Annotated in this window: 53 protein-coding genes and 2 pseudogenes (2 of these 55 only partly in view); 28 read left to right on the top strand and 27 right to left on the bottom strand. The window is 62.8% G+C overall.

Annotated features, from left to right (window positions below):
* Positions 1-1,258 carry the end of an efflux RND transporter permease subunit gene (locus IPM89_05475; protein QQS55259.1) on the top strand. 2,021 nt of this gene lie to the left of the window's left edge, so only the last 1,258 of its 3,279 coding nucleotides appear in the window; the start codon falls outside the window, past its left edge; the stop codon is at positions 1,256-1,258.
* Positions 1,259-1,436: 178 nt separating this feature from the next.
* Positions 1,437-2,666 (top strand): pyrophosphate--fructose-6-phosphate 1-phosphotransferase, encoded by a 1,230-nt coding sequence (locus tag IPM89_05470; GenBank protein ID QQS55258.1) that lies wholly within the window; start codon positions 1,437-1,439, stop codon positions 2,664-2,666.
* A 90-nt stretch (positions 2,667-2,756) separates the two neighbouring features.
* Here IPM89_05470 and IPM89_05465 read toward each other — a convergent pair whose 3' ends face one another.
* Entirely contained in the window at positions 2,757-5,639 is a 2,883-nt protein-coding gene (locus IPM89_05465) for a DNA translocase FtsK 4TM domain-containing protein (protein ID QQS55804.1), read from the bottom strand.
* 317 nt (positions 5,640-5,956) lie between these two features.
* Between IPM89_05465 and IPM89_05460 the strand changes: the two genes are divergently transcribed.
* The 4 genes from IPM89_05460 to IPM89_05445 all read left to right on the top strand — a co-directional run bounded on the left by IPM89_05460 (position 5,957) and on the right by IPM89_05445 (position 9,642).
* Complete coding sequence (locus IPM89_05460) at positions 5,957-7,132, top strand: N-acetyltransferase (GenBank protein QQS55257.1); 1,176 nt, start codon at positions 5,957-5,959, stop codon at positions 7,130-7,132.
* On the top strand, positions 7,104-7,838 hold the full coding sequence (locus IPM89_05455) for a leucyl/phenylalanyl-tRNA--protein transferase (protein ID QQS55256.1): 735 nt from the start codon (positions 7,104-7,106) through the stop codon (positions 7,836-7,838). Before IPM89_05460 ends, IPM89_05455 begins: the two co-directional genes overlap by 29 nt.
* The gene (locus tag IPM89_05450; protein QQS55255.1) at positions 7,835-8,560 is read left to right on the top strand and encodes an arginyltransferase; all 726 of its coding nucleotides are present in this window, start codon (positions 7,835-7,837) and stop codon (positions 8,558-8,560) included. Before IPM89_05455 ends, IPM89_05450 begins: the two co-directional genes overlap by 4 nt.
* 104 nt (positions 8,561-8,664) lie before the next feature.
* Positions 8,665-9,642, top strand: coding sequence for a TAXI family TRAP transporter solute-binding subunit (locus tag IPM89_05445; protein ID QQS55254.1), 978 nt, complete (start codon positions 8,665-8,667; stop codon positions 9,640-9,642).
* A gap of 292 nt (positions 9,643-9,934) precedes the next feature.
* Here IPM89_05445 and IPM89_05440 read toward each other — a convergent pair whose 3' ends face one another.
* From IPM89_05440 to rpsF, 9 genes are all read right to left on the bottom strand, one after another.
* Positions 9,935-11,761: an AAA family ATPase gene (locus tag IPM89_05440; GenBank protein ID QQS55253.1), complete on the bottom strand. Its 1,827-nt coding sequence runs from the start codon at positions 11,759-11,761 to the stop codon at positions 9,935-9,937.
* A 90-nt stretch (positions 11,762-11,851) separates the two neighbouring features.
* Entirely contained in the window at positions 11,852-13,216 is a 1,365-nt protein-coding gene (gene radA / locus IPM89_05435; GenBank protein QQS55252.1) for a DNA repair protein RadA, read from the bottom strand.
* Complete coding sequence (alr, locus tag IPM89_05430; protein ID QQS55251.1) at positions 13,209-14,303, bottom strand: alanine racemase; 1,095 nt, start codon at positions 14,301-14,303, stop codon at positions 13,209-13,211. Before alr ends, radA begins: the two co-directional genes overlap by 8 nt.
* Positions 14,300-15,700: a replicative DNA helicase gene (gene dnaB / locus IPM89_05425; GenBank protein QQS55250.1), complete on the bottom strand. Its 1,401-nt coding sequence runs from the start codon at positions 15,698-15,700 to the stop codon at positions 14,300-14,302. Before dnaB ends, alr begins: the two co-directional genes overlap by 4 nt.
* A gap of 184 nt (positions 15,701-15,884) precedes the next feature.
* Positions 15,885-16,334: a 50S ribosomal protein L9 gene (gene rplI, locus IPM89_05420; GenBank protein ID QQS55249.1), complete on the bottom strand. Its 450-nt coding sequence runs from the start codon at positions 16,332-16,334 to the stop codon at positions 15,885-15,887.
* 44 nt (positions 16,335-16,378) lie between these two features.
* A complete protein-coding gene (locus IPM89_05415) occupies positions 16,379-17,290 on the bottom strand; it encodes a DUF2232 domain-containing protein (protein ID QQS55248.1) in 912 nt (303 codons plus the stop codon).
* Positions 17,291-17,326: 36 nt separating this feature from the next.
* Positions 17,327-17,551 carry a 30S ribosomal protein S18 gene (gene rpsR / locus IPM89_05410; GenBank protein QQS55247.1) on the bottom strand — a complete coding sequence of 75 codons (225 nt, stop codon included), beginning with the start codon at positions 17,549-17,551 and terminating at the stop codon, positions 17,327-17,329.
* Between the two features lie 5 nt (positions 17,552-17,556).
* On the bottom strand, positions 17,557-17,898 hold the full coding sequence (priB, locus tag IPM89_05405) for a primosomal replication protein N (GenBank protein QQS55246.1): 342 nt from the start codon (positions 17,896-17,898) through the stop codon (positions 17,557-17,559).
* A 23-nt stretch (positions 17,899-17,921) separates the two neighbouring features.
* A complete protein-coding gene (gene rpsF, locus IPM89_05400) occupies positions 17,922-18,356 on the bottom strand; it encodes a 30S ribosomal protein S6 (GenBank protein ID QQS55245.1) in 435 nt (144 codons plus the stop codon).
* A 225-nt stretch (positions 18,357-18,581) separates the two neighbouring features.
* On the opposite strand from rpsF, the gene IPM89_05395 reads away from it, so the two are divergent.
* From IPM89_05395 to IPM89_05380, 4 genes are all read left to right on the top strand, one after another.
* The gene (locus tag IPM89_05395) at positions 18,582-18,899 is read left to right on the top strand and encodes a hypothetical protein (protein ID QQS55244.1); all 318 of its coding nucleotides are present in this window, start codon (positions 18,582-18,584) and stop codon (positions 18,897-18,899) included.
* Between the two features lie 115 nt (positions 18,900-19,014).
* Positions 19,015-20,151, top strand: a complete 1,137-nt coding sequence (locus tag IPM89_05390; protein QQS55803.1) for an FtsX-like permease family protein — start codon at positions 19,015-19,017, stop codon at positions 20,149-20,151.
* Positions 20,148-20,831: an ABC transporter ATP-binding protein gene (locus tag IPM89_05385; protein QQS55243.1), complete on the top strand. Its 684-nt coding sequence runs from the start codon at positions 20,148-20,150 to the stop codon at positions 20,829-20,831. Before IPM89_05390 ends, IPM89_05385 begins: the two co-directional genes overlap by 4 nt.
* Positions 20,825-21,823, top strand: a complete 999-nt coding sequence (locus IPM89_05380) for a hypothetical protein (GenBank protein QQS55242.1) — start codon at positions 20,825-20,827, stop codon at positions 21,821-21,823. The genes IPM89_05385 and IPM89_05380 overlap by 7 nt, the downstream gene beginning before the upstream one ends.
* Before the next feature lie 2 nt (positions 21,824-21,825).
* Here the strand turns inward: IPM89_05380 and IPM89_05375 are convergent, their stop codons facing one another.
* Both IPM89_05375 and IPM89_05370 read right to left on the bottom strand, forming a co-directional pair.
* Positions 21,826-22,020: a type II toxin-antitoxin system HicA family toxin gene (locus IPM89_05375; GenBank protein ID QQS55241.1), complete on the bottom strand. Its 195-nt coding sequence runs from the start codon at positions 22,018-22,020 to the stop codon at positions 21,826-21,828.
* On the bottom strand, positions 22,020-22,250 hold the full coding sequence (locus IPM89_05370; GenBank protein QQS55240.1) for a DUF1902 domain-containing protein: 231 nt from the start codon (positions 22,248-22,250) through the stop codon (positions 22,020-22,022). The genes IPM89_05375 and IPM89_05370 overlap by 1 nt, the downstream gene beginning before the upstream one ends.
* A 29-nt stretch (positions 22,251-22,279) precedes the next feature.
* Here IPM89_05370 and IPM89_05365 point away from each other — a divergent pair, with 29 nt between their 5' ends.
* From IPM89_05365 to IPM89_05335, 7 genes are all read left to right on the top strand, one after another.
* Positions 22,280-22,843, top strand: coding sequence for a TlpA family protein disulfide reductase (locus tag IPM89_05365; protein ID QQS55239.1), 564 nt, complete (start codon positions 22,280-22,282; stop codon positions 22,841-22,843).
* A gap of 74 nt (positions 22,844-22,917) precedes the next feature.
* A complete protein-coding gene (locus tag IPM89_05360; protein QQS55238.1) occupies positions 22,918-23,562 on the top strand; it encodes a nitrous oxide reductase accessory protein NosL in 645 nt (214 codons plus the stop codon).
* 62 nt (positions 23,563-23,624) lie between these two features.
* The gene (locus IPM89_05355; GenBank protein ID QQS55237.1) at positions 23,625-24,116 is read left to right on the top strand and encodes a nitrous oxide reductase accessory protein NosL; all 492 of its coding nucleotides are present in this window, start codon (positions 23,625-23,627) and stop codon (positions 24,114-24,116) included.
* 212 nt (positions 24,117-24,328) lie between these two features.
* Positions 24,329-24,502 (top strand): hypothetical protein, encoded by a 174-nt coding sequence (locus IPM89_05350; GenBank protein ID QQS55236.1) that lies wholly within the window; start codon positions 24,329-24,331, stop codon positions 24,500-24,502.
* Positions 24,503-24,718: 216 nt separating this feature from the next.
* Positions 24,719-25,477: a hypothetical protein gene (locus IPM89_05345; protein QQS55235.1), complete on the top strand. Its 759-nt coding sequence runs from the start codon at positions 24,719-24,721 to the stop codon at positions 25,475-25,477.
* A 224-nt stretch (positions 25,478-25,701) separates the two neighbouring features.
* Entirely contained in the window at positions 25,702-27,306 is a 1,605-nt protein-coding gene (locus tag IPM89_05340) for a DUF4157 domain-containing protein (protein ID QQS55234.1), read from the top strand.
* A 323-nt stretch (positions 27,307-27,629) separates the two neighbouring features.
* Positions 27,630-28,916 (top strand): IS66 family transposase, encoded by a 1,287-nt coding sequence (locus IPM89_05335; GenBank protein ID QQS55802.1) that lies wholly within the window; start codon positions 27,630-27,632, stop codon positions 28,914-28,916.
* A gap of 358 nt (positions 28,917-29,274) precedes the next feature.
* Here IPM89_05335 and IPM89_05330 read toward each other — a convergent pair whose 3' ends face one another.
* Both IPM89_05330 and IPM89_05325 read right to left on the bottom strand, forming a co-directional pair.
* Entirely contained in the window at positions 29,275-31,332 is a 2,058-nt protein-coding gene (locus IPM89_05330; GenBank protein QQS55233.1) for a GTP-binding protein, read from the bottom strand.
* 104 nt (positions 31,333-31,436) lie between these two features.
* Positions 31,437-32,780 carry a DUF1015 domain-containing protein gene (locus IPM89_05325; GenBank protein ID QQS55232.1) on the bottom strand — a complete coding sequence of 448 codons (1,344 nt, stop codon included), beginning with the start codon at positions 32,778-32,780 and terminating at the stop codon, positions 31,437-31,439.
* 246 nt (positions 32,781-33,026) lie between these two features.
* On the opposite strand from IPM89_05325, the gene IPM89_05320 reads away from it, so the two are divergent.
* From IPM89_05320 to IPM89_05310, 3 genes and pseudogenes are all read left to right on the top strand, one after another.
* The gene (locus IPM89_05320; protein QQS55231.1) at positions 33,027-34,313 is read left to right on the top strand and encodes a hypothetical protein; all 1,287 of its coding nucleotides are present in this window, start codon (positions 33,027-33,029) and stop codon (positions 34,311-34,313) included.
* A gap of 53 nt (positions 34,314-34,366) precedes the next feature.
* Positions 34,367-34,681 (top strand): annotated as a pseudogene (locus tag IPM89_05315) (N-6 DNA methylase).
* A gap of 203 nt (positions 34,682-34,884) precedes the next feature.
* A pseudogene (locus tag IPM89_05310) lies at positions 34,885-35,703 on the top strand (Fic family protein).
* A gap of 124 nt (positions 35,704-35,827) precedes the next feature.
* Here IPM89_05310 and IPM89_05305 read toward each other — a convergent pair.
* Together IPM89_05305 and IPM89_05300 are read right to left on the bottom strand one after the other, a co-directional pair.
* Complete coding sequence (locus IPM89_05305; protein ID QQS55230.1) at positions 35,828-36,019, bottom strand: hypothetical protein; 192 nt, start codon at positions 36,017-36,019, stop codon at positions 35,828-35,830.
* A 38-nt stretch (positions 36,020-36,057) separates the two neighbouring features.
* Complete coding sequence (locus tag IPM89_05300; GenBank protein ID QQS55229.1) at positions 36,058-36,405, bottom strand: DUF1820 family protein; 348 nt, start codon at positions 36,403-36,405, stop codon at positions 36,058-36,060.
* Positions 36,406-36,603: 198 nt separating this feature from the next.
* On the opposite strand from IPM89_05300, the gene IPM89_05295 reads away from it, so the two are divergent.
* The 7 genes from IPM89_05295 to IPM89_05265 all read left to right on the top strand — a co-directional run bounded on the left by IPM89_05295 (position 36,604) and on the right by IPM89_05265 (position 43,352).
* Complete coding sequence (locus IPM89_05295) at positions 36,604-38,466, top strand: SWIM zinc finger domain-containing protein (protein QQS55228.1); 1,863 nt, start codon at positions 36,604-36,606, stop codon at positions 38,464-38,466.
* A 241-nt stretch (positions 38,467-38,707) separates the two neighbouring features.
* On the top strand, positions 38,708-39,961 hold the full coding sequence (locus IPM89_05290) for an aspartate aminotransferase family protein (protein QQS55227.1): 1,254 nt from the start codon (positions 38,708-38,710) through the stop codon (positions 39,959-39,961).
* Positions 39,948-40,103, top strand: a complete 156-nt coding sequence (locus tag IPM89_05285) for a hypothetical protein (protein QQS55226.1) — start codon at positions 39,948-39,950, stop codon at positions 40,101-40,103. Before IPM89_05290 ends, IPM89_05285 begins: the two co-directional genes overlap by 14 nt.
* A 126-nt stretch (positions 40,104-40,229) precedes the next feature.
* On the top strand, positions 40,230-41,033 hold the full coding sequence (locus IPM89_05280; protein QQS55225.1) for a transporter substrate-binding domain-containing protein: 804 nt from the start codon (positions 40,230-40,232) through the stop codon (positions 41,031-41,033).
* A gap of 3 nt (positions 41,034-41,036) precedes the next feature.
* Positions 41,037-41,999: an amino acid ABC transporter permease gene (locus tag IPM89_05275; protein QQS55224.1), complete on the top strand. Its 963-nt coding sequence runs from the start codon at positions 41,037-41,039 to the stop codon at positions 41,997-41,999.
* A complete protein-coding gene (locus IPM89_05270; GenBank protein ID QQS55223.1) occupies positions 41,992-42,726 on the top strand; it encodes an amino acid ABC transporter ATP-binding protein in 735 nt (244 codons plus the stop codon). The genes IPM89_05275 and IPM89_05270 overlap by 8 nt, the downstream gene beginning before the upstream one ends.
* Before the next feature lie 14 nt (positions 42,727-42,740).
* A complete protein-coding gene (locus IPM89_05265; protein ID QQS55222.1) occupies positions 42,741-43,352 on the top strand; it encodes a DUF938 domain-containing protein in 612 nt (203 codons plus the stop codon).
* Positions 43,353-43,387: 35 nt separating this feature from the next.
* On the opposite strand, the gene IPM89_05260 is transcribed toward IPM89_05265, so the two are convergent.
* From IPM89_05260 to nudC, 3 genes are read right to left on the bottom strand one after another with little or no spacing between them, the layout of a single operon-like run.
* Positions 43,388-44,338 carry an adenylate/guanylate cyclase domain-containing protein gene (locus IPM89_05260; GenBank protein QQS55221.1) on the bottom strand — a complete coding sequence of 317 codons (951 nt, stop codon included), beginning with the start codon at positions 44,336-44,338 and terminating at the stop codon, positions 43,388-43,390.
* Between the two features lie 33 nt (positions 44,339-44,371).
* Positions 44,372-45,058 carry a hypothetical protein gene (locus tag IPM89_05255; protein ID QQS55220.1) on the bottom strand — a complete coding sequence of 229 codons (687 nt, stop codon included), beginning with the start codon at positions 45,056-45,058 and terminating at the stop codon, positions 44,372-44,374.
* Between the two features lie 27 nt (positions 45,059-45,085).
* On the bottom strand, positions 45,086-45,913 hold the full coding sequence (nudC, locus tag IPM89_05250) for an NAD(+) diphosphatase (GenBank protein ID QQS55219.1): 828 nt from the start codon (positions 45,911-45,913) through the stop codon (positions 45,086-45,088).
* A 281-nt stretch (positions 45,914-46,194) separates the two neighbouring features.
* Here nudC and IPM89_05245 point away from each other — a divergent pair, with 281 nt between their 5' ends.
* Complete coding sequence (locus tag IPM89_05245) at positions 46,195-48,480, top strand: NADP-dependent malic enzyme (GenBank protein QQS55218.1); 2,286 nt, start codon at positions 46,195-46,197, stop codon at positions 48,478-48,480.
* 179 nt (positions 48,481-48,659) lie between these two features.
* Here IPM89_05245 and dauA read toward each other — a convergent pair whose 3' ends face one another.
* The 8 genes from dauA to hyfB all read right to left on the bottom strand — a co-directional run.
* Entirely contained in the window at positions 48,660-50,435 is a 1,776-nt protein-coding gene (gene dauA / locus IPM89_05240; GenBank protein QQS55217.1) for a C4-dicarboxylic acid transporter DauA, read from the bottom strand.
* Positions 50,436-50,440: 5 nt separating this feature from the next.
* A complete protein-coding gene (locus IPM89_05235) occupies positions 50,441-50,680 on the bottom strand; it encodes a hypothetical protein (protein ID QQS55216.1) in 240 nt (79 codons plus the stop codon).
* A gap of 162 nt (positions 50,681-50,842) precedes the next feature.
* Positions 50,843-51,355: an NADH-quinone oxidoreductase subunit NuoB gene (nuoB, locus tag IPM89_05230; protein ID QQS55215.1), complete on the bottom strand. Its 513-nt coding sequence runs from the start codon at positions 51,353-51,355 to the stop codon at positions 50,843-50,845.
* Between the two features lie 10 nt (positions 51,356-51,365).
* Complete coding sequence (locus IPM89_05225) at positions 51,366-52,898, bottom strand: nickel-dependent hydrogenase large subunit (protein ID QQS55214.1); 1,533 nt, start codon at positions 52,896-52,898, stop codon at positions 51,366-51,368.
* A gap of 10 nt (positions 52,899-52,908) precedes the next feature.
* On the bottom strand, positions 52,909-54,366 hold the full coding sequence (locus IPM89_05220; protein QQS55213.1) for a hydrogenase 4 subunit F: 1,458 nt from the start codon (positions 54,364-54,366) through the stop codon (positions 52,909-52,911).
* Positions 54,363-55,028, bottom strand: coding sequence for a hydrogenase-4 component E (locus IPM89_05215; protein QQS55212.1), 666 nt, complete (start codon positions 55,026-55,028; stop codon positions 54,363-54,365). Before IPM89_05215 ends, IPM89_05220 begins: the two co-directional genes overlap by 4 nt.
* Positions 55,028-55,984 (bottom strand): NADH-quinone oxidoreductase subunit H, encoded by a 957-nt coding sequence (locus IPM89_05210; GenBank protein QQS55211.1) that lies wholly within the window; start codon positions 55,982-55,984, stop codon positions 55,028-55,030. The genes IPM89_05215 and IPM89_05210 overlap by 1 nt, the downstream gene beginning before the upstream one ends.
* On the bottom strand, positions 55,975-57,671 hold the 3' portion of the coding sequence (gene hyfB, locus IPM89_05205) for a hydrogenase 4 subunit B (GenBank protein ID QQS55210.1). The gene runs 316 nt beyond the window's last position; the window shows 1,697 of its 2,013 coding nt (coding positions 317-2,013); the start codon falls outside the window, past its right edge — the gene reads right to left on this strand; it ends in the stop codon at positions 55,975-55,977. The genes IPM89_05210 and hyfB overlap by 10 nt, the downstream gene beginning before the upstream one ends.

The raw sequence follows: 57,671 nt of genomic DNA, 5'->3' as shown, positions 1-57,671 counted from the left end.
CAATCTGGTTGACAAGAAACATCGCCATCGCCAGAGCCATGACATCGCCCTGAGCGTGCGCGGCCCCTTGCAGGACATCGGCAAGCGCTACGACGCCAACGTCAAGGTGGTCGAGGTGCCGCCCGGTCCGCCGGTCATGTCGCCCTTGGTGGCCGAGGTCTACGGTCTGAACTATCCCGGCCAGATTCAGGCCGCCCAGGCAGTGCGGCGGATCTTCAGCGCCACGCCGGACATCATCGATGTGGACGATACGGTCGAAGCGCCCACCGAACGGCTGATCGCCCATGTGGATCGGGCGAAGGCGGCCCTGCTCGGCGTGTCGCAACAGGCGGTCGCCACCGATCTCAACACCGCGCTGCGCGGCGAGGATGTCAGCTATCTGCACTCCAGTACCGCCAAATACCCGATCCCGCTGCGGCTGGAACTGCCGGTCGCCGCCAAGGCCGGCATGGCGACCGTGCTGGATTTGAAAACCCGCGCCCAGGGCGGCCAACTGGTGCCGCTGTCGGAGATCGTCGACATCGAACAAACCCAGCGTGAAAACGCCATCTACCACAAGGATCTGCTGCCGGTGGTGTTCGTGTTCGGCGACATGGCCGGCGCGCTCGACAGTCCACTGTACGGCATGTTCGAAATCTTCGCCCACCTGCGGGAGCAGCCCATCGGCGGCGAACCGCTGGAGCAGTTCTTCATCCGCCAGCCGGACAATCCCTACGGCTACAGCCTGAAATGGGACGGCGAGTGGCAGATTACTTACGAGACCTTCCGCGACATGGGCATCGCCTACGCCGTGGGGATGATCCTGATCTACCTGCTGGTGGTGGCGGAGTTCCGTTCCTATCTGGTGCCGCTGATCATCATGGCGCCGATTCCGCTGACCATCATCGGCGTGATGCCGGGCCATGCCCTGCTACACGCCCAGTTCACCGCCACCTCGATGATCGGCATGATCGCGCTGGCGGGCATCATCGTCCGCAACTCGATCCTGCTGGTGGATTTCATCAATCTGGAGGTGGCCGGCGGGACGCCGTTCGAGGAGGCGGTGATCCGCTCCAGCGCGGTGCGGGCCAAGCCGATCATCCTGACCGCGCTGGCGGCCATGCTGGGGGCGCTGTTCATTCTCGACGATCCGATCTTCCGGGGGCTGGCGATCTCCCTGATCTTCGGCATCATGGTGTCCACCCTGCTGACGCTGATCTTTATCCCGGTGCTGTATTACGCGGCGTTCCGCAAGCGGCTGTGTGTGGAGCCAAGCTAATATCGACCACAACTGATTGAGACTCCCCATGGACGGAAACCCCGCCGACCGACAGCGAAAACAATTTCCGCTTCCGCGTGTTTCGCGTTGTTCAATGGCGAAACTCACCCTACTATTTTAATCTGCTTTTAGCCGTTCCTTTTATTTTCCCCTTAAGTTAGTGAGGTTAGTATCTCCCATGAGCAAGCCCAAGAAAGTCGCGATCCTCACGGCGGGCGGTTTGGCCCCCTGCCTCAGTTCGGCCGTTGGCGGCCTCATCGAACGCTATACCGAGGTCGATCCCAGCATCGATATCATCTGCTACCACAGTGGCTACAAAGGACTCCTGCTGGGCGACTCTTACGTGGTCACTCCGGAAGTTCGCGAAAAAGCCCGACTATTGCATAGCTTCGGCGGCTCGCCCATCGGCAACAGCCGGGTCAAGCTCACCAACGTCAAGGATTGCGTGAAGCGCGGCCTGATCAAGGAGGGCGAGGACCCGCAGAAAGTCGCCGCCGACCAACTGATCAAGGATGGCGTCGATGTGCTCCATACCGTCGGTGGGGACGACACCAACACCGCCGCCGCCGATCTCGCCGCTTTTCTGGCCAAGAACGACTACGGACTCACGGTCATCGGCCTGCCCAAGACCGTCGACAACGACGTGTACCCGATCAAGCAATCGCTGGGTGCCTGGACCGCCGCCGAACAGGGTGCCCGCTACTTCCAGAACGTCGTCGCCGAAAACAACGCCAACCCGCGCATGTTGATCGTCCACGAAGTCATGGGACGCAACTGCGGCTGGCTCACCGCCGCCACCGCGCTGGAATACCGCAAGCTGCTCGACCGCGCCGAATGGCTGCCCGCCATCGGGCTCGGCCGACCCTCCTTTGACATCCACGCCGTCTTCATCCCCGAGATGGAAATCGATATCGCCGCCGAGGCCAAGCGCCTGCACGCCTTGATGGACCAAGTCGATGACATCAACATCTTCGTCTCGGAAGGCGCGGGCGTGGAGGCGATCGTGGCCGAACTACAGGCCAAGGGTCAGGAAGTGCCCCGCGATGCCTTCGGCCACATCAAGCTCGACGCCGTCAACCCCGGCAAATGGTTCGGCGAACAATTCGCCCAGATGATCGGCTCGGAAAAGACCCTGATCCAGAAGTCCGGCTATTTCGCGCGCGCTTCCGCCGCCAATATCGAGGATATCCGCCTCATCAAGTCCTGCGTCGATATGGCCGTCGAATGCGCCATGCGCCGCGAAGCCGGCGTCATCGGCCACGACGAAGATCGCGGCGGCGTGTTGCGCGCCATCGAGTTCCCGCGCATCAAGGGCGGCAAGCCCTTCGATATCGATACCCCCTGGTTTACCGAGATGCTGGCGGCCATCGGGCAACCGAAAGGCAAGAAGATCACGGTCAGTCACTAGGAGAAAAACCGGAATACGCCGGAATGAAGCCGTGCAAGTACACGGTCGATCCCGGTGTATTTCCGGCTTGCGTCGTCCGTCCCCTCCCCCTCAAGGCGGCGGGGGCGCGATGACCTCGCGGCTGCCGTTCGACTGCAACGGCCCCACCACGCCGGCGCTTTCCATTTCCTCGACCAGCCGCGCCGCCCGGTTATAACCGACGCGCAAACGGCGCTGCACGCCCGACACCGAGGCACGACGGGATTCGGTCACGATGCGCACCGCTTCATCGTAGAGCGGGTCGCTCTCGCCGCCACGACCCTCGCCATCGCCGTTGCCGTTGTCGCTCTCCTCGCGCGGCTCGGCCAACACATCGTCGATGTAATCCGGCACCCCGGTCTGGCGCAGATAGTCGACCACGCGATTGACTTCGTGATCGTCCACGAACGCGCCATGCACCCGCTGCGGCAAACCGGTGCCGGGTGGCAGGTACAGCATGTCGCCGTGCCCCAGCAACTGCTCCGCTCCCATCTGATCGAGGATGGTGCGCGAATCCACCCGCGACGAGACCTGAAAAGCGACGCGGGTCGGGATATTGGCCTTGATCAGACCGGTAATCACGTCGACCGACGGCCGCTGGGTGGCCAGGATCAGGTGAATACCGGCGGCGCGTGCCTTCTGCGCCAGCCGGGCGATCAGCTCCTCGACCTTCTTGCCGACGATCATCATCATGTCGGCCAGTTCGTCGATCACCACCACGATGAACGGCAAGGGCTGCAATACCGCGATTTCGCCCGGCGCCTCCGCGCGCTCCGGCGTCCAGAACGGATCGGCCAGCGCCTCCCCCGCCGCCAGCGCGTCGAGCACCTTGCGATTGAAGCCGGCGATGTTGCGCACCTTCAAGGCCGCCATCAAGCGGTAACGACGCTCCATCTCGGCCACGCACCAGCGCAGGGCATTGGCCGCTTCCTTCATGTCGGTGACCACCGGGGTCAACAGATGCGGGATATCCTCGTAAATCGACAGCTCCAGCATCTTCGGATCGACCAGGATCAGTCGCACCTCGCTGGGCGGCGCCTTGTACAACAGGCTGAGCAACATGGCGTTGATCGCCACCGATTTACCGGAGCCGGTGGTGCCGGCCACCAATAGGTGCGGCATCTTGTTCAGATTCGCCACCACCGGATTGCCACCGATATCCTTGCCCAGGGACAGGGTCAGCGTTGCGCTCGACTGGGTGTAGACCGGCGCTTCCAGCACCTCGCGCAGATAGACGATCTCGCGATGCTGGTTGGGAATCTCCAGGCCGATCACCGATTTGCCGGGAATGATCTCCACTACCCGCACCCCGATCACCGACAGGCCGCGCGCCAGATCCTTGGCCAGATTGCTGATCTGGCTGACCTTGACGCCCGGCGCCGGCTCGACCTCGAAACGGGTGATCACCGGACCCGGTTCCACCGCCACCACCTGAGCCTCAATGCCAAAACTTTTGAGCAGGACTTCCACCCGTCGGGACATCTCGACCAGTGTCTCGCTGGAATACCCAGCGGTGCGAGCCGGCGGTTGGTCCAGCAGTTCCAGCGGAGGTAGCAGTCGGGGCGCGGCCGGGGCCGGCGCGGCGACCCGGCGCGCCAGAGTCGCCACCGGCGTGGGAGATGCCGGCGCGCGCGGCGCGGGATGCGGAACCACGACGGGCGGCGGCGGCAAATGCTCCGGCTTATCCAGCATCTCTTGTGCTTCCGGCGCAAAATCGGCTTGCGCGCCAGCAACCGGATGGAGCGGATGGGGAACCGAAACCGCGCGAGCGAGCCGATCGCCACCGGCCGGAACCGCCCGCGCATTGGCCACTCCACCGGCAAACCCCGCGCCCGTGGGCCGGTCCGCCCGTGCTGAAGCGGCGGGCGTCACCGGTTGGGCCGTTGCTGGCAGCGGCCGGCTAACAGCGGGATTGCGGCCGATGCTGGCGGTAGGCACCAGCGTCAGCATATCCAGCGTCGACCTGGCGGGGGTTCCATCGACGGGTTCGGGGGCGGCTGTAACCGCATGCGGCCGGCGGTCCTGCATCGGCAAATTCAACACTGGTTCGATGCGCGCCGATGGCCGCGAACCGGCCACCGCCTCGGTTTTTCCGGGCGGCGGCGCGGCATCGGGTGGCGGAATGGCATCGGCCGGTGTGGGGTTTCCCCCAGCGGCATTCGCCGTGGGCGTCCGATCCATGGCCGGCTCCTCGCGCTCGCTGGCCCGCCGATCGCGCCACCCCGCCAACAAGCGGATAGCGGCACCGCGCAACCACGCCCCTGGAGCCGGTCGCTTCGCCGCCACCGTTGGCGCTACCCCGGCATCGGCGGTTGGCTCCACCATCGTGGCATCGGGTGGCAACGCGGCGTCGCCGTCCGCCGGACGACTCCGGGACAGTGGCGCCAGGATCAAACCGCCAACCCAATCCGTTGCCTTCAACACCGCACTGCCCAAACCCTCCACCAGCACCAGCCACGATAAACCGGTGCCCAGGGTAAACCCGGCCAGCAACAAGGCCACCATAAACAGATTGCCACCCGTAAACCCGAAGGCCTGAATCAAAAACCGGCCGACATGCGTGCCCACCAGCCCGCCGGCCGATCCATCGCCGGGCACCGTACCGGGAGCCGCGTGCAGATGCACCGCCGCCAAACCGCAGGCGGTGGCCAGCACCACCGCGAACCCCAGCACCCGGAACACCACCACCTCCGCATCCAGATCCAGCAGCACGCCACACTTGAACAGCCGCCAACCGCCGAACACCACGCCCAGCGGCAGCAAATAAGCGGAATAGCCGAAAAAATACAGAGCAATGTCGGCGAACCATGCGCCGGTCGCGCCACCGAGATTATGTGGTTGCGTCACGGGTCCGGTATGGGTCCAGGCCGGGTCCGCCGAATTGTAGGTCACCAACGCACCGATCATTCCCAACGTGACCGCAACCAACAGCCAGAAGCCGATTTCCCGTAACATACTCTTAATGAAACGAAAAACATTAACCCGAATCTCATGCCGTTCGGTCTTGACTCGACGTGCCTGCGCCAAAATGAAGTCCTATGGTGGTATGGTGATATGAAGAATGCGCCCGAAGATCAAGGCCCGCTCGCCCGCGTTGGGCGCGATCGCCACCGATCGGCGACCGGACAAATCGGATGAGGGTTATTGTCCCATCCTCAGACGATCAGGTGAAGGGCGCCAGCACGCCGGGCACGAACCAACATGCCGTTTCGAGTTCAAAACCGCATGGCGTGCTTTCGATCCGATCCCCCTGCCACTCCAACCCATGACTCATGCGTATTCAATTCCTCGCTAGCCTAAGCGAACTTTCCGCGTCCGAATGGAACGCGCTCGTACCCGAGCACAACCCTTTTCTCAGCCATGAGTTTCTCAGTGCCCTGGAGCGGCATCAATGCGTCGGCGAACACACCGGCTGGCTGCCCTGGCACCTCGCCTGCCGGGACGAAAACGGGCGCCTTCTGGGGGCGGCGCCGCTGTACCTGAAATACAACTCCTACGGCGAGTTCGTCTTCGACTGGGGCTGGGCCGAAGCCTACCGCCGGCAGGGCCTGTCCTACTACCCCAAACTGGTCGGCGCCATTCCTTACACCCCGGTCGGCAGCCCTCGGCTGTTGCTGGCACCCGATCAGCCCAACCCTCAAGCGACGGTACGGGCCATGATCGACCACGTCTTGGAGGAGAGCCGCCGCCGCCAGTTCTCCTCGATCCATTGGCTGTTCCCCACCACCGCCGATCTGGACCCGCTGCTGGCCCAGGGCTTTCTCCACCGTCTGGGCTGCCAGTTCCACTGGCGCAACCGCGGTTACCGGGACTTTCAGGATTTTCTCGACGCGCTCACCGCCAAGCGGCGCAAAAATATCAACCGGGAACGTCGGCTGGTCCGCGACGCCAATTTGGAATTACGGTTGTTATCCGGCCACGAGGCGACCGAGACCGAATGGCGAGTTCTGCACGATTTTTATCGCTCGACCTTCGACCGGCTGGGCGGCACGCCGACCCTGACTCTCCCTTTTTTTCAGGAGATCGCCGCCACGCTGGGTGACCGAATCGTGCTGGTATTGGCCAGCTCTCAAGGCCGCGAAGTCGCCGGCGCCATCAGCTTTCGTAGCGATACCACGCTCTACGGCCGCCATTGGGGCTGCCGATCCGATTATGACAGCCTGCACTTTGAAGCCTGCTATTATCAGGGTCTGGAGTACTGTATCCGCACCGGTCTACAGCACTTCGAGCCCGGCGCACAGGGCGAGCACAAGATTTACCGAGGCTTTTTACCGACGCTTACGCACTCGATGCACTGGATCGCCCATCCGGGTTTCCGAAGCGCCGTGACCGATTTTCTTGCTCGGGAGACACCTGCTCTGCACCAGTATGCCGGGGAACTGTTACGACATTCGCCCTATCGGGATGAGGTGACACCGGATGCGCCTGACGTGGCTGGATCCACATAACGACAATCAACCTTTTCCTCATCCAGACCGCGCCCTGACCGAACCGGACGGCCTGCTGGCCGCCGGCGGCAACCTGACGCCGCGCCGCCTGCTGCGCGCCTACCGGATGGGTATCTTTCCGTGGTACTCGGCCGATCAACCGATCCTGTGGTGGTCACCGGACCCACGTTTGGTCTTGCTTCCGGAATGCCTCAAGGTTTCGCGCAGCTTGCGCAAGACCCTCCGCAAGAGCTTGTTTGTCATCACCGCGGACACCGCCTTCGAGCAGGTCGTCGCGGCCTGCGCCGGTCCGCGTCAGGGGGAACCGGGCACCTGGATCACCTCGGAAATGTACCGCGCCTACTGCCGGCTGCACCGGCTCGGCCACGCCCACTCCATCGAAACCTGGCAACAGGGCGAGCTGGTGGGCGGGCTGTATGGGGTAGCGCTGGGCCAAGTGTTTTACGGCGAATCCATGTTCAGTTGGATCAGCGATGCCTCCAAGATTGCGCTGGTCGCGCTGACCGCCCAGCTCCAGCGTTGGGAGTTCGCCGTCATCGATTGTCAGGTCACCACCGCCCACCTCCTAAGCATGGGCGCGGTCGACATCCCTCGCGCCTCGTTCCTGCAATTGCTGGAACGCTATTGCCCTCAGCCCGACCAGCCCGGCCCCTGGCGGCTGGACGCCGATCTGCTCGACTCCTTGTTTGCCGGCGCGCACCCATGAGCAACCCTCGCGATTCGTTGTACGACCTGCGCATGTTTCTGACCACTGACTATGCGTGCAGCTATTTGCCGGGCCGGCGCGCGCGCAACCTGGTCGCCGATCCGGCGATGACCGACAACCCGCTTTACACTCAACTGGCGGAACTCGGTTTCCGCCGCAGCGGCGAGCATGTCTACCGGCCACATTGCCGAGGCTGCGCGGCCTGCCGGTCGCTGCGCGTTCCGGTGGAGCGGTTTCAGCCGAACCGCTCGCAGCAGCGGCTGTGGAAACGCAATCGGGATCTGCGGGTACGGGTGCTACCAGCCGAGTTCGATGGCGAACACTTCGAGCTATTCGCCCGCTACATCGGGACCCGCCATGCCGGCGGCGGCATGGACCCCGCCAGCCCGGAAAACTACTGGTCGTTCGTGGCCTCACGCTGGTGCTCGTCCTGGCTATATGAATTCCGCCTCGACCAGGAGCTGCTGGCGGTGGCGGTGGTGGACCGGCTGGATGAGGGACTGTCGGCGGTCTATACCTTTTTCGACCCTCTCCGGGAAGCGCGCGGTCTCGGAACCTACGCGATCCTATGGCAAATCGCCGAGGCGCGGCGGCTGGAATTACCGTGGGTCTATCTGGGCTACTGGATCGAGCAGTGTGGCAAGATGGCCTACAAGGCCCGCTTCAACCCACACGAGATTTTCATCCCGGAACGCTGGGGGTGGGTGGGGGTGGATAACTAGGCTGGTTTTCGCGCAAAACCCCGGAATTCCAGTCGAATAAAAATACCCATGATCTCGACTTCGATCCCGGCATAATTCCAAACAAATCCTTAAAGACATCCATCATGTTAAATACAATCAAGATATTATTCCTATTTATTTTCTTGAGCATGCCCTCAACGATCCACGCGGCCACTCCTACCAAACAGGCCGTCACGCTGCTTACACAATCAAGCGCACGATCCAATAAAGGGGTGGTTGGCATCATCACAGGGGGTATCAATGGTACCTATATACGTATCGCTTCTGATCTTGCCACTGTCTTGGACACCGATAGTTTGCGTATTTTAGCTATTGTTGGCAAAGGCTCGGTTCAGAACATCAGTGACCTTTTATATCTAAAAGGCATTGATATAGCGATCGTTCAATCCGACGTATTAGAATACATAAAACGTCACGGCACCTATAAAAATATCGAAAATAAAGTTTACTATATCGCAAAACTCTATAATGAAGAATTTCACCTGCTTGCCAATACGGAAATTAAAAACCTGAGTGATCTTGCCGGTCAAAAAATTAATTTCGATACAAAAGGCAGCGGCACATTTATTACCGCCTCTATTATCTTCGACACTTTAAATATTCCAGTGGAACCCACTTATTATGATCAAGCCACTGCGTTGGATAAATTAAAAAACCACGAAATCGACGCCTTGGTCTATGTCGCTGGCAAGCCCGCCCAGTTATTCGATAAACTGACAGCTAATAACTCCTTGCATTTCGTGCCCATCGATCATACCCCGGTATTATTGGAAACCTATCTACCAACCCAACTCAACAGTCAAGATTACCCCAATCTGATCGAGCCCAACCAAACGGTAAAAACCATCGCCGTCGGGGCCGTGCTGGCGGTATACAATTGGAAAAGTGCTAGCCCTCGTTACCAAAAAACAGCCAATTTCGTTAACCATTTTTTTGAGAATTTCAATGAGTTTCAACAGCCAACTCGACATCCAAAGTGGCGCGAAGTCAGTTTATCCGCCGTCATTCCCGGTTGGACACGATTTAAACCCGCGCAGAAGTGGCTGGAGCGCCAAAAATAAGGTGGCGCGTGCTCAGCCTGCAAATCCCGTTTTCGTTGGAGTCGAAAATTCGATTCCAATTAGCACTGGCTATCGCCCACAATAGACATCACCAATGTTTTTGCTCAGGGTGAGGGGCACGATATATAGCTCTCCTCAATAACTTGTGGTCGGCTCAGGAGCAGAAATCCTCCAACCCTCTTTTCTCAAAGGAGGTGCTGCGTCAGCGGCAGTGTGGATTTAGCCCGGCGGTCTACGCTTCCACAACTCAAAGAGGATCATTATCCTTTACCATTCATCGGCGGTCTTCAATTTAGTACAGTAACTGCTTCAGCCTACTCGCCTCACTTTCTCCTAACGCCGGTAAATTGGATAACCAATATCTTAGTGCCTCAAGACGCTCGATACTTTGTGGATCAGCAGTCTTCTCCTTAGCTTTCAAATACCACTCTACCGCCTTGACGGGATCAGGATAAAACCCTTTAATTTCCAGTCGATCCAATATGACTGGATCATAAGTTTTGCCGACCGCGACCATCGCTTCCACCGAACCGGCACTGGCCGCTTCCTGATAAAAAAGACGCGCCGAAGCCACATCGCCCCGTTCCAACAACAAATCGCCATTCCTCATATAAGATAAAATAACCGATGCATCAAGCGGTTTCACCACCGTTGGTGATGGTGATGGCGAAGTGGGCGCTACTTCGATCTCCTCGCCAGGATAAGTAGTTTTGGCTACTACTGGAGAGGCTGGGAGAGATTTTAATGGTTTTTCCGATGATCCCGCCTCTGGCTCAGCGGATGATTCCTGGCGATTGACGGGGACCGGCTTTGCCAATTCTGATGAAGGCGACAACTGAGACCCTTTGGTTGGCGCAGGCGTGGGCGTTGTCATACCCACTGGCGCCAACATTGGCGCCAGTGGTTTGAATTCGGAGATAGTACGCTGATAAAAATAGACACCCCCAATTCCTCCAAATAAACCCGCCAACAATGCGACTGGTAGTCCAGAGAAATTAAGCCGTCTGGAATGCCCTTTTCCAACTTGACGATCATCCCTCCATTCGGATTCACTCGCCGACAGTGGCCTGATAGCCAAAGAGCGAGTTGAGTCATGCATCAGACCATCATGGGCTAGCCATCGTTCCGTTTTCGCACTCTGAGTGGCACTGCCTGAATGCGTTGTTTCATTATTCATGATATCCACATGGGCCAGCAATTGCTCTACCATCGCGCTCTGAGTGGCACTGCCTGAATGCGTTATTTCTAAAGAATCGAAATCAATTTCAGGAGATAAATCTATTTGCCTACCTTTAAGACTCAATTCACTGGCAGCTTCATCAACAATTTCCGTCGATAGAGTGACTTGTTCCCTAACTTTAGCGATTAACAGTGCATGCTCACAGAGCATATTAATTAAACGAGGACTACCGCCGGTATAATCGTTGATCCGCTCAATGATGGGTGGTGAAACCAACGAATCCATGATTGGCCCATCGACATCATGTTGCACTTGTCTGGATATGAAAGCCGCCACATCCATGGCAACCAAAGGCTTCAAATAAACATGGATGGCACCGGCCACATTACTACGGAGAATTTTTGTCTCACTCAATATCTCTTCCAATACCGGGGTTCCAGTCAGCACAATTTGTACGGTGCGTCCTTTTTCAAACTCAAAGTGAGACAAATTAAGCAAGCCATCCAAGGCTTCATTTTTCAAATGATGCGCATCATCGATCAGCAAAACCACTCTCATTTCTTGTATAATACAATTAGTTAGATGTTTTTTTAGCGCTTCCAACTTAGTGGAGAACTCCCTATTGGTCACTACCACCCCTAATTGATCGTTAATAACAGTAAGCAAGCTATAGAAATCAAAATTAGTCGCGCAGCAATAAGAAAACTTGATATTTGTTGGTGATTCGCTGATCAGTTTACGCAATAATACGGTCTTTCCCACACCCGCTTCACCCGTCAATATTAATAAACGACGATTCTCACGGATACCATCGAGCAACCGAATATACGAATCTAAATATGCAGCATTGATGAAAAAGAATTCCGCATCCGTAGACGTCTCACGCTCAGACACAGGATCCATGGAATTAACTCTCAGAATGTCCGTAACATCAATCACGGCCATATCTCCTTAACGACTCAACGAGCACTAGCTAAAATCAGTGGATTGTTTTTAATGGATTGCAGATCCTACCCCGTCTCTTCAATCTCAAACATCCCCCATCACTTCGGCCAAGCGACTGACACCGCGCACCTCCAGTCCTTCCACCCGCCCGCCGCGCCGGGGCAGGTTGGCACGTGGCACGATCGCCTGCTTGAAACCATGCTTGGCCGCCTCCCGCAACCGTTCCTCGCCGTTCGGCACCGGGCGGATTTCCCCGGCCAGCCCGACTTCGCCGAACACCACCAGATCGATCGGCAGCGGCCGGTCGCGAAAACTCGACAGTGCCGCCAGCAGCACCGCCAAATCGGCCGCCGTCTCGTTGATCCGCACCCCGCCGACCGCGTTGACGTAGACGTCTTGATCGTACATCGCCACCCCGCCATGCCGGTGCAATACCGCCAGCAGCATCGCCAAGCGGTTTTGCTCCAGACCCAACGTCACCCGGCGCGGGTGGCCGCCGTGGCACTCGTCCACCAGCGCCTGGATTTCCACCAGCAGCGGCCGGGTGCCTTCGCGGGTCACCATGATCACGCTGCCGGCCACCGGCGTGTCGTGGCGCGACAAAAAGATCGCCGACGGATTGCTGACCTCTTTCAAGCCGCGTTCGGTCATGGCGAACACGCCCAGTTCGTTGACCGGCCCGTAGCGGTTCTTCACCGCCCGCAGCACGCGCAACCGGCCGCTGGGATCGCCCTCGAAATACAGCACGGTATCGACCATGTGCTCCAGCACCCGCGGCCCGGCAATGGCGCCCTCCTTGGTCACATGGCCGACCAGAAACAACGCCGCGCCGCCGGCCTTCGCGTAGCGCACCAGTTGCGCCGCGCTCTCCCGCACCTGCGCCACCGAGCCCGGCGCCGATTGCAGCCGTTCGGTGAATACGGTCTGGATCGAGTCGATCACCATCGCCTGCGGGTGTTCGATCTCGGCGGTGGCCAGAATTCGCTCGACGTTGACCTCCGGCAGCAGCCGCAGCCGATCACGAGCCAGACCCAGCCGCTGGGCGCGCAGGCCGATCTGTCGAGGCGACTCCTCGCCACTGACGTACAGCGTCCGGTTGCGCACCGCCAGTTCGGCCAACACCTGCAACAGCAGAGTGGACTTGCCGATACCCGGGTCGCCGCCGATCAGTGTCACCGAGCCGTCGACCAGGCCGCCGCCCAGGACCCGGTCCAGCTCGCCGTTACCGCAGGACTGACGGATTTCCGCCACCGCGTCCACTTCGGCGAGGGTGCGCACCTCCGCCGCCTGGCCGGCATAGCCGGCGAACGGGCTCTTCCCTCCCACCGGGACCGCCGCGGCCTCCTGCAGGGTGTTCCAAGCTCCACAGTCGCTACACTGGCCCGCCCATTTGCTGGCCTGCGCCCCACACTCGGCGCACACGTAGACCGTGCGCCCCTTGCTAGCCATCGGCCGACGGCGCGGGAATCACTTCGCGGCGCACCCGCGCCGTCACGCCACACAGCAGGGTGTAGGAGATCGTGCCGGCAGCCTGGGCGATTCGCTCCACCGGCAACCCTTCGCCCCACAGCAGCACCGGATCGCCGATCCGTGCTTCGGGATGCTGGCGCAGATCCAGCGTGATCATATCCATCGAGACCCGGCCCACCAGCGCCGCCGCGCGGCCGTCGATCAGCACCGGCGTTCCGGACGGCGCATGGCGCGGATAACCATCGCCGTAGCCCGCCGCCGCCACGCCCACGTCCATGTCCTCGGGACAAAGCCAGGTTCCGCCGTAGCCAACCGGTTCGCCTCGGCGCAGCCGCCGGATGGCCACCAGCCGGGTGTGGAAATTCATCGCCGGGCGCAAATCCTCGTCGGGTGCCAGGCTATCCACGAAGGGAGAGGCGCCGTACAGCATGATGCCCGGTCGCACCCAGTCGAAATGAGTATCCGGCCAACCCAGAATGCCGGCGGAATTGGCCAGCGAGCGCTCGCCCGGCAGGCCGGCGATGGTGGTCTCGAAGGTTTGGAGTTGCTGGCGGGTGTAGTCGCAATCCCGCTCGTCGGCCCGCGCCAGATGGCTCATCAGACCGATTTCCGCTTGCACCGTCGGGCAGTCGCGCAACCGTTGAAATACCGCTGACACGGTTTCCGGTTCCAAACCCAGGCGGTGCATCCCGCTGTCGATCTTCAGCCAGACCCGCAGCGGCCGTTCCAGCCGGGCACGTTCCAGCATCCGTAGCTGTTCGGGATGATGGACGGCAATGTCCAGGGCATGACGGGCGCACAACGGCAGTTCATCCGCCTCGAATACCCCTTCCAGCAGCAGGATTCGCCGGTCGATGCCGGCTTCGCGCAAGGTCAGCGCTTCCTCGACACAAGCCACCGCGAAGGCGTCGGCGTCCAGCGCGCGGGCGGTTCGGACCAGACCATGGCCGTAACCTTCGGCTTTCACGGCGGCCGCCACCCGCCGGCCCGGCGCCACTGCCCTGACTCGCCGCAGATTGTGAACCAGCGCCCCCAGATCGAGGCGCGCCGTGGTTGCTCGACTCATGATTTGGAACCCGCCGAGTAGAATTCGGGAGCGTAGCTTTCGAAGCGAGTGTACTGCCCCAGGAAGGTCAAGCGAGTGGTCCCGATGGGGCCGTTACGCTGTTTGCCGATGATGATTTCGGCGATGCCCTTGTCGGGACTGTCGGAGTTGTAGACTTCGTCGCGGTAGATAAAGCAGATCAGGTCCGCGTCCTGTTCGATCGCACCCGATTCGCGCAGATCCGACATGATCGGCCGCTTGTCGCCGCGCTGCTCCAGCGTGCGATTGAGCTGCGACAGCGCCAGCACCGGCACCGATAACTCCTTGGCCAGGCTCTTGAGCGCCCGGGAAATTTCCGAAACCTCGGTGGCGCGGTTTTCGTTGGTGCCCGGCACCTGCATCAGTTGCAGGTAGTCCACCACGATCAGGCCCAGTTGCCCTTCCTGCCGATGCAGGCGCCGCGCCCGCGCCCGCAGTTCGTTCGGGCTCAGATTGGAGCTGTCGTCGATGAACAGCCGCGCCTCCGACAGCATGGTCACCGCCGAGGTCAAGCGCGGCCAGTCCTCTTCCTCCAGCCGCCCGGCCCGCACCCGATGCTGGTCAATCCGGCCCAGCGACGACATCAAGCGCATGATCAGGCTCTCGCCCGGCATTTCCATGCTGAACACCGCCACCGGACACTTGGCTTGAATGGCCGCATACTCGGCGATATTCATGGCGAAAGCGGTCTTGCCCATCGACGGCCGGCCGGCGACGACGATGAGATCACCACGCTGCAAACCGGCGGTTTTGTCGTCGAAATCGGACCAGCCGGTGGGCAGGCCGGTGATCGGATTGTCGCGCTGGAACAGCAGGTCGATCCGCTCCACCGTGCGCGCCAGCAAATCCTTGATATTGGCGAAACCTTCGTGGGCGCGGAAACCGCGTTCGGCGATAGCGAACACCTTTTTCTCGGCATCGTCCAGCAATGCCTTGCTGTCGCGGCCCTTGGGATCGTAGGCGCTGTCGGCAATCTCGGTGGCGGTGCGAATCAACTCGCGGCGGATCGCCCGCTCGCGAATGATGTCGGCGTAGGCACGGACGTTGGCGGCGCTCGGCGTATCCCGCGCCAACACGCCCAGATAGGCGAAACCTCCGCCCGCCTCCAGTTCGTTGTGGTCCTCCAGCCATTCCGCCAGGGTCAGCAGATCGAACGGCTTGCCCTGTTCGGCCAGCCGACGGATGGCGCGAAAAATGAGCCGGTGATCGGCGCGGTAGAAATCGTGTTCATCCAGCCGGTCGGCCACCTGATCCCAAGTGGCGTTGTCCAGCATCAGGCCGCCCAGCACAGCCTGTTCGGCCTCGAGCGAATGCGGCGGCACCCGCAGCGCCTCGGTGGCGGCGTCCTTACGGTGGGGAAACGGGGAAACGGGCAGCATGACGGAACTCTCGGAAACAACCGGCGATCCGCCGCCCGCCGCGATGGTTCGGCGGCACGGCCACGAAATTCCCGCGGGGGGATGGGTACAAGACGCTCGATACAGCGCTGGCCCGCGGGCGTTGCCCGCGCGGGGATGGTTTGAGTCTAGTTCAAATCCCCAGCGTGGGCATGCCGGCCGCGGCTCAGACTTCGGCGATGATATTGACCCGGATTTGGGTCTTCACTTCGGGGTGCAACAGCAGATCCACATCGTACTCGCCAATCTGGCGGATGGAGCCGGTCGGCAAGCGGATCTCATTCTTCTGCAACTCGATCCCGGCGGCCGACACCGCGTTGGCGATGTCGGCGGCGCCGACCGACCCGAACAGCCGACCTTCGCTGCCGGTCTTGACCGACAAGGTGACAATCAATTCGGCGAGTTGCTCGGCGCGGGACTTGGCTCTGGCCAGCAACTCGGCGGCAACCCGTTCCAGCTCGGCGCGACGGGCCTCGAACCGGGCGAGATTGGCCGCGGTGGCCGCGGTGGCCTTGCCTGTCGGAATCAGGAAATTGCGAGCGTAGCCCGGCTTAACATTGATCCGATCACCCAGGCTGCCCAGGTTATTGATTTTTTCCAGCAATATGATTTCCATCGTCAAACTCCGATGTGCGCTTCGATGCGTGTTGTAAGGAGAATTCAGGGTTTGCTCGGGCGCGGCCGAACGCGGGTCCGGAAATCGGCCCAGGCATCGGCGATCCCCAGCGCCATGACCAGTTGCGACAGCAACGGAACCAGTAGCAGATAAAGCAGCAGCAACCAGGCCGGCGAGAGTCGCAGCTTGAAGACCAGAGCGTGTGCCACGGCGATGCCTTGCACGCTGTAGAGCGTTCCCAGCACCAAGACCAGATTGCTCAGAACCGGCCAGCCAGACAACAGCGCCGCGCCGAACAGCGCCAGTGCCAGCAGCGCCAGCGGGCGACCCAAGCGCAGCTGATGAAATTCGGGACGAAAACCGCCCGGGTGGAACAGTAGCGCCTGCCACCAGCGGCCGAGCAGCAATCCCGCCAGCACGAATAACAGCGCCGCGCTCACCACCTGTCCCGGCAACAACGGCGCCCAGCTCCGTAACAGATCCAGCAACTGCTCCAAGGTAGCCCGTTCGCCCGATGGCAACGTCGTCAATCCCTGCCGCAGGCCGTCAAGCACCTGGCTCCACCAAACCGCTGGGTCACCCAACATCAGGTAGAATCCGCCCACGCCCAGTAGACCCAGCAGGGCAGCGGCTCGCAGCGTTACGGACAGCGAGACTGTGGCACGCAGCAACGACGCCAGCACCCATAACGGTGCCCAGCAGGCCAGCAACACCGACAGCATCGGCCACATGGCGCCCAGACCCAGCACCAGCCCGGCCAGTGCGCCGGCACCCAATCCGGCCAGCACCGCGAGCAATGCGCCTTCGGCCGCGCCCCGGCGCAAGGTCACCAGCGCCACCACCGCGCCGGATACGATCAGGATTGGCGGGAATAACCAGAACAGCACTGCCGTGGGCGCCGCGATCAGCACCGCCGCGAACCGGCCGCGCATGATGAAGACGGCAATGGATTTCACGCCAGACTCCTGCCGCGGCCGGACCGCTCGACAGACTTAATGCCGGTCGCAGTACGGCAGCAACGCCAGAAAGCGGGCGCGTTTGATCGCTACCGAGAGTTGCCGCTGGTAGCGGGCCTTGGTACCGGTGATGCGACTTGGCACGATCTTGCCGGTTTCGCTGATGTAGTTCTTCAGGACAGCGATGTCCTTATAGTCGATTTCCTTGACGCCTTCGGCGGTGAAACGACAAAACTTCTTACGACGAAAAAAACGCGACATGGGATTCAATCCTCGGATGATTCGTGATCAAGCATCTCAATGCGGGCGGCGTGCAACACCAAACGGTATTCGCCCTCGCGATAATTGGCGCGGCTGACAAAACCCCGCACCCGCAACCGGGCGCCCGCCACCAGCGGGCCGGCGATGCCGGCCAGGGCTTCGCCACAGGCCACCACCGGAATCCGGCAACGCGCCTCGCGCGAAATACCGGCTTCCACTTGGCTGGAATGGTGTTCCAGCAGGAAGCGGCTGATGGGTACGCCCGCCGGCGACTGGCGGGTTTCGCAACCCCCCGCGACCTGGCCGGCGATGATCAGGTAGTTGTCGGCGGGTGGCACGAACGGCATGGTGACGCGAGGCTAACGCCAGCTCAGGCAGATTCGTCACCGGTCTCGACTGCCTCGTCGGAGTCGTCGCGGTCACTACGGTCACCGCGATCACTACGGTCGTCGCGGTCGTCGCGGTCGTCGCGGTCGTCGCGGTCGTCGCGCGACCTGACCAGCGGCGACGGTTCGATGTCCGGACCATCCCGCTCGATGATCAGGTTGCGGATCACGGCGTCGTTGAAACGGAAAGCGCTCTGCAACTCTTCCAGCACTGTCTGGCTGCACTCGACGTTCATCAGGACGTAGTGCGCCTTGTGGATCTTATGGATGGGATAAGCCAGTTGTCGCCGACCCCAATCTTCCAGGCGGTGGAGATGGCCACCGTCCTCTTCGACCATCGCGCGATAACGCTCGATCATCGCCGGAACTTGTTCGCTCTGGTCGGGATGGACCAGAAACACGATTTCGTAATGTCGCATTGCGGCTCCTTACGGATGATAGACAGCCTCCCGAAATTGGTGAGGCAAGGAGTCGCGGTCCAAGCGGACCGCAAGGGGCAGGTATTCTAGGAGGAAAGACCAGGGGACGCAACGACGGGAGTAGCCAAGCGATTTGCCTGGATGAAACGGGCCGGGTCCGGCTTACCGTTGCCAAAGCAAGTCCGGCCGAATAAGCTGCGATCAGTTAAACCACCTGAATGATCCATGCTGCTTCGACGCTGCCCTCATCCCCGCATGGCGAATGTCGCTTTGACCTTGCTGGCGATTTTGTTGCTACTGTTCGGACTGACGCTGGCGGACGCGGCGTGGCGCTCTCGTTCAACGGATCGCGCCACCAACCGGGCGCTGGTCCGCGAACTGGGCTTGACCGACCTCAGCCTGTTCACCGAGGCTCGCTACACCCGCCATCCCAGCCAAGCCGACCGGCACAGCCCGTTTCAGGATCATCCGGCGGCACTGGACCACTTTCCCACCGGTACGCTGCTGCCTCCTCCGCCTGGTTTAACGCCCTCTTCCCGCTGAACGGTTTTTTCATCGCCAAGGCTTTCAGACTGGAGAATTGTCAATGCCGGTCGGTCTCGATTTCCGCGACGATACCGTTCCGCCACTCCTGCTCCCAACCGCCGCCGATTCCGCCATGCGAGCCTTCCTCGAACGGCAGAAATACCTGATCGACTACACTCTCGCCGCCCTGTTGCGGCGCAAGACCCGCAATCTCGGCCTGCTGCTGGTTTATACCCTGCTGGTGTTTCTGTTTGCCTCGGTGCTGCTGCTCAGTCAGGGGCTGCGGCGGGAAGCGACGCTACTGCTGCAAGATGCGCCGGAGGTGATCGTGCAACGCCTGGTCGCCGGTCGCCACGATCTGCTGCCGGCGGCCTGGCTGGATACCTTGCGGCGAATTCGCGGGGTCGCTTCCGCGCGGGGCCGGCTGTGGGGTTACTACTACGATCCGGCGGTCAAGGCCAACTATACCCTGATGGCCGCGCCGGAACGCGGGTTGGCGGCGGATGAAATCGTCATCGGCGCGGCGCTGGCGCGGGTCCGCCAGATCGGCGTTGGCGACTATCTGAGCCTGCGCGCGACCGATGGCCGACCACTGCCGCTGAAAATCACCGGCGTGCTGGAATCCGCCTCGGAACTGCTGAGCGCCGACCTGCTGCTGTTGTCCGACGCCGGCTTTCGCCAGCTTTTCCAATTGCCGCCGGAGGTCTACACCGACGCCGTGCTGGCGGTACGCAACCCGCGCGAGGCCGTTACCGTGGCCGGCAAAATCGCGCTCGCCCTGCCCGCCAGCCGGCCAATTCTGCGCGCGGAAATCCTGCGCACCTACGACGCCGTGTTCCACTGGCGCGAGGGTATGGTGTTTGTCGCGCTGGGTTCGCTGCCGCTGGCCTTCCTGATCCTGGCCTGGGACAAGGCCGCCGGCCTCAGCGCCGAGGAAAAGCGCGAGATCGGTATCCTCAAGGCCATCGGCTGGGAAACCGGCGACATCCTGCGCATGAAACTGTGGGAAGGCGCGCTGCTGTCGCTGACCGCCTTTCTGGCTGGCTATCTACTGGCCTGGTGGCAGGTGTTTTACGGCGGTGCGCGACTGTTCGCACCGGTGCTCAAGGGCTGGGCGGTGCTGTATCCCGACTTCCGGCTGACACCGGCGGTCGATTTGCAACAGGTTCTCGTACTGTTGGCGGTGACCGTGCTGCCCTACATCGTCGCCACCCTGATCCCCGGTTGGCGGGCGGCGATCGTCGATCCCGACGCGGCGATGCGCGGATGATCGAACTGCGCGAGGTCAGCAAGGTATTCAATCAGGGTCAGCCCAGCGAATGCCGGGCGCTGCGCGAGCTGAGCCTGAGTCTGGAACGCGGCGGCATTACCGTGTTCAAGGGACCCAGCGGTTCCGGCAAGACCACGCTGTTGACCCTGATCGGCGGTCTGGCGCGGCCCACCGCCGGACGGATTACGCTCGACGGCCGGCTACTGTCCAACCTGCCCGAGCGTTTTCTCACCGAGGTGCGACGACACACTTTCGGCTTCGTGTTTCAGCAGTTCAATCTGATTCGAGGACTGACGGTACTGGAAAACGTGATGCTGCCGGCCTATCCGCTGGGGAAACCGTATCGTGAGCTGCGGGACGGCGCGCGAGCGCTGCTCGACCGTTTCGGGCTGGGCGCGAAGGCGGAGAACCGGGTCGAATGGCTGTCCGGCGGCGAGGCGCAGCGCACCGCCCTGGCCCGCGCCCTGATCAACGATCCGGCGGTGCTGATCGCCGACGAACCGACCGCCAACCTCGACAGCGCCCTGTCGCGCGAGGTGCTGGCGCTGCTGGGCGAACTGGCGGCGCAAGGGCGAACCGTGCTGATCAGCAGCCACGATCCGCTGGTATTCGAGGCGGCGCGGGTGGACCGCGTGATCGAGTTGCACGACGGAAGCATCGTGGGAGACACGCGATGCTGATCACGCCCGCCATCGTCGCCCTGCAACTCATCGCCCTGAGCGTCGTCGGCACGGTGCTGCTGGCCGCTGGCTTCGCCTGGAAGATCCTGCACCGCTGGGACATCCACAGCGGTAGCGAATTGCAGCTCAGGCTGGAACGGCGAACCTATCTGATTTCCACCCTGCTCGGCTTCGCCCTGGGCGCGGAATTGCTGTCGCTGCTGCTGTTCGCGCAGACCGCCGAAAGCCTGTCCGGCCAGTTCGTCGGCGCGATGTGCGCCACCGGCGTACTGAACGTCAACCCTTTCGGTTTCCCGACTCTGCTGCTGAAGATCGCTCTGTTTTTCCTGGCGGCGCTGTGGCTGCTGCTCAACCGGGTGGATAACCGGGGCTACGATTATCCGCTGGTGCGGGTCAAGTACGGGCTGTTGCTGACGCTGGCACCGCTGGCGCTGCTGGAGGGGGCGGTGCAAACCCGCTTTTTCCTTGGGCTGGAACCGGAGGTGATCACCTCCTGCTGCGGTTCGCTGTTCAGCGCGGCGGGCCAGGGCGTGGCGGCGGAACTGGCCGGTTTCCCGGCGCGCCCGGCACTGGCGCTGTTTTACGCGATGGCGGGACTATTGCTGATCATGGGGCTGGCGTTTCGGCGCTGGCCCCGGCTGGGACCTGTGTTTGCCGCCGTCAACCTGTTGACCTTCGCGGTCGCCATCACCGCCATCGTCGCCTTCCTGTCGCTGTACGTGTACGAAAATCCCAACCATCACTGCCCGTTCTGTCTGCTGAAAGCGGGCTACGATTACGTCGGCTATGCGCTATACCTGCCGCTGTTCGCCGCTACCGCCGCCGGCATGGGCGCCGGGATCATCGCCCCGTTCCGCCGGATTGTCAGCCTGCAAGCGACGATTCCAGGCGAGGTTCGGCGGCTGACCAGACTGGCGCTGGCGGGATTCGGCGTGTTTTACGGGTTGGCGACATGGTTGATGCTGCGGTCGAATTTGATTTTGCTGGGGTGACGCTAAAATCGTTTCAGCAGACCGGCCTGCTTCAATACCCCGTTGGCGGTATGGCGAGATTTGATCGCACCATCCACCACGAAATGTCGGGCTGTCATCGGGCTGAACCAGATTTCGTGATCGCCCTTCCCCTGTCGCGCGAAATGACAACCCGCATCCCGCAACATGCGTTTCAGGTCCGGCGTCAAGTCATCCATCAAGCCGTCCGGACATGTTCGAGTCGCTCACTACGCAGGCGGAACGGAATATCGCCCGGCCGCGCCATGCCATTGAGCGCCAGCAATTCGGGAATCATGATCCGCAACCTTGCCAGCAGGATCTCCATGGTCTCAGCCTCCGTGACCAGTCCTGGCACATCGTCGCTGGCGGCAACCCAGACTCCGGCTTCGGCATCCCATTCAGCGATAATTTCAAGTGGGAAGTTCATCAATCGCAACTCTCATCAGGTCATCCACGATGCTATATAAGGTGTTCAATTTAACATCGAATTTGCGGGATCGGCAAAGCGCCGGCTTGTTGCATGCTCCATCCCCGCCTTGGCTTTTCCCCACCCTCCTCCTGCTCGCCCTCCTCGCCGGCTGCGAGCAGAACGTCACCGCCGTCAAAACCGACGCTCCCGCCCCCGCCTTCACCCTGGAGCGGCTGGATGGCCCCGCCGTCCGCTTCCCCGAGCAGTATCGCGACCAAGTGGTTGCCATCCGCTTCTGGGCCGACTGGTGCCCCTACTGCCACGCCGAGATGCAGGCGTTGGAGCCGGTCTACCGCCAGTACCGCGACCGGGGACTGGCCATCCTCGCCGTCAACGTGCTGCAACCGCTGGAAACCGTGCGGCCCTTCGTCCAGGGACTTGGCATTTCCTACGAGGTGTTGCTGGACCCGCAAGGCGAAGTAACCCGCGGCTATGGGGTCATGGGCCTGCCGATGACCTTCATCGTCGATCGGCAGGGCGTCATCCGCGCCCGGATCGTCGGCGAATCCACGCCAGAGGTGTTCGAACGGGCGATCGCCAGTCTGCTATGAGCATTCTCAAAACGCTTCGTGCCGCCTTGTCCTAAAATGGCGCTCTTAAAACCACAGCAGGAGTCATGCAATCCATGAGCGATCCCATCCACACCGAGCGCCGACAGGTTTTGCGCATTCTCGCCGCGGCGGGCGCCACCGCCAGTATCACGGCCCTGAGCCCGGCGGCTCACGCCGCCCCGTGCGCGGACGACGGCACACCCCTGCAATTCGTACCCAAGACCCAGCCGGACCCTGATCCGCTGGACAATGAGCTGAGCAAATACCCCAAGTGCCCCTATTGCGGCATGGATCGGCGCCAGTTCCACTACAGCCGCCATCTGGTTCACTATCAGGATGATCGAGTGGACCCGACCTGCTCGCTGCACTGCGCCGCGCTCAGCCTGGCGCTGAACCTGGACCGGGGACCCAAAGCCATCTACGCCGCCGACTACGGCGCCACCACCGAGCCAAAGCCGCTGATGGACGTCGATAAAGCCATCTATCTGATCGGCTCGAAGTTGCCGGGGGTGATGACCCAGCAGAGCAAGGTCGCCTTCAGCGCCAGGCCAGCGGCGGAAGCAACCAGGGCCGAGCAGGGTGGAGAGTTGGGCAATTTCGATGCCGCCTTGCGCGCCGCCTATCTGAGCATGGCCAGCGACACCCAGATGATCCGCAAAAAGCGGGCGGAACGGCGACAGCGCGCCGGACAAGCCGGACAAGCCGGACAAGGACAGTGAAAAGCGGCCCTTTCCCCGAACCACGCAATTTTTACCACGTCCCCTTTTTTAAAGCGGAGCCAATGCTCAGCATCCACCGACTGGCGGCATGGTTGCTGATCTTCAGCCTGGCGTCGGCCTGGGCGGAACCTTTACCACTACCCGCGCCTGGCCCCAAGGACACCTGCCCGGTCTGCGGCATGTTCGTCGGTCTTTACCCCGACTGGGTAGCGACGGTGGTGTACCAGGACGGTCACGCCCACCACTTCGACGGCGCCAAGGATCTATTCAAGTACCTGCTGAACCTGCCGAAATACGCGCCCGGTCACCACCGGGACGACATCGCCCGCATCGGCGTGACCGAGTACTACGGTCTGAGCCGGATCGACGCCCATATCGCCTGGTACGTCATCGGTTCCGACATGCTCGGGCCGATGGGCCACGAACTGGTGCCGCTCGGCACCGAAGAAGAGGCCAAGGATTTCCTGCGCGATCATCGAGGCCGGCGGATCGTCCGTTTCGACGACGTCACGCCGCCGCTGCTGGAACAGCTCGACCAGGGAAAGCTCGATTGAGGGGCGTTTTGCACAATCCCTTGGGATAGGGTTTGAAGGTGGAAAAATTTTTATTTCTGAGTTGCTTACTCTGGTATTTGATTCATTTGAAGGCTATATTTCAAGCTGCAAATGAGATTGAAATGCATTTGCAAGCGAGGCTGTTCGCGTTCCGAATCGCCTCCAACCTTAGCGGATCGTTCATTGGGACCTGGCTTTAAGAGGATCAATCAATGAAAAAGCTGTTCTCAGTTGTCGCAATCGCGTCCATGGTGTTGTTATCGTTCAACGCCCATTCCAAGCTGGCCGCTAATAAGTTAGCCGCCAATGGCGTCAGCTTGAATGATTTAGATCAAACCTTGAACCTCCGGGGCTTGGCCCAAGTGCCGCTGATCAAGGCAAACTAAGCCACCCTCGACCAACCCCCGGCGCACCCACGCCATCCCTTCATGCCCCCGCTGCCGGTGCTGCCCGCGTGGATTCCCAACCGGAACGCCCAAGCTCGTAGTGCTTGGGCGTTCCGGTTGGGACCGGTTCCGGCGTGGACCTGCGCTACGTCAACAAGGAAAGAATGAATAATCGCGACGGGCGGATTTAGCGCCCTGGGTCGAGGAAACACCCCCATGCGATGCCGCGCCCGAGCCTTTACCGCGTGCCTTTCCACCGGCCTGGCGATCTTCGGCCTCGCCGCGTCTGGTTGCAACCCTCGAACGCCGCCGGTTAGCTGTCCGATCGCCGACGCCACGTCATCCCCGCAACGCTATCCCCTAAACGACCCAGCCAACCGCATCGCTCAGACTGAGCCCGGCCGAGAGTTCATTAAATATCTGACCGACTGCGCCCTGTGCGCGGGCGTCACCGCCTACGCTGACGTCGCGGGCCAACACTACGAATTTCCCGGCACCCTGGGCTTGGCGCCCCATTGGATTCATCAATCCCTGACCGAAGACGAGCAACGCTGGGTCTCGGCCTGCATCCTCGCCCGAACCAACCATTTCGGCGTCGAGGTCCAGATCTCACTGCGCGCCGACCACGGCCCGTATCCCGCCTTGCAAACCACCGAACCGGAACGCCGGGAATTCACCCTTCACGAGGGCGATTTCTTCGGCAACCTGTTCGCAGATACCCCGGTCGCCGCCGTGGCCGTGGGCCGCGCCACGCCCGAGCAACGCCGCGATCCTGTTTTCCAACTCCGCGTCTGCGCCGCCGAAGACCCGGACGCCACCCCTGTCGCCGGCCAAAAACTTTCGCGGTGCCGCTTCATCATCACCGGCGACGCCCGAAACCCTGATGCCCACACCCTCAACGGCCAACATTACGAGCAATACATCAGCGTCTACCTCAAACCCCAAGCCCCATCGACCCGCCCACCCGAACCTTAACCTGTGGCGTTGACTTGATTTCATTGAACCTGCCGAGGCGTGCCTGGAAACACGCATTGAGGGGAAGTCCGCCCAAGGTTATACCGTTTCCCGGTAGGTTTTCGCTTTCATGGCTCTTGCTATTCCGTCATACCCGCGAAAGCAGGTATGACGAATGGCGCTGTTTTTGACCTGAAAATACAAAACCTATCGGTAAACGGTATTACCCCAATCAGGAGGTCGCAATGACACTCGAACACCAACCCATTGATTACCGGCCAGTCATTCAGGAAGTGCTGGGCTCACCCGGTTTGCCGCTGGAGCCTGCCGTCCGCATTCTTATGGAGGCGAGGTTCGTCCGCGACTTCGGCCATGTGTGCCTGCACACCGACGGACGGGCAGCCGCCTCCGCCCGAGCCATCGGCGCGGGGGCCTACACCGTCGGCTCGCATATTGTCTTCGCGGAGGGACGCTACAGCCCCGAAGCGCGAGCGGGCCTGTGGCTGCTCGCCCATGAGCTGGCCCATGTCGTCCAGCAGAGCGGCGCAGACCCGCCCTCGCCGGTGCAGGTGGGCGCTGTCAACGACCCGTTAGAAAGCGCGGCGGATCGGGCTGCCGACCTCGTGGCCGCCGGCCGCCCGTTGCCGCTGGACTTCGCCTTCGGGGCTGCTCCAGCCGGCGTGATCCAGCGCCACCCCGGTCCAGCCTGTAATGGCAACCTGGTCGCAATCGATGAAAATGCGGTACTGGATGCTGCGGATATCATTGCCCGCGCCTATTTGACTAATGCCAACGTACAGGAAGCTGCGGTCTTCCGCAGTATCAACTGGGATTACAATTTCCAGGTTCCGGGTGGCGCACCGAACCAGCCATTCGCAAGAGAATTGCTAAACACGCTCCGCCAGTGGGCGCAGGGGGATCGCCCGGACATTGTCGATTTCAGGAATCGGCAAGCCTACTTTTTCATGCCAGAACTCGGCGTCAACCCTGATGCCGCGCCTTATATCAATCGCTTTCACCACGTTGCGCACAATCTTGGGCGCAGGCATAAAGAGCAGGCGTGGAATTCTTGGGAGGCTAACTGGTTCCCCCCTCATGGCTTGCCGTTCCCCAACGACTTGCTCGAGCGGTTCGTCTGTACGCAGAATACTAACCACACTCCGCCGCGAGGACTGATCCTCTACGACATTCGCCAACCGGTAAGGCGGAGGAGGAGGCAGCAGCCCGCGCGCCACCTGGATCTCGTGGCCGTGGACCCGGCTTTCATCCAACTTACTGGAGATCTGCGGGCCGAGCTCCCGAAGAAGATTCGTTTCTTTGATCCGGGCGCTCCGAATCACGTCATCATCGCGCCACGGGAGGTCGCCTGGAAGTTTTACCAGCAATACAACGAGACGCTCAAGGACAAGTACATGCGAGTCAAGCCGTCCTACGATTTCCCGGGCGGCCGTGATGTAAAGGACATGAGGGCACGGCTGCACTATGTCTCCATATTACTGGGGGCTGTAGCCGCGGGCGTCATCATTGTGGGAGCCAGCGTGGCTCTCGTCCACGTCGTCGCCGTGGGCGCAGGCGCATCGGCCGGCGCAACGGTCGGGACCGGCGCAACGGTCGGAACGGGAGCCACGGTCGGGACCGGGGCGGCGGTCGGATCCACTTCGACGATAGTCGCCCCTGCGGCGATCGCCGGCAAAGTCGTCGCAGCCACTGGCGCGGCGGCCACCGCGACCGAAATAGCGGCCTACGCGGCGCTTCTGTCCGCACCCGCCGCCAAGACGGTGGCCGCGTCGGCGGGCGTCCTCATGATCGTCGGCTTCACCAGGAGTAACTCTTCACACCCCTCCCGGTAATGGCTAACTTCCCCTCGGGGAGTAGGTATGGAAAACTAGAGTCCAGCCCCACGATCAACCACCATGCACCTCAGCCCACATAGCCTGCGCCAATTAGACCACGCCTACCTGGATTCGCTGGGGAGGCCGAGGTGCGTGCGCTGTCGGGCAAGCTGCTGGACGATTTGAAGGAGGCGCTGGACCGGTTGAATCAGGGACCGGACAACAGTTCGCGGCCGCCGAGCAGTCGGGCGCCGTGGGACCGACCGGGTGACGGGCCGGAATCGGATGCCGCCGATGCGGCGGACGAGGGACCCGAGTCGGCACCGGCAGACGCGAAGCCGGTGCCGGCGGAACCGCCGTCGGCCGAGGCGAAACCGGCGGACGCGAAACCCGCCCGTAAACCGGGTAAGCAGCCGGGGGCGCCGGGGATCGGCCGGACTCAGGTGTTCCAGGCGAATGCCGAACAGGCCCATTACCCCGACACCTGCGCCGGTTGTGGCCGGCCGCTGGACCCAGTGGGTGCGGTGGCCTACACCGGGTTTCAGGCGGTCGACCTGCACTGGGGCGATCCGGCGCGGCCGGGGTTGACGCTGTGGGTCGTGGACCATCGCTATGACGAAGCCCCCTGCGCCTGTGGCCATCGGACCCGGGCGGTGGCCGGCCAGGGCGTGGTGGACCCACTGCTGGCGGGGATTGAACTCAGCGAATGGCGGCTGGTGGGGCCGGGGTTGGCGGCGCTGATCGTGGCACTGGCTTTCCGGTTCCGGCTGTCGCGGGCGCGGATTCGCGAATTCCTGGACGAGTGGCTGGGCCTGAAGCTCAGTACCGGCACGATCCATCGGACGCTCCACGAAGCCGGCGCGGCCGTGGCGCCGGCGGAAGACGAACTCGTCCAGGCGGTTCTGGACAGCCATCTGCTGCACGCCGACGAAACCTCCTGGCCCGAACACGGCCGGCCGCTGTGGCTGTGGGTGTTTGTCGCGGCGACCGCGACCCTGTACTACGTGGCCGGGCGCGGCAAGGAGCGGGTCGAGAACGTGCTGGACGGCTTTAGCGGCTGGCTGATGAGCGATGGCTGGATGGCCTACCGCAACCACCCGCGCCGGTTACGCTGTTGGGCACACCTGATTCGCAAGGCGCGGGGCTTGGCCGAGAGTGGCGACCGCGAGGCCCGTGTCTTTGGCCGGTTCGTGCTGGAGACCTTGGAGGCGCTGATGGCGGCGGTCTACGCGGCCCGCGAAGGTCCGCCGCCGGTCGCGCCGCCGACCCAACACATGATGGTACTGGCCGCGTTGCGCGCGGCCTGCGAACGGCGCCAGGGTCACGCCCACGCCAAAACCCACGCCTTGGCGGTGGAGTTGCTCAACGACTGGGAAGCCATCTTCCAGGTGCTGAGTCATCCCGAACTGCCACTGACCAACAATGTAGCAGAGCGGGCACTACGCCATTGGGTGATCGCGCGCAAGATCAGTCACGGTACCCGCACCCCGGTGGGTTCGCGGGTCTTCGCTCTGCTCGCCAGCGTCATCGATACCTGCCGCCAGCGCGGCCACTCCCCTTGGCGCACTCTCGAACGCGCCATCGCCGACCGCCGCGCCGGACTGCCTCTCGCCCCCTTGCCCCGGTAGAGGGGGGAGAACGGCTACCACCAGGACTGCCCAGGCCGCCGGACCCAAGAGCGCCCAGGCCGCCCGGCCCACCATCGAAAGAGTCTTGGCGATTCGCGCCGTCGCGCTCGGCGACTTCAGGCCCATTGGGGCCGTGCAATCCGCCAGCAGCGTTGGGGCACCGCCGGACTTTATCCACACCCCGGACACGTCCCGGGGAAAATTCAATTTAGGAACGGAGGTCCTCTTCGACGGCCTGCCGCATGTCATCATCGGGCAGCTCGCGGTCAGATAGCGTTCTACCGGAACACTCACCCTCAACCCCTCTCCCACAGGGAGATGGGAGTGACGGCGGGACCTGTTGCCACGCCAGGCCGGCTCAACCAATGTCGAAACGGTCAAAGCGCATGGTGAACTGACCTCGGCCGTGGGTCATGCCGCGCAGATCGGTGATGTAACCGAGCAGCCGGTCCAGGGCGCAATCGCAGTGGATCGCCGTCACTTCGCCCAGGCTGGTGGTATCCCGGATCACCGCCCGGCGGGACTGCAAATCGCCCAGCACCGCGCCGACGTCGCTTTCGGGCACCACCACCTCGGTGGCCATGATCGGCCGCAAGATCAGCCCACCGGCCCGGGCAAGCGCCTTGCGGGTCGCTTCCGCCACCGCCACCCGCAATGCCTGCGGGCTGGACAGGGCACCGAACAGCTCCACGTCCAGCACTCGGACCGCCAGATCCTGTAAGGGCGCGCCGGTGCTTGGGCCGTTGGCCAGCACGTCCTCGACGGCGCCGGCGATGGCTTCGCGCTGGGCTGGATTCAAGTCAATGCCTTCCGGTCGCGGGCGCGGTTCGGCGCCGACGGTGGCGCCGGCCCCACGCGGCAGCGGCTCCACCGCCACGCGCGCCCACGCCTTCATTTCCAGCTTCTTGCCATCGGGCTGCTCGATCACCCGATGAAACAGGTGGTCGGCCTCGGCCGCCTGGGCGACCGTCTCGCGCAGCACCACATCGGGATTGCCGACCCGGATATTGACGTGAAACTCCCGCCGCAGCCGCTCACCGGCGATCTGCAAGTGCAACTCGCCCATACCGCGCAGCACGCGCTGGCCGGTCTCCTTATCTTCCTCGACCCGCAGGGTCGGATCTTCCTGCTGCAACTTGTCCAGCGCCTCCAGCAGCTTCCCTTCGTCGGCACTGGACTGGGGCTCGATCGCCAGCCCCAGCACCGGCTCGCGGGTCTCGATACGCTCCAACCATAGCGGATGGTCCGGCGCGCACAGGGTATCGCCGGTGGTCGCCCAGCGCAGCCCGGCCAGCAGCACGATCTGCCCGGCGCTCACCTGATCCAGCCGCGCCTTGTGGTTGGCGTCCACCTCGAACAGCCGCGCCACCCGTTCCTGCCGTGTCGCACCGTCCGGTCCGGGAATCGTCACCTCGTCGCCGGCCTTCAGCGTGCCTCGATACAGTCGGGCGAACACATGGCGGCGGCCTTCCCACATCTGCACCTTGAACACCAGCGCCGCCAGCGGACCGGCCGGGTCCATCGCCACCCACTCCTCGCCGTCATCGGCGCGGCGCGCCAGGCTCGGCGGACGCTCGGGCGGGGCCGGCAGCAGGCGCACCACGCCATCCAGCAACGGTTGCACGCCCTGATTGCGCAGGGCACTACCGGCGAAACAGGGGCAAACCTTGCCGGCCAGCGTGGCCTGGCGCAGCGCCGCCCACACCGCCGCCGGTTCCGGTTCCTGATCGGTCAGCACTTGTTCGGCCAGTGCTTCGTCCATCTCCGCCGCCGCCAGCAGCAGACTTTCCCGCCAGGGTTGCGCCCAGGCCCAGGTTGCCGGGTCGCAGGCTTCGACCTGTAACTGTTCGCCGCGCTCGCCGCTGAAGCGCAGTCGGGTGCGGTCGATCAGGTGGACAACCGTGCCGTCGTAATCGGGCAGCGGCACCGTCACCGCCACCGATTCCACGCCCAGACGCTCCCGCACCGTCGCCAGGGCGCGGCTGAAGTCGGCGCCGGGCCGGTCCAGCTTGTTGATGAAGAACAGAGCCGGCAAAAGAAAGCGGGTGCGCTGGCGCCAGACGGTTTCGGTCTGCGGCTCTACCCCACGCACCCCGTCCAGGACGATCACGCAGCCGTCCAGCACCCGCATCGAGCGCTCGACTTCGATGGTAAAATCCACATGACCCGGTGTATCGATCAACTGGATCAGGTGATCCCGCCAGGGCAGCCGGGTCACGGCGGCGGTGATGGTGATGCCGTGCTCCTGCTCCTCGATCATGTAATCCATGTGGGCCGCGCCTTCGTGAACCTCGCCGATCTTATGGGAGGCGCCGGCGTAGTACAGCATCCGCTCGGTCAGCGTGGTCTTGCCGGCGTCCACATGTGCGGCGATGCCGATATTGCGAACCCAATTCAAGTCCGGGGCCTTGGACATTTCAAACTCCTCGTCAACCAGGCGTCAGCCTATTCAGCTTATGAAACAGGGTGCGGAGCGCAGGTCTTCGTCTCCGTCCGTCCCCTGCCCCTGTCCTTGATCCATCAGGGCACGATCCGGCGGCACTCCAGATAAAAACGCTTCTCGTCGGCATCACCCATCGAGAAGGTTTTACGCGGCAGGGCGCCGTCGCGGATGATGGTGCGGAAAAAGTCGTCCTTGGCCAACGCCGGCAGAGAGAAGCCGATATTGCCGGGCCGGGCGCCGAGTTGCTCCAGGGTGTCCTCACCATGGATGTAATCCAGCCGGGCGCCGGTCTGGTCCGCCAGATAACCATCCAGGAACGCTTGCAAGGTGGCAACCGGCAGGGTCAGGCGTGGCTGCTCGATCACCAGCACGCCGCAACGTCCCTCCGCCACAAAGCCGATCACCTGCCGGCCGGGCTGTTGCATCTCCGCCCAGCGCTGGCGCGCCGCCACCCAGGTCGGGCTTTCGATCCGCGTCAGCGCCGAGCCTTGCGTCTGGCAAAACGCCGCCAGCGCCGCCAGCAGATGCTCGACATCCACCGCAAACGCCACCCGATGGATCGCCTCGAACTCCAGAGCTTCGTCGTGCAGGTTGACCAGTTCGACCAGGGCGTGGCGGGCGGGATGGTTCATGATCGCCGCCGGGTCGGGCGCGGCGCGCTTGAGGTTCTCCCAGATCCGCTTGGCGGTGGCGAAGGAGTGGTTGCCGTCGCCCATGGCGTACAGCAGAACCGGCTCGTCGGTCACGCCGTAACGCTCGGCGAACAACGTCGGATCGGCCAGCCGCGCCAGCTGCTCGACCACCCACTGCACCAACAGTGGATGCCCCAACCGCCAGCCGCGCACCCGACCACCGTTCAGCATCAGTGGAACGTCGTACAGAGGTTCCAGCGGTTCGGAGAACAGCGATTCGATCACCAGATGCCGTGGATCATCGATCAGCACCATGACGTGCGGCAGTTCCAGCGGCGCGTGCTCGCGCACTCGTACCCGCGGTGGCAAACGCTCCAGGATAGTGCCCTCGGTCGGGCGAATCAGGGTCTTGGCGCCGGGATTGAAGTCGTAATGCTCCAAATCCAGGGCCACGATCAGTCCCCGGCGGGTCCGACCGCGCGCCGTCTCCCGCTCCACCAACACCAGACCCGGCGGTTGTGGCGCCAACACACCCTCGGCCAGATAGCGACGCATGGCCTCCTGAATGGCTTGAATCCGCGCGGCCTCGTCGGCGGCGCCGAGATAAACCTCCGGCAGGATCAGCCGCAACGTGGAGGGCGCCTCGCCGACCAGCGCCTCGGCCCTTGCCCAGTAATCCGGCTGCGAAGTGTATTGGTCGCAAGCGACCACCGCCCAGCGGGTGAGGTCCGTCTCCGACCGGGGTAGCAGGAGAGTCGGAATCTGTAGAGCGATCTGCGCGAAATTCATGGATGGCCTCTTTTCATTGGTGGCGGCGGCGACCCCGGCCAGCGCGCCGGCAGCACCTTCGCAAGCTTAACAAATGACCTGAATCGAACAAACCATCCTCATGTCGTTCAGCAAGCTTACTGGCCGCAGCGTATCATTTAACCATTGAGCCATGGCCGCCGCGCCACCCACAACCCGCCACCCGCAACCCGCAACCCGCAACCCGCAACCCGCAAGGTACCCGTCATGCGCAAGCTGATGAAAATCATGGCTGCCCTTCTCATCGTCCTGATCCTGATCGCTGGCGGTGTGGGAGGTTACCTGTGGTACAACACCAAACAGCAAGTTGATCAATTCGTGATGATGGCCAAGCCGTTCGCCGAAATCAGTTACGGTGGCATCGCAGTCTCGCCGGCTGGATCGCTGGGGGTCACGCGGCTACGGATCGCGCCCAACATGGTGAACGACGTGATCACCATCGGCGCCATTCGGATGCACGCTCCCAACATTCTGGCCCTGCTGAAAACCCGTTGGCAGTTGAGCCAAGGAGAACTACCCAGCGCGCTGTCGCTCTCCGTGCGCGAATTCGAGCTTCCCTTGCACGGCGGCATTCTCGGCGCGTCGTCGCCGCCTTCCCGGCAGAGCGGCCCGCTCGAGGATCTGGATGCGCTGGGGTGCGGGCAGGTCGCCCATCTCAGCGGTACCGAGTGGCAGGAGATGGGTTACGATCATTTTATCGGCAACGTTGAAATCGGTTACCGCCTCGATGCCGCTCGCAACGTATTGGAAGTTCGGGTAGACAGCAACACTCGGGATTGGGCGACGATGAACATGGACATCGGCTTCTCCACCCCCGGTTCCGTGCGATCCATCATGGAATTGGCCGCCCAGACCAAACCCAAGCTGGCCAGCTTGAACGTCACGATCCAGGACGACGGTTTCAACCAGCGTAGAAACAATTACTGCGCCGCCAAGGCCGGCAAAACCATTGACGACTACCTCGCCAACCATGTGCGCTTGCTGGTCGAACGCCTGGGCGCCAACGGCATCAATCCGGGTCCGGGACTGGTTGCGGCGTACCGGCGCTTTCTGTCCGAAGGCGGACGGATCACCCTCACCGCCACGCCTCCCGCGCCCATCGACCCCACCGAGCTTCAGCATTACAGCGCCGAAGACGCCATTAAACTGCTGGGTCTGAAAATGCAGGTCAACGACGAAGCGGTGACCGACTTGTCCGCAAGTTGGGACAGCGCCAAGGTAGCCCGCGCCCTGGGCGCCGAACCGAAACCGGAACAATCGGTGGAAAAAGTCACGCCGGCCCCCTCCGAACAGGTCGTCATGATCCGAAAAAGCTACCACCCGACTCCAGTCGGCGAACTCGGTCAATACGTCGGCAAAATCGCCAAGCTGAAAATCGCCACCGGCGCCACCTTCAGAGGGCAGTTGGAAACGGTCGCGGAAGGGATCGTCAAGATCAAGATTCGCAAATCCGGTGGCAACGTGACCTTGTCCCTGCGAAGCAATGAGATCGACTCGGCGCAGGTGCTTTACTGAACGCGGTTCATCGTTCCAATCCGCGCCCGCCAATGACGGCGGGCGAATTACTCATGGTCGATCCCCAGGAAGGCGAGATCGTTTGCGACCCGGCCAGCGGTTCAGGCGGTTTTCTGATCCGGGTGTTCAAGATCGTGCGCGAAAAGATCCTCGCCGACGCCGACCGCGAATACAACGCTTTCAAGGCCGAAGTTGAGAAGGACAAGTCGCTCACCGAGGAGCAGCGGGCCAAGAATCTCCAGGACAAATTCAACGAGGTACAGGCGCTCATCGACCAGAAGCGCGATGGCTCTCGTCTGTGGAAACTCTCCAATCGCTGCATCTACGGCACCGACGCCAACGACCGCATGGCCCGCACCAGCAAAATGAGATAGCCGCACCTGCTTCATGAACGACGGGGAAAGCCCGGTGCTGATTTTCGAACAGCGCGGCAGTGAGCGCGATATCGTGCATGACGACTACTATCAGCTTCTGCTTGAAGAGGCCAGACGACGAACACCAAACGAAAAACCACGCCATCCCCGGAAGGGCAGCGTCAGTTGGAAACGCTCCGCCAGGCCGTCGGCAAGACATTACCGCGATTCTGGACGGCAAGCGGGTCATCGCCCCGCCCCGCGAGGTGCAGGAGGTGAAAAATGCCCTGGCCGCCTACGACCGGTTCGACACCTGGAATCCCGAGGCGGAAAAAGACCTGCTGGAGGCGCATCGGATTCTGATGTCCGGCCTGATCGACGAGGCGGGACTGTATCGGCACGGCGGCGTGGGGGTGATGGCAGGGCAGCAGGTAATCCACATAGCGCCACCCGCCGACCGCGTACCGACCCTGATGGCCGATCTCTTCGGTTGGCTGACGGCCACCGACGCCCATCCTTTGATTACCAGCTCGGTCTTTCACTACGAATTCGAATTCATCCACCCCTTTGCCGACGGCAACGGCCGCATGGGGCGGCTGTGGCAGAGCCTGATTCTGGCCCGATGGAATCCTCTGTTCGCCGACATCCCGGTGGAAAGCCTGATCTTCGAGCACCAGGCCGAGTATTACCAAGCTATTCAGGAGAGCACCCGGCAGACCGACTCCGCGCCCTTCATCGCCTTCATGCTGCGGATGATCCTGGATACCATGACCACTTCGACCCCGGAAGTCACGCTGGAAGTTACCCCGGAAGTCAGACTGATCTCGGTCCTTACTGGCGAAATGACCCGTCAACAGCTCAAAGAGGGACTCGGGCTAAAAGACGATGAGCATTTCCGCAAGGCCTATCTGCTCCCCGCTTTGGATGTCGGTCTGATTGAAATGACCATCCCCGACAAGCCGCGCAGCAGCAAGCAGAAATACCGCCTGACCGACAAGGGCCGCCGCAAGCGACTGGCACAGCGTGACGGTGGATAAACTCGCGACATGAAAAGTCCGGCCTTCCATCGCTATATTGGAGGGTGGGTTCTCGGCGTGATGCTGGGAGTCCGCCACTCTGCCTAAAAACCCAGCGCGGGTCATCCCACCCCAACAGCCGAACTCACCCCCGCACCAACTGGGTCAACAGGATCACGAACAGCACCACCAGCGCCAGCGGGATCAGCACCGCCGGCCAGTCCTTCTTGGCGGTACGGCTGCGTTCGATGGACGCCTTGATACCTGGCCGGAACCATAAAATCACCAGCAACGCCGCGACTCCGCCCAACAGAATTTCCCACCATGCCGGTTCCATCGTCACCTCCCCTCGCCAAGCTGTTTTGAATCCGACTTTCAGTCCTTGCCGCGCCCGCCACCGGGCGGTATCACCGGCTGCGGGAACGGCATCACGTTGTCGCCGCCTTCCGTCGGACGAATCTTGCTGACCCCCTCCCGCTCCACTTCATCGATCCGCATCACCGCGTTAATCGGAATGAAGGTGCGTTTCACGTCGGCGAATTCGTTTTGCAGTTTTTCCTCGGCCGGGTTGACCAGTACGCTGGAGTGTTCGCCGAAGATCAGTTCCTCAACTTCGATGAAGCCGTACAGTTCGTCCTGGTGGATGTCACGGGCGTACAGCTCGTACAGCTTGCCGTGGTTGATGAACAGGATGCGGTAAATACTTTTGGTGATTTTGGACATGGGAATAGGGTTCGGCGGAGATGTGGGCAATCTAACCCCGTTTGCCACGGCGGGCAAATCCCCTCACGCTGTTAACCTTGTCATATCGACGATCATGATCGCGCCATCGGCCCGGATCGTCTCCGTTGCCGATCCCTCCAATCCATGACGCTAAACTATATGAAGGCTTGATATGTTCAGCGATTGAGGTCACTCCCGATGCCTACTCCCACTTTCGACACCGCCCAGTTATGCAACCATGCCACCGACCGTTCCATCGAGCGCGGCCGGGAATATGTCCAGGAAGGCGTAGTCGGGCCGCTGACGCGGCGCGGTGACGAACTGGAAGCCGATGTTCAGGGCAGCATGCCCCGTCCCTATCGAGTGTGGATTCAGTTCGAGGGAACCAGGATCGCCGACGCGGGCTGTACCTGCCCTTACGAGTACGAGGGCTGGTGCAAGCACATCGTCGCCGTGCTGCTGACCTGCGCCGCACAACCGGACGCGGTGGAAATCCGCCCACCTCTCGCTGAGACGCTGGCGACGCTGGACCGGGCGCAATTGCAGGCACTGTTGCTGAAACTGGCGGATCGCATCCCGCGCCTGAACGACATGATCGAAACCGCCCTGCCCTACATCACCCCGACGCCACCGGATGGTTCCACCGCGGCTTCCACCCAGCGCGCCGCGCCGGTTCTGGTGAACACTCGCGCGCTGCGGCAAAGCGTCCGCAATACCATACTCACCCACAGCGACTGGGACAGGAGTTATGACGAGGACGGTTACGGCGCGGTCGATGACATCGTCGAACTGGCGGAACAGGCCCAGACCGCGCTGGAGGCCGGAGACGGCCGCGCCGCACTGGCGATTCTGGAAGCCATCACCGATGAATTCAGCAAGCACTGGGAAATGCTGCACGAAATCGGCGAGGACACCAGCGTCTTCTTCGACGGCACTCAAGCGCTGTGGAGCGAGGCGCTGCTCGATCCCGACCTGAGCGCCGAGGAACGCCGGCACTGGGCCGACCGGCTGGGGGACTGGGTGGACGACTTCGATGAATCCGTCGCCGACACTCTGGAACTCCTGCAAACCGTGGTCCGGCAAGGCTGGGACGACCCCACGCTGAGCCGTATTCTGCAAGGGGAAACGGTTCCCGGCGGTCTGTGGGGCGACGATCCGCCGCCCTACGCTCAGCGGACGCAAATTGCCCGGGCGCGGCTGCGGATTCTGGAGCGGACCGGCCAACACGAAGCTTATCTGAATCTAGCCCAGGCCGAGCATCGTTATGATGAATATGCCCTCAAGTTGCTGCGGCTGGATCGGGTTGAAAACGCCGTGCGCACCGGAATGGAACAGCCGCTTTCCGACCAGGGGATGCTGGAACTCGTCAAGGCATTGTACGAACGCGGTGAGATCGAAGCGGCGTTCCAGGTTGCCGAGCATGGCCTGCGCCCGCCAGACTCGACGGCACCGCATGACCCGGAACCGGTGGAACTCATGGAACACAGGTGGGAATTCGGCCGGTACGACGCGCACCCTCAAGCCGAACTGGCGATCTGGCTGCGCGACCGGATCGCCGCGCATGGACAAAACGAACGGGCGCTGGCGGCGGGTCTGATCGCGTTTCGGATCGTGCCCAGCCTGGACGCCTACCAGCGGGTGCAAACGCTGGCCGGCGCCGGATGGCCGGAGCAACAGCCGAAACTGCTGGATTTTCTGCGCGACAAGGCTCAAATCGCCACCGAAACCAAGGTTGACGTTTTCCTGCACGAGAACCTGATCGACGATGCTATCGCGGTGGTCGAGCATCACTACGTCTTGCCCCGAACCCTGGCGCGGGTCATGGATGCCGCCATCCCGTCGCGGCCGGAATGGGTGATCGCCCAAGCCCGCCAGCAGGCGGAACCGATCATGGACGGCGCCAAGTCGGCCCACTACGAAGATGCGGCCCAGTGGCTGCGCAAAGTCAAACAGGCCCACGAAGCGTGTGGCCAGAAAGTTGAATGGCGCGCTTACCGCGATGCCCTGCGCGAGAAGCATCAGCGTAAATACAGGCTAATGCCGCTGCTGAATGCGCTGTGAGGCGCAACTGGCGCGGATACCGTCCCATAATCCGGGGCTTGCGGAGCCGGATTCAAGGTATGCTATAGCGCTCCTGTCCGACGAGTGGACTCGTGGACTCAGCGTTTCGAACCACCCCGGCGCTGCGCGCCACCCCTCCTTGTCCAAGGAGGGGAGATTCCACAACCGGGATGGGAGCGCTATATGCACCGACAAGCATCGACAAGCATTCACGCCCAACCTCGATTCAGGATCGCCCCCGATGAGCCAGTCTCCAGTCACCCGCGATGTGTTCGACGACGTCATGGTCCCCAACTACGCCCCGGCGGCGATCATTCCGGTGCGCGGCGAGGGCTCCCGCCTGTGGGATCAGGATGGACGGGAATACATCGACTTCGCCGGCGGCATCGCCGTCAACGTGCTGGGCCACGCCCACCCGAAGCTGGTCGCGGCGCTGACCGAACAATCCCGCAAGCTCTGGCACGTCAGCAACGTGCTGACCAACGAACCGGCGCTCAAGCTGGCCCGTCGGCTGTGCGAGCTGACCTTCGCCCAGCGGGTGTTCTTCGCCAACTCCGGCGCCGAGGCCAACGAAGCGGCGCTCAAGCTGGCCCGCAAATACGCCGCCGACCATTTCGGCCCCGACAAACGCGAAATCATCGCTTTCGGCCAATCGTTCCACGGTCGCACTTTATTCACCGTGACCGTCGGCGGCCAGCCCAAGTACACCGAGGGCTTCGAACCGCTGCCGCCAGCCATCACCCATGTGCCGTTCAACGACCTGGCCGCCTTCACCGCGGCGATTTCCGACCGCAGCTGCGCGGTGATTCTGGAGCCGGTGCAGGGCGAAGGCGGCGTGACCGGCGCCACGCCGGAATTCCTGCGCGGGGTGCGCGAACTGTGCGACCGCCACCAGGCGCTGTTGATCTTCGATGAGGTGCAATGCGGCAACAGCCGTTCCGGCCACCTCTACGCCTACATGGGCTACGGCGTGACGCCCGATATTCTGACCACCGCCAAGGGACTGGGCGGCGGCTTCCCGATCAGCGCCATGCTGACCACCGCGCCGATCGCCACCAGCCTCAACGTCGGCAGCCACGGCACCACCTACGGCGGCAATCCGCTGGGCTGCGCGGTGGCCGGCGCGGTGCTGGATCTGATCAGCGACCCCGAACTGCTGGCCGGCGTGCGCCGTAAGCACGCCGCGTTCATGGCCGGGCTGCGCCGCATCAACGACCGGTTCGGTGTCTTTCGCGAGCTGCGCGGCAAGGGCCTGCTGCTCGGTTGCGAGCTGAGCGATGCCTGGCGGGGGCGCAGTCGTGATTTCATCAAGGCCGCGATGGATCAGGGTCTGCTGGTGCTGGTGGCCGGACCGGACGTGATCCGGCTGGCGCCCTCGCTGATCATCCCCGACGAACTGATCGAGGAAGGACTGCGTCGCTTCGAACGGGCCATCGCTCAATTGCTCCAGCAAACCGCCCTCGCGGGCGAGGAGTCGGCTCATGCGGCGCGATAAGGCGGAACCGGTGCAGGTCGAGTGCCCGAAGTGCCGTTACACCGAGATCATTTACATCCCGATCGAAGAAATGCCGCGTTGCCCCAAATGCGGCATCCGCATGGTGATCAGGGAATTGCTCGACGAGGGAAAATCCACCTGAACGCTGGCCGACCGCCATATTACAGTGGGATGAATTTTGTATATCATGACCGATACTCGGCCATGGGTTTTGCCAGCCGTGCCTAACAATAACCATCCAAAAAACCATCCAAGGAGTCACGATCCCATGAAAAAATTCCTGGTTGCGCTCGGTGTCAGCCTCGGCCTGCTGCTTGCTCTGGCCAATGCTCCCGCCCGGGCCGACGTGCTTAACGAAATCAAGGAGCGCGGCGAGCTGAAAGTCTGTCTGGAACCGGCCTACATGCCCTTCGAAATCACCGACAAACGCGGTCGGATCGTCGGCTTCGATCCCGATCTGGCGGCGCTGATGGCCGAGGCGCTGGGCGTCAAACTGGTGCTGAGCAGCACCGCCTGGGACGGCATCATCCCCGCGCTGATCACCAGCAAATGCGACCTCATCATGAGCGGGATGACCATCACCAAGGCGCGTGCCGAAACCATCGATTTCTCGGCGCCCTACATGGTGATCGGCCAGACCGTGCTGCTGCGCAAGGATCTGGAAAGCAAGGTCAAGTCCTATAAGGATCTGAACAAACCCAAGTACAAAATCGCCTCCAAACTTGGCACTACCGGCGAAATCGCCGCCAAGAAATACCTGCCCAAAGCCACCTACCTGTCCTTCGAGACCGAGGCGGAAGGCGTCATGGAAGTGGTCAACGGCAAGGCCGACGCCTTCATCTACGACTCGCCCTACAACGCGGTCGCCATCGGCCAGCGCGGCGAGGGCAAGCTGGTCTTCCTGGACCAGCCCTTCACCGACGAGCCGCTCGGCTGGGGCGTGCGCAAAGGCAACCCCGAATTCATCAAATGGCTCAACGGTTTTCTCGCCAAGGTCAAGCAGGACGGCGCCTACGACAAGCTGTACCAGAAGTGGTTTAAGAGCACCGACTGGCTGAAAGACGTGCAGTAAGCCGTGGCACTCAAACATCGCCCCGCCGCCTGGCCCTGGTATCTGCTGCTCGCCACCATCCTGATCGGCTTGGTGGCGGGTCTGTGGGTGGCCACCAAGCGCGTTCACTATGAGTGGCGCTGGGAACGGGTACCGCAGTATTTCGCCTACCGGGCCGAGCTTCCCCAGGAATCGCCGGTCGCCGGCCGGGTCAGCGCCATCCAGACCGACGGTGCGCTGAGTCGGGTCGTCGTCACGCCCACCGACGGCGGCGCTCCGGTTGTCCTGCCGGTGGAAACCGTGCAGGTGGCGGTCGGCGAGGTCATCGACCGGGAAGACAGCGTCGGCGACAACCATGAATGGCGGATCGGCCCGCTGACCCGAGGCTTGTGGGTCACCATCTGGATTTCCTTCGTGTCCGGACTGGTCGGGCTGCTGATCGGCCTGATCACCGGCCTGTGCCGCATTTCCGACAACCCTGTCCTGCGCGGGCTGGCGGTGCTCTACATCGAACTGATTCGTGGCACGCCGCTGCTGGTGCAGATCTTCATCTTCTACTTCTTCATCGGCACGGTGTTGAACCTGGATCGCATGGTCGCCGGCATCGGGGCGCTGGCACTGTTCGTCGGCGCCTACATCGCCGAAATCATCCGCGCCGGCATTCAATCCATTCCCAAGGGCCAAACCGAAGCAGCGCGCTCGCTGGGGATGAGCGCCTTCCAGAACATGACCTACATCGTGCTGCCACAGGCTTTCAAACGGGTGCTGCCGCCACTGGCCGGACAGTTCATCAGCCTGATCAAGGATTCTTCGCTGGTATCGGTCATCGCCATCACCGACCTGACCAAGAGCGGGCGGGAGATCATCACCGCCAGCTTCGCCACTTTCGAAATCTGGTTCACGGTCGCCCTGCTCTACCTGGTGGTCACCTCGGTGCTGTCGCAACTGCTCTTCTGGCTGGAACGGAGGTTCGCCCGCAGTGATTGAAGTCAAAAATCTGCTCAAAGTGTTCGAGGGGCGCGGCCAGACGGTGCGAGCGGTGGACGATGTCAGCACCGCGATCGCCAAGGGCGAGGTGGTGGTGATCATCGGCCCGTCCGGGTCGGGCAAATCCACTTTGCTCCGCTGCCTGAACGGCCTGGAAGAATTCGACGACGGACAGGTCGTGATCGACGGCATCGACATCGCCGGCAGCAAAACCAACCTCAACGCCGTGCGCCGCGAGGTGGGGATGGTGTTCCAGCATTTCAACCTGTTCCCGCACAAGACCGTGCTGGAGAACGTCACCCTGGCACAGCGGGTGGTGCGCAAGCGCAGAGCTGGCGAGGCCAATGAAAGAGCCATGGCGCTGCTGACCAAGGTCGGTATCGCCGAGAAGGCCAACGAGTATCCTTCACGGCTATCCGGCGGCCAGCAGCAGCGGGTGGCCATCGCCCGCGCCCTGGCCATGGACCCCAAGGTGATGCTGTTCGACGAACCGACCAGCGCGCTGGACCCGGAAATGGTCGGCGAGGTGCTGGACGTGATGAAGCAGTTGGCCCGCGAAGGGATGACCATGGCGGTGGTGACCCATGAAATGGGTTTCGCCCGCGAGGTGGCCCAGCGGGTGCTGTTCATGGACGTCGGCCGCATTCTGGAAGACGCGCCGCCGGCGCAATTTTTCACCGCGCCACAAGAACCTCGGGCACAGGCGTTCCTGAAGCAGGTGCTCTAATACCGAAAAGTGCCATGAGCCTTTACGCTAAACCTTATTCCGAAGCCTGCGAACAGAACAAGGAGCCGATTCTGGCGGTGCTTCGCGAGATTTTTTCCGAGCCGGGCCTGATTCTGGAAATCGGCGCCGGCACCGGGCAACACGCCGTTCACTTTGCACGGGAATTGCCGCACCTGGACTGGCAAGCGACCGATCAGGCCGACTACCTGCCCGGCATTGGGCTGTGGATCGCCGAAGCGGGTCTGCCGAACCTGCGCCAACCCCTGGAATTGGACACCTGCCGCACACCGTGGCCAGTCACTCAAGCGGCGGGCGCATTTTCCGCCAACACCACCCACATCATGAATTGGCCCGCGGTGGCCGGCTTGTTCCAGGGGATCGGCCGGGTACTGCAACCCGGCGGAGCGTTCTGTCTGTACGGGCCGTTCAATTACAACGGTCGCTACACCAGCGCCAGCAACGCCGCGTTCGACCAAATGCTCAAACACCGCGATCCGGCCAGCGGGATTCGTGACTTCAGCGATCTCGACCGACTCGCGCGGGATCACGGCCTACGGTTTCGGCAAGATTATTCGATGCCGGTCAACAATCGCACTCTGGTCTGGACACGCCACATTGAGTCATAGCCTATCCCCTTCAACATAGCGGCGAACATGTCGCATCACCCATGTACGCACTGATAGTGAATCAGATCGGGATTGTCGTCGGCGACCGCCTGCCCCAGACAAATCACCCCACAGTCGTGCAAGGCGAACTCCTCGCGCCGCACGAAAAAGCGCGCGCCGTTTTCCAGCAGTAGATAGGTGCCGTTGGTGCTGTGCTCCACCAGAATGAACTTGCCCTGCCGGAACTCGATATCGGCGTGGCTGCGGGACACCAGTTCCCGGTCCACCACCAGATTGTTGCGCTCGCCGCGACCCATGGTGAAGGTTTGCGAGCCGGGCACCACCTCAATGGTCCGTTCGCGATAGTCCAGTACCAGTCGGGCGAACAGCAGGCCACGAAGCTCCTCCTGGCCACCGCTGGCCATCTGGGTCAGGCTGCTGGAGTCGTGCCAGATGATCTCGACGATGTCCATCTCGTCCTGCTTGCCCCGCACCCACGACCGTCCGAGATCGCGCGTCATCTGGGCCAAATCGGTCGGCAGGCACGCCACGGTTTCCCGAGTGGTGATGATCTGATCGGCCTTGGCCAGGGCAACCATCCGGGCGGCGACGTTCACCGCATCGCCGAACAGGTCGCCTTTTTCGACCAGGACCGGCCCGTAATGCAGACCGATCTTGACGGCGATGTTCAACTCGGCCAGATCCTTATCCTCCTTGAGCACCCGGTGCATCTCGCAGGCGGCGCGCACCGCCTGTTGCGCGCTCGCAAACCGGCTCATGATTTCATCGCCGATGGTTTTGATCACCACGCCGTCATGCGCGACGGTGCCCGCGGTCAGCACCTCCAGCACCCGCGTTTCGATCTGCCGTGCCCGCCAGTCACCATGCTTTTCGAACAATCGGGTGCTGCCGCAGATATCGGCGAACAGGATCGCCGCCGCCACTTGTCGCTGGGATGCCGCCCGATCCTCCAGCGTCGCTCTCAGGTTGCCTAATTTCAGTTTCATGCCCCGCACCCCCGGAAAATGCCGACGCTGGTTTCAGCCGTAACCGCGCGCGCGCAAGTTTTCAATGACCCGGCGGATATTGTCACGCGCGATTTGCTCGTAACGCCGCTGGAAAAATTCGGTCAGGAAGAAAGTCGGCCGGTTTTGCAGGGACCGCAGAAAGCGCAACTGGCCTGGACAATAGGTCTCGTCGCCGATCTCCGCGCATTCGGCGCGAATCCGGCGGCCATCCCGTTCGAATGCCTCCCACGGCAACCCAAAGCTGGAAAGGTCGATATCGACGACGAAGCGCTCGTCCCGCCGGATGGGCGGATCGCGATGGGTGGTGGCCATGATCAAATCGTCCACCCGTTGCAGGAAGGCGGCATCCGCATGCCCCTCCGACCACTGCCGGAACAGGTCGGCGCTGCGCCGTTCGTTATCCACCGCGCCCGACCGGTAAATCGCATCGTGGAACCACAACGACATCTCGACGGCGTCGGGGTCGTCCATCAACGCCGCCGCCCGGTCGAATTCACCCAGGCAATGCCGGATATGATCCAAGGTATGATAGCGGCGATGCGGCTCCCCGTAGAGTTCGAGCAGCCGGGCATGAACCGTTTCCGCCAACGCGCGGCCGCCGCTCAGACACCGCTGCCACAAAGCCGCAAAACGGGCCTGCTCTCGCATCGGATCGTTGTCCGCCGGCGCGGCGGCGGTTTTGCTGGATCGCTCGAACATCGCGGGCCTCCAAGAGTCGCTTGCGCCCTACCCGGCGCGCGTCACAAAGTCTTCGACCAGTCGCCACGCCATGCTCATCGGGCTGGGCAAGCCCGGCAGATTATCCGGCGCAAACCAGCGGGCCTCCAGGATTTCCCGCCCGTCGGCCCGCGGCTCGCCTTCGGCATGGTCGGCGGTGAAGGCCATCATAAAGGAATGCGGAAACGGCCAGGATTGACTGGCGAAATAGCGCAGGTTCCTGACCCGAATGCCCACCTCTTCCGCCACCTCCCGGTGGAGGGCCTGCTCCAGCGTCTCGCCGGCTTCGACAAAACCCGCCAACACGCTGTATACCCCCGGCAGGAAGCGCGGCGCGCGAGCCAGCAGGATCTCGCGTCCCCGACTGACGCGCACCATCACCACCGGCGACAACCGCGGATAGGCGGCCAGCCCACAAGCCGCGCAGCATCGGGCGCGTTCGTCGTCACGCCGCTGGGTGGCCGTGCCGCAACGACCGCAATATTGGTGCGTGCGGTCCCATTCGATCAACTGTAGGGCGTGACCGGCCACCCCCAACAGGGTCTCGTCCAGCCGCGACCACAAACCGCGCAAGCCTTCGAACGCCATCCCCGGCGGCGGGGACACCTCCGCCACCTCGACGGCATGGCAGGGCCGGCCGCGCAGCGTTCCCAGATACAAGCGGCGCAGCACCGGCCAACCCGCAAACGGCCAGTCCACCGCCATCGGCAGCTCGGCCTCGGCTCCGTCGGATCGCACCAGCAGTTCGCTGCCTCCGAACACAAACCACCAGCCGGCTTCTCTGGCAACCGGCGAGCGAACCAGACCGGGTTCGAAATCGTCGGGCAACACCAGCATCGGCGGATCTCCTCTTCAAGCGATTTTCAGACGATCTGCTCGGCCAGCAAGAACCAGTCGATCAGACTTCACTCAAATCATACCGCACCGTGCCAGCGCTTGCGTTGGATTGGCCGACGGTGGGCCGACAACCACCAAGCCACCGGCCAGAAATTTTGGATCAATCAGCTCAACCGCTTTACTAGGCACGAAAATTGCTAGAATGCATCCCGCTCTCTGCCTTTCCAGAGAATCCGGAACCTCGCCTCACCATCACCTCACCAGGAATCGCTCGAACCCCCATGGCTGATAATTTCGACGAACGCGCCCTGCGCTACCATCGCATGGCTCCCTACGGCAAGATCGAAGTCACCCCGACCAAGCCGCTCGCCAACCAGATCGATCTGGCGCTGGCCTACTCCCCCGGCGTCGCCGCCGCCTGCGCGGTGATTGTCGAAGATCCCCGCGAGGTGTCCACCGTCACCGCTCGTGGCAATCTGGTGGCGGTCATCACCAACGGCACCGCCGTGCTGGGCTTGGGCGACATCGGCCCGCTGGCGGCCAAACCGGTGATGGAAGGCAAAGGCGTGCTGTTCAAGAAGTTCGCCGGCGTCGATGTATTCGATCTCGAAATCAACGAACGCGACCCCGACAAACTGGTCGAGATCATCGCCAGCCTGGAACCGAGTTTTGGCGGCATCAACCTGGAAGACATCAAGGCCCCGGAATGCTTCCAGATCGAGCGCCGGTTGCGCGAGCGGATGAAAATTCCGGTGTTCCACGACGACCAGCACGGCACCGCCATCATCACCGCCGCCGCCGTGCTCAACGCGCTGTCGCTGGTGGGCAAGCATATCGCCGAGGTCAGGGTGGTCACTTCCGGCGCCGGCGCGGCCGGCATCGCCTGCCTCGATTTGCTGCTTGGTTTGGGCCTGCGGCGGGAAAACGTCATCGTCTGCGACAGCCGGGGCGTGATCTATCAGGGACGCGGCCCTCTCGACGCGGAGAAAGCCGCCTATGCCGCCGATACTCCGACGCGCACCCTGGGCGAGGCGATCGTCGGCGCGGATATTTTCCTGGGGCTATCCAAGGCCGGGGTGCTCACCGGGGATATGGTGAAAACCATGGCCAATCAGCCGCTGATTCTGGCACTGGCCAATCCCGTTCCCGAAATCATGCCGGAGGAAGCCAAAGCCGCGCGGCCCGACGCCATTATCGCCACCGGCCGTTCCGACTATCCCAACCAGGTCAACAACGTCCTCTGCTTCCCCTATATTTTCCGGGGCGCGCTGGACGTAGGCGCCACCACGATCAATCAGGAGATGCAACTGGCCTGCGTCCGCGCCCTGGCGGAACTGGCGCGCGAACCGCACTCCCAGGAGGAAACCGCCGCCTACGGCGATCAGCCAATCACCTTCGGACCGGAATACCTGATTCCCAAGCCGTTCGAGCCGCGCCTGCTGCTGACCTTGCCGCTGGCGGTCGCCAAGGCGGCGATGGACAGCGGTGTCGCCACTCGCCCGATCGAGGATTTTAGCGCCTACCACACCCAACTCAGCCAGCGCGTCTACCGTACCGGCCTGATCATGCGCCCGGTGTTCGATCGCGCCAAGACCAATCTCAAGCGAGTGATTTATGCCCAGGCCGAAGAAGAACGGATGCTGTGGGCGGTGCAAGGGGTCATCGACGACGGTCTGGCCAAACCCATTCTGATCGGGCGGCGCGGGCGCATCGAACAACGCATCGCCGAACTGGGTCTGCGCATCCGCCCCGATCAGGATTTTGAGATCATCGATCCCCAGAACAATCCTTACTACGAGGAATGCTGGCAGGAATACCACCAGCTACGTGGGCGTTATGGGGTCGATCCCAACAAAGCCCGGGTTCGGGTCAACACGCGCGCCACGGTGATCGGGGCACTGATGCTGCGCCTCGGCTACGGCGACGCCCTGTTGTGCGGATTGATCGGCGGCTTTCCCGATCATGTGGAATACGTGCTGGATATCGTTGGTTTGCGCAAAGGCGTCAAGACCCCGGCGGCCATGAACATGTTGATTACTTCGCACGGACCGCTGTTCTTCTGCGACACCGACATCAACACCGACCCAACGGCCGAGGAAATCGCCGACATTACCTTGTTGGCGGCGGAGGCGGTCGGCTGCTTCCTGCCGCCGAAAATCGCCCTGCTGTCCCACTCCAGCTTTGGTTCACACAAGTCGTCGCGGCAGGCGCGCAAGATGGCGGAAGCGTTGCGGATCATCCGCCAACGCGCGCCCGACCTGGAGGTCGACGGCGAGATGCGTAGCGATGCCGCCTTGTCCGAGGCATTGCGCAGTCGGGTATTTCTGCATTCACGGCTGAAAGGCGCGGCCAACCTGTTGATCATGCCCAATGCCGATGCCGCCAACATCTCTCACAATCTGCTCAAGGAACTGACCAACAGCGTCCCGGTGGGACCGATCATGCTCGGTCTGGCTAAGCCGGCGCATATTCTGACCCGCTCGGCGACCGCGCGGCGGATCATCAACATGACCGCCATTGCCGCGGTCGATGCGCAGGAATATCTGCTTCACCGGCAGCCGGTCTGATCTAAAACAGGGCCATCTCAATTCGGGACTTTCGCTCGGCCTGTCGTTCCGTCAAGCGACAAGGCGGCGAAAGTCCTGATGGCCCACCCGCCTAATTGACCGAAATCTTGGCCTTCGCGGCGAGAGTCGCAACGCCGGTTGGACAGCATCCGACCCACGAGCAGGCGTCTCCCAGCCGTTCAGGAGATCTGCTCGGTCAGCAAGGGCCGGTTGGTCGCGGTTTCACCCAAATAATGCCGCACTCGCGCCAGCGCCTGCGGCAAGCTGGACGACAGTAACAATTTGCCGGGAATGTTGTGCAGCCCGGCGCGACGCATCAGCAGTGCCGGCTGGCCATGCACGCCCGCCACCGCCACCAAGACACCGTCACCCCGCAGCCGCTCGATGGCCGAATCCAACGCCACCAATCCCGACACATCCATGACCGTCACGGCTTCGATATCGATGATGACCGCTCGCGGCCGGACCCCGATATCGTGCAAGGCGCTCATCGCCTTTTCCGCCGCGCCGAAGAAGAGCGAACCGGAGACTTCGTATAAGCGCACACCGTCCGGCAGCGGACTTTCCAGATGAGGATGATCGGCCTCCACATGCTTGCCGCCCGTCAAGGCCGCCATGCGGTTCATGAACAGCAGCGCGGCCAGCACCACGCCGATGCTGATGGCGACCACCATATCGAACAGCACCGTCAATCCGAAACAGACCAGCAAGACCAGGATATCGCTACCAGGCGCCACCTGAATAATATGACGAAAGTGCTTGAGTTCGCTCATGTTCCAGGCCACCAGCAGCAGCAAGGCGGCCAGCGCGGCCATGGGCAGATAACCCAGCAGCGGCGCCAGTGCCAGCAAGACCAGCAACACGAACAAGGCGTGAAAGACGGCGGCCAGCGGACCTCGGGCGCCGGCGCGGATGTTGGCGGCGGTGCGGGCCAGCGCGCCGGTCGCGGCAATGCCGCCGAAAAACGGCGCCACGACGTTGCCGATGCCCTGCCCGATCAGTTCAGCGTCGGGATCGTGCTTGGTCCCGGTCATGCCGTCGGCCACCACCGCGCACAGCAGTGACTCGATAGCGCCCAGCAGGGCGATCGCCATCGCCGGCCCCAGCAGATCCTTGATCAATCCCAGCGACAACCCCAACACTGCTCCGTCCGGACCGGGCAGTTGCCACGGCAGCCCGAAGCTCGGCAGGAACGGCGGAATACCCGGCAAGGTCTCTCCGCCCAACGTATAGCTGAAGCGCGATGCGATGGTGGCGACTTCGAAACCGTCCACGGTTCGACCGAGCAGCCAAGCCAGTACGGTGGCGATCGCCATACCGGCCAGCGGTGCCGGCAAGCCGGTTTTCAGGCGCGGCCAGAGGATCAGCAGGACCAAGGTCAACGCGCCGATCAGCAAATCCGGCGGGTGCAAACCGGGCAGCGCCTGCCCCACCAACCACAGCCGTTCCACGAAATGTTCGGGCTGGACAGCCAGTTGCAAGCCGAAGAAATCCTTGAATTGCAGGCTGGCGATCACCACCGCGATGCCGGCGGTGAAACCGGTGGTCACCGGATAGGGAATGAACTGGATCAGCTTGCCCATCCGCCCCATGCCCATGCCGATCAGTATGATACCGGCCATGCAACTGGCGGTGACCAACCCACCAAGGCCATATTTTTCGGCGATGGGATGCAGGATGACGATGAAGGCGGCGGTCGGCCCGGACACGCTGTAGCGGGAACCGCCGGTCAGGGCGATCAGCAGCCCGGCGACGATGGCGGTATATAAACCATACTGCGGCGGCACTCCGCTGCCGATTGCCAACGCCATCGACAGCGGCACCGCGACAATGCCGACGGTAATGCCGGCCAGCAGGTCGGCTTGCAGCTTGTTGAGGTTGTAGCCCCCGCGCAGCTTGTCGCGCAGCGCGGTGCCAAAAGGCAGATATAAGGGATGCCGTGAGTCAGGTTTCATGAACGCTATTTGGCCTCCCGATGCTGCTCGAACGACTGTCCGCAACCCTGGGCCATCTCCCCATCTATCGAATGATCTGTTTGAATAGCAGCCGTTTTTTTTGCAATTGATGAAGATTTATCGATGATATACCCATACTCGTTCTCCAAATGGAACTCGATGACTTCAAGCGGCATGGATCTGAGCTGGTTTAAGAACACCACGGAGTTTTTGAAGTTTTCCAATTCAGCAATGGTAATGGTCATACAGATAACCTCGATGGAGTAGCACACGAGCGGAAAATGGCGGTCCTGGAATATGGACGCTTCATCGGATACCGGACCGACACGGTCTCCAAGACCGCGTCGGCCCCACCGTTTTTCAAAGGCAGCTTCCCGTCGCTCGATGAGCGGGACTACCCAGGAAAATCATTGGATCCGCAACAACGCCAGCAAGCCTTCGAGCAATTGCAGAGGAGTCGGCGGACAGCCGGGAATGTGCAGATCGACCGGAATCACTTCGGCCACTCCGCCGACGCAGGCGTAGCCGCCGGCGAACACCCCGCCGTCCCGCCCGCAATCACCCACCGCGACCACCCATTTCGGATCGGGCGTGGCGGCATAAGTGCGCTCCAGCGCCTCGCGCATGTTGACCGTCACCGGTCCGGTCACCAGCAACACATCGGCATGGCGCGGCGAGGCGACAAAATGGAAACCGAAGCGTTCCAGGTCGTAAAAAGCATTGTTCAGCGCGTGGATCTCCAACTCGCAGCCGTTACAGGAACCGGCGTCCACCTCGCGGATCGCCAGACTGCGGCCGAGGCGTCGGCGGGCGGCCTGATCGACCTTCGCGCCCAGTTCGGCCAGGGCCTGTTCGGAAGGGGCCGGAGCGGGAAGAGTCAGCGGCGACCGCCACCCATTTTGCAACAGCAGCTTGCGCATGATGGAGCGCCTAAAGATCGTGGCCCGAATACGAGCAGTTGAAGGATTTGTTGCACAAGGGAAAATCCGCCACGATATCGCCTTCGATGGCGGCTTCCAGCAGCGGCCACTGCAACCAGGAGGGATCGCGCGGATGGCAGCGCGCCACCGTGCCGTCGGCGGCCAAGCGCAACCAGATCAGGATGTCACCGCGAAAGCCCTCGACCAGCGCCATGCCCTCGACCAACCGGCCGGGCTGGTTCAGTGCCCCACGCACCGGACCCGGCGGCCAGCGCGCCAGAATTTGCTCAATCAGGGTCAGACTCTGTTCCACCTCGCGGATGCGAATCCACACCCGGGCGTTAACATCGCTGTCGCGCCGCACCGGCACCTCGAACTCAAGCTGATCGTAGGGCGGGTAACCCGGCTGGCGGCGGGCGTCGAAGGCGCGGCCGGCGGCGCGGCCGATCACCCCGCCGCAACCGAACTGCTGGACCAGCGTCGGATTGAGCGTCCCGGTATTGGCGGTGCGGTCTTGCAGCGAGGCGGTGTTGTCGTATAACTCGACCAGGGGTGGAAACGCGCGGCGCATTTCGGCCAGCAGGGCTCGCAAGATCGGTACGCCATCCGCCGGCAAATCGACGGCCACACCGCCCGGAATCACGCAATCCATCAGCAGACGATGACCGAAGCAGGCGGCGCTGGCGCGGAGCACCCGCTCGCGCAACACCGCGCAATGGGCCAACATCAAGGCGAAGGCGGCGTCATTGCAGATCGCGCCGATGTCGCCGCAGTGATTGGCCAGCCGCTCCAGCTCGGCCATCAGCGCGCGCAGCCAGTGCGCGCGCGCGGGAATCTCCGTTTCCGTCGCCGCCTCGACCGCCCGGGCGAAGGCCCAGGCATAGGCCACCGTGCTGTCGCCCGACACCCGCCCCACCAGCCGCGCCGCCCGCTCCAGCGACGCGCCGTTCAGCAGGCTCTCGATACCCTTGTGAACATAGCCCAGCCGCTCTTCCAGCCGGACCACGGCCTCGCCGTTGGCGGTGAAGCGGAAATGACCGGGTTCGATGATGCCGGCGTGTACCGGCCCCACCGGAATCTGGTGCAGGCTTTCGCCCTCCGCCGGCAGAAACGGATAAGGTGGCATCGCTTCGGTCGGCGCGGTTGCGGCACCCAGGGGATGGCGCAGCGGCCAGCGGCCGTGATCCAGCCAGGGACGAAGATCGGGGCCGGCGGCCGGCTGTAAACCGACCAGATCGGTGATGGCCCGTTCCAGCCGTTGCGCCGGTGGATGCAGACGCCCCACCGAGGGGAACTCGCCGGCCGGACAGGGCAGGCTGGCGACACCCGGCGTACCGGTTTCGAACTCATAGGCCGCCAGATGCGCCACACCGGGTTCGGCCCATAATCCGAGCAGGCTCCAGCTACCGTTCGCCAGTCCGGCCAGCAGCGTGTTCCAGGTTTCGGCGCTCACCAAAAACCGGGGCCAGGGCCGATGCCCGGTGACCGGCTGGCCGGCGCCCAGCACGGCGAGCAAGGCGGGATTGGCGTTCGTCGCTTTCATCCTATCGCCCTCAACCCAACAGGACCGCGACATGGCGGAACCAGGCCACCAGCGGTTCGGGTAGCCAGAACCCGGCGACCAATACCAGCCCCAGATGCACCGTCGTCGGCAGGGTACTGGCTCGCACCGGCACAACGGCGGTACTGTCCGGCTGGCCGAACGCCACGCTGTGCAACCGCCACAGCAGGGTGCCGAAGGCCAGCAGCAACCCCACCACCAGCGGCAACGCCAGCAGCGGCTGGCGGGCGAAGGTGGAACTGACCACCAGGAACTCGCTCATGAACACCCCGAACGGCGGCATCCCGGCGATGGCGATCACGCCCGCCACCAGCCCCCAGCCGAGGGTCGGATGGGTGACGGTCAAACCGCGAATAGTGGAGATCCGCTGGGTACCCTTGACTTGGGAAATATGGCCCACGGTGAAGAAAATCGCCGATTTGGTCAGGCTGTGCAGGGTCATGTGCAGCAGCCCGGCGAAGTTGGCCAGCGGCCCGCCCATGCCGAAGGCGAAGGTGATGATGCCCATGTGTTCGATGGAGGAATAAGCGAACAAGCGTTTGATGTCGCCCCGGCGATAGAGCATCAAGCCGGCGAACAGCAGGGACAGCAGCCCCAGAATGACCATCAGCGGCCCCGGCGCCAGCGCGGACGGATTGGCGCTCATCAGCATCTTGAAGCGCAGCACCGCATACAGCGCCACGTTCAGCAGCAAACCGGACAGCACCGCCGAGATCGGCGTGGGGCCTTCGGCGTGCGCGTCCGGCAGCCAGGCGTGCAGCGGCACCAGACCGGCCTTGGTGCCGTAACCGAGCAGCAAAAACACGAAGGCCAGGTTGAGCAGCGCCGGATCGAAGGCGTCGGCGCGGGCCAGCAGCCGGTCCCAGGCCATGGCCGGCAGCCCCTGCCCGATCACCGGTTGCGCCGCCAGATACACCAGGATGGTGCCGAACAGCGCCAGGGCGATGCCGAGGCTACCCAGAATGAAATACTTCCAGGCGGCTTCCAGCGCGGCATGGGTCCGGTAGAGACCGACCATCAGCACCGTGACCAGCGTCGCCAGTTCGATCGCCACCCACAGCAACCCGATGTTGTTGGCGAGCAGCGCCAGGTTCATGGCGAACAGCAGCGCCTGATACATGGCGTGATAAAAGCGCAGATACGCCGGGGTCAACCGGCCGGTTTCCAGTTCGTGGGCGATGTAGCCGGCACTGAACACGCTGGTGGTGAAGCTGACCCAGTTGTTCAGCGCGATCAGATAGATGTTGAAGTCGTCCACCCGCAGATAGAGATTGGCCTCCGGCCGCGCCTGGAACAGGGTGGCGGCGGCCAGCAGGCACAGCAGCGCCGCGCCGACATTCAGCCTGGCGCCGAGCCGGTAGCCGGACACCAGCACCAGCAGCAGCGCCGAGCCGGCCGGAACGCCCAGCAGCACGGCCATCGCCACGAGACCGAGATCCGCGCCGCTCATCGCCGCCGTTCCTCCCGAAAGGTATCCATCGCCTGCATGTCCACGCTGTCGAAGCGCTCCCGGATGCGAAACAGAAAAATACCGATCACGATCATCGCGATCAGCACCGAAAACGCGACGCTGATTTCCACCGCCAGCGGCATGCCGCGTGCTCCGGCGGCGGCCAGCACCAGTCCGTTCTCCAGCGACATGAAGCCGATCACCAGGCTGACCGCGTTGCGGCGGGTGACCATCAGCAGCAACCCCAGCAGCACCACCGCCAAAGCGAAGGCCAGATCTTCGCGCGCCAGCGCGTCGGCGCTGGCCGTCACCGGCAGCATCACCAGAATGGCCAGCGCCACCAGCCCGGTGCCGGCCAGCATGTCCCGGCCCACGCCTCCCACCGCTTCCAGCGTGCGATGGATGCCGAGCCGCCGGACGATGCGGTGGAGCGCGACCGGAATGACGATCGCCTTGAACACCAGCGCGATTCCCGCCGTGATGTACAGGTGATGCGCGCCCTGAATGGCGGCCTGCCAGCCGACCGCCAGCGCCAGCACCAGCGAGTGCAGGGCGAAAACGCTGATCAGGGCATACAGGCGATCCTGGTACAGCAGCAGGAAACTCACCACCACCATGCCGCCCGCCAGGAAATGGGCGATATCGAAGGCCAGGCCGTGCATCACAGGCTCCGGGACACAAACAGCAACAGGGTACCGAGCAAACCCAGCATCAGCGCCGCCCCCAGAAATTCATTGACACGGAACACCCGCATCTTGGCGATGCTGGTTTCGAACAGCGCCAGCAGCAGACCACCCACCGCCAGCTTGGCCAGATACACAGCCACACCCGTCAGATAATCCAGCGGACCCGCGCCGGCGGTCGCCATGCCCCAGGGCACGAAGATGCAGGCCATCAGCGACAGATAGAGCAGCAATTTCAGGGCAGCGGCCAGCTCGATCAGCGCCAGATGGCGACCGGAGTATTCCAGCACCATTGCCTCATGCACCATGGTCAGCTCCAGGTGGGTGGCCGGATTGTCCACCGGAATCCGGGCATTCTCGGCGATCGCCACCATGACCAAAGCCAGCAGCGCCAGCGCCAGCGACACCCGCAGGCCGACATCGGCATTCAGCATGAAACGGGCGACCGCCGACAGTTCGGTGGTGCCGGCCAGCAGCGACAGGGTGAATACCATCATCAGCATGGCCGGTTCGGCCAGCGAGGCGATCATCATCTCGCGGCTGGCGCCGATGCCGCCGAAGCTGGTGCCGACATCGAGCCCGGCCAACGCCAGAAAAAAGCGGGCGGTGCCGAGCAGCGCGACGATGGCGATCAAATCGGCCGTCCAACTGAACGGCAGGCCGCTGGCGAAGGTCGGCACCAGCGCCGCCGCCACCCAGATCGCGGCGAAGATCAGATAGGGCGCGACTCGAAACAGCCAGGAGGCGGAGTCGGCCAGCACGACCTCCTTGCGCAACAGCTTGAGCAGATCGCGGTAGGGTTGCAGCAGGGTCGGGCCACGCCGGCGCAGCAGTCGCGCCTTGAGCGCGCGGACAAAACCGGTGAGCAGCGGGGCCAGCAGCAGCGTCAGCAGCATTTGGCAGCCCTGCACCCCATAGTCGGCGGTCAGCGCCATAGCACCATCCCCAGCAACAGCAGGACCAGCGCGCCGAACACCAGACTCAGGTAACGGCGGATGGTGAGGTATTGAAAGGCATTGAAACGGCTGGAGAGCGCCACCACGGCCGCGATGATCGGGGCGTAGCCACGCTCCCAGACCGGGTCGTGCAGCTCGACCTCCAATCGCGCCGGCCGCGAATCGCCGGGCGGCGGCATGAACACCCGTTCCCGCGCCTGGAACACCACGCTGCCGAACACCCGGCGGATCGGTTGAGCGAAGCTGCCGGCGGTGTACTGGGTCGCGGGGCTGGCTTCGGGAAAGCCGCAATCCCAGGCCGGACCGCGCCGCGCCGCGGCGGAAGCGAAACGATGGATCAGGAGGGCGGCGCCGGTTCCGGAAAATGCCATGAACAACAGCACCAGCAAGCCGTTGTAGGTGCTTTTGACATCCACCACCGGCACCAGTGTCAGCCAGGGCTGGCTGCTCTGCGCCGTCAGCCGGGTGCCGCCGTTAAGCACACTCACCACCGGAGACAGGCCATCCACCACCAGTCCGGGCAGGATGCCGGCCAACAGGCAGAGCACCGCCAGAACGAACAGCGCGACCAGCGAATAGCGGTCGGTTTCCCGTGCCCCGGCGGCGGCCGGCGAACGCGGCCGGCCCAGGAAGGTGATGCCGAAGGCTTTGACGAAGCAGGTGGCGGCCAGCGCGGCGGACAGCGCCAGCAGCGCGCCGACCGCCGGCACCAAAAACTTGAGCGGCCATTGCGGCAGCTCCGGGCTGGCCAGGATGGCCTGGAAAGTCAGCCATTCGGAGACGAAGCCGTTCAGCGGCGGCAGCGCCGAAATCGCCGCCGCGCCGATCAGAAACGCCAGCGCGGTCCACGGCATCGGGTGGATCAACCCACCCAGCCGTTCCATGTCGCGCTCTCCGGTGGCGGTCAGCACCGCGCCGGTACCGAGAAACAGCAGACTCTTGAACAGCGAATGGTTGAAGATGTGGAACAGCGCGGCGGTCAGCGCCAGTGCGGCGTTCGCGTACATATGATTCGCCTGAAACGCCAGCGCCAGCCCCAAACCGATAAAGATGATGCCGATATTTTCCACCGTGTGATAGGCGAGCAGCCGTTTCAGATCGTGCTGCATCAGCGCGTACAGCACGCCCAGCACGGCGGTGATTCCACCCAGCGCCAGCACCAGTCCTCCCCACCACCAGGCCGGCGTGCCCAGCAGGTCGAACACGATGCGGATGAAACCGTACACCGCCACCTTGGTCATTACCCCGCTCATCAATGCCGACACATGGCTGGGCGCGGCCGGATGCGCCAGCGGCAGCCAGACATGCAGCGGCACCAGACCGGCCTTGGAACCGGCTCCCACCAACGCCAGCGCCAGCACCAGCGCCGCCGCGCCCGGCGTGGCCTGAGCGGCGCGGATGGCGCTGAAATCGTAGCCGCCGTCGGGACCGGCCAGCAGCCCGAAAACCAGCAGCAGCGCCAAGGTACCGAAGCAGGCCATGACCAGATATAGATAACCGGCGCGAGCGTTGGCCGGCTCCCGATGGTGGGCCATGACCAGTGCCCAGGAACTGAGCGACATGAATTCCCAAACGAATAAAAAGGTAAAGGCGTCATCGGCCAGCACCACCAGGTTCATGCCGGCCAGAAAGGCCGGGTAGAACGGCAATACTCGTTCGGGCGTTT

Source organism: Candidatus Competibacteraceae bacterium, assembly GCA_016699715.1.
Lineage (GTDB): Bacteria > Pseudomonadota > Gammaproteobacteria > Competibacterales > Competibacteraceae > Competibacter.
The sequence above is the reverse complement of the archived record's forward strand: the minus strand, read 5'-3'. Positions and strand labels throughout refer to the sequence as shown.

What these genes read in the sequence shown, in the direction of transcription:
- IPM89_05370 (QQS55240.1), bottom strand. Translation starts at nt 22,250, where the DNA reads ATGAACTTCCCACTTGAAATTATCGCTGAATGGGATGCCGAAGCCGGA.
- IPM89_05330 (QQS55233.1), bottom strand. Translation starts at nt 31,332, where the DNA reads ATGTCCAAGGCCCCGGACTTGAATTGGGTTCGCAATATCGGCATCGCC.
- IPM89_05215 (QQS55212.1), bottom strand. Translation starts at nt 55,028, where the DNA reads ATGCACGGCCTGGCCTTCGATATCGCCCATTTCCTGGCGGGCGGCATG.
- IPM89_05285 (QQS55226.1), top strand. Translation starts at nt 39,948, where the DNA reads ATGCGGCGCGATAAGGCGGAACCGGTGCAGGTCGAGTGCCCGAAGTGC.
- IPM89_05450 (QQS55255.1), top strand. Translation starts at nt 7,835, where the DNA reads ATGAGCAACCCTCGCGATTCGTTGTACGACCTGCGCATGTTTCTGACC.
- IPM89_05385 (QQS55243.1), top strand. Translation starts at nt 20,148, where the DNA reads ATGATCGAACTGCGCGAGGTCAGCAAGGTATTCAATCAGGGTCAGCCC.
- IPM89_05255 (QQS55220.1), bottom strand. Translation starts at nt 45,058, where the DNA reads ATGTTCGAGCGATCCAGCAAAACCGCCGCCGCGCCGGCGGACAACGAT.
- nudC (QQS55219.1), bottom strand. Translation starts at nt 45,913, where the DNA reads ATGCTGGTGTTGCCCGACGATTTCGAACCCGGTCTGGTTCGCTCGCCG.
- IPM89_05460 (QQS55257.1), top strand. Translation starts at nt 5,957, where the DNA reads ATGCGTATTCAATTCCTCGCTAGCCTAAGCGAACTTTCCGCGTCCGAA.
- IPM89_05390 (QQS55803.1), top strand. Translation starts at nt 19,015, where the DNA reads ATGCGAGCCTTCCTCGAACGGCAGAAATACCTGATCGACTACACTCTC.
- IPM89_05365 (QQS55239.1), top strand. Translation starts at nt 22,280, where the DNA reads ATGCTATATAAGGTGTTCAATTTAACATCGAATTTGCGGGATCGGCAA.
- IPM89_05345 (QQS55235.1), top strand. Translation starts at nt 24,719, where the DNA reads ATGCGATGCCGCGCCCGAGCCTTTACCGCGTGCCTTTCCACCGGCCTG.
- IPM89_05225 (QQS55214.1), bottom strand. Translation starts at nt 52,898, where the DNA reads ATGAAAGCGACGAACGCCAATCCCGCCTTGCTCGCCGTGCTGGGCGCC.
- alr (QQS55251.1), bottom strand. Translation starts at nt 14,303, where the DNA reads ATGAGTCGAGCAACCACGGCGCGCCTCGATCTGGGGGCGCTGGTTCAC.
- IPM89_05300 (QQS55229.1), bottom strand. Translation starts at nt 36,405, where the DNA reads ATGTCCAAAATCACCAAAAGTATTTACCGCATCCTGTTCATCAACCAC.
- IPM89_05290 (QQS55227.1), top strand. Translation starts at nt 38,708, where the DNA reads ATGAGCCAGTCTCCAGTCACCCGCGATGTGTTCGACGACGTCATGGTC.
- IPM89_05360 (QQS55238.1), top strand. Translation starts at nt 22,918, where the DNA reads ATGAGCGATCCCATCCACACCGAGCGCCGACAGGTTTTGCGCATTCTC.
- IPM89_05325 (QQS55232.1), bottom strand. Translation starts at nt 32,780, where the DNA reads ATGAATTTCGCGCAGATCGCTCTACAGATTCCGACTCTCCTGCTACCC.
- IPM89_05375 (QQS55241.1), bottom strand. Translation starts at nt 22,020, where the DNA reads ATGGATGACTTGACGCCGGACCTGAAACGCATGTTGCGGGATGCGGGT.
- IPM89_05295 (QQS55228.1), top strand. Translation starts at nt 36,604, where the DNA reads ATGCCTACTCCCACTTTCGACACCGCCCAGTTATGCAACCATGCCACC.
- rplI (QQS55249.1), bottom strand. Translation starts at nt 16,334, where the DNA reads ATGGAAATCATATTGCTGGAAAAAATCAATAACCTGGGCAGCCTGGGT.
- IPM89_05220 (QQS55213.1), bottom strand. Translation starts at nt 54,366, where the DNA reads ATGAGCGGCGCGGATCTCGGTCTCGTGGCGATGGCCGTGCTGCTGGGC.
- rpsF (QQS55245.1), bottom strand. Translation starts at nt 18,356, where the DNA reads ATGCGACATTACGAAATCGTGTTTCTGGTCCATCCCGACCAGAGCGAA.
- IPM89_05280 (QQS55225.1), top strand. Translation starts at nt 40,230, where the DNA reads ATGAAAAAATTCCTGGTTGCGCTCGGTGTCAGCCTCGGCCTGCTGCTT.
- priB (QQS55246.1), bottom strand. Translation starts at nt 17,898, where the DNA reads ATGCCGTTCGTGCCACCCGCCGACAACTACCTGATCATCGCCGGCCAG.
- dnaB (QQS55250.1), bottom strand. Translation starts at nt 15,700, where the DNA reads ATGCTGCCCGTTTCCCCGTTTCCCCACCGTAAGGACGCCGCCACCGAG.
- IPM89_05340 (QQS55234.1), top strand. Translation starts at nt 25,702, where the DNA reads ATGACACTCGAACACCAACCCATTGATTACCGGCCAGTCATTCAGGAA.
- dauA (QQS55217.1), bottom strand. Translation starts at nt 50,435, where the DNA reads ATGAAACCTGACTCACGGCATCCCTTATATCTGCCTTTTGGCACCGCG.
- IPM89_05245 (QQS55218.1), top strand. Translation starts at nt 46,195, where the DNA reads ATGGCTGATAATTTCGACGAACGCGCCCTGCGCTACCATCGCATGGCT.
- IPM89_05210 (QQS55211.1), bottom strand. Translation starts at nt 55,984, where the DNA reads ATGGCGCTGACCGCCGACTATGGGGTGCAGGGCTGCCAAATGCTGCTG.
- IPM89_05350 (QQS55236.1), top strand. Translation starts at nt 24,329, where the DNA reads ATGAAAAAGCTGTTCTCAGTTGTCGCAATCGCGTCCATGGTGTTGTTA.
- nuoB (QQS55215.1), bottom strand. Translation starts at nt 51,355, where the DNA reads ATGCGCAAGCTGCTGTTGCAAAATGGGTGGCGGTCGCCGCTGACTCTT.
- IPM89_05260 (QQS55221.1), bottom strand. Translation starts at nt 44,338, where the DNA reads ATGAAACTGAAATTAGGCAACCTGAGAGCGACGCTGGAGGATCGGGCG.
- IPM89_05455 (QQS55256.1), top strand. Translation starts at nt 7,104, where the DNA reads ATGCGCCTGACGTGGCTGGATCCACATAACGACAATCAACCTTTTCCT.
- IPM89_05445 (QQS55254.1), top strand. Translation starts at nt 8,665, where the DNA reads ATGTTAAATACAATCAAGATATTATTCCTATTTATTTTCTTGAGCATG.
- IPM89_05305 (QQS55230.1), bottom strand. Translation starts at nt 36,019, where the DNA reads ATGGAACCGGCATGGTGGGAAATTCTGTTGGGCGGAGTCGCGGCGTTG.
- IPM89_05465 (QQS55804.1), bottom strand. Translation starts at nt 5,639, where the DNA reads ATGTTACGGGAAATCGGCTTCTGGCTGTTGGTTGCGGTCACGTTGGGA.
- IPM89_05265 (QQS55222.1), top strand. Translation starts at nt 42,741, where the DNA reads ATGAGCCTTTACGCTAAACCTTATTCCGAAGCCTGCGAACAGAACAAG.
- rpsR (QQS55247.1), bottom strand. Translation starts at nt 17,551, where the DNA reads ATGTCGCGTTTTTTTCGTCGTAAGAAGTTTTGTCGTTTCACCGCCGAA.
- IPM89_05320 (QQS55231.1), top strand. Translation starts at nt 33,027, where the DNA reads ATGGCTGCCCTTCTCATCGTCCTGATCCTGATCGCTGGCGGTGTGGGA.
- IPM89_05395 (QQS55244.1), top strand. Translation starts at nt 18,582, where the DNA reads ATGCTGCTTCGACGCTGCCCTCATCCCCGCATGGCGAATGTCGCTTTG.
- IPM89_05380 (QQS55242.1), top strand. Translation starts at nt 20,825, where the DNA reads ATGCTGATCACGCCCGCCATCGTCGCCCTGCAACTCATCGCCCTGAGC.
- IPM89_05470 (QQS55258.1), top strand. Translation starts at nt 1,437, where the DNA reads ATGAGCAAGCCCAAGAAAGTCGCGATCCTCACGGCGGGCGGTTTGGCC.
- radA (QQS55252.1), bottom strand. Translation starts at nt 13,216, where the DNA reads ATGGCTAGCAAGGGGCGCACGGTCTACGTGTGCGCCGAGTGTGGGGCG.
- IPM89_05355 (QQS55237.1), top strand. Translation starts at nt 23,625, where the DNA reads ATGCTCAGCATCCACCGACTGGCGGCATGGTTGCTGATCTTCAGCCTG.
- IPM89_05235 (QQS55216.1), bottom strand. Translation starts at nt 50,680, where the DNA reads ATGACCATTACCATTGCTGAATTGGAAAACTTCAAAAACTCCGTGGTG.